Below are 57,671 nucleotides of genomic sequence, written 5' to 3'. Positions count from 1 at the left end.
TAGTCTTTCGCCCGTCGGCGGTGAACTTCTCCGCGATGTCGGACACGGCGGCCTCGTCGCCGGAGAGGACCACCGACCGCGGTCCGTTGACGGCGGCCAGGGACACGCGGTCGGTCAGGTGCGGCCGGATCTCCTCCTCGGTGGCCTGTACGGCGACCATGGCGCCGCCCGTGGGCAGGGCATTCATCAGCCGGGCCCGTGCGGCCACCAGTCGGCACGCGTCGTCCAGGGAGAGGACCCCGGCCACGTGCGCGGCGGCTATCTCGCCGACGGAGTGCCCGGCGGCGAAGTCCGGGCGGATGCCCCAGGATTCGACCAGGCGGAACAGTGCCACCTCGATGGCGAACAGTGCGGGCTGGGTGAAGCGCGTCTCGTTCAGCCGCTCCGCGTCCCCGAACATGACGTCCCGCAGGGGGAGTTCCAGTTCCGTGTCCAGGCGTGCCGTCACCGCGTCGAGCGCCTCGGCGAACACCGGGTAGCGGGCGTGGAGTTCCCGACCCATGCCCACGCGCTGCGAGCCCTGGCCGGAGAACAGCACCGCGAGCTTGCCCCGGCGCTCCGCTGCCCGGCCGTGCAGGACCTGAGGGGTGTCGAGTCCGTCGGCGAGCGCGGCCAGGCCCGTGAGCAGTGCCTCGCGGTCTTCGGCGAGGACGGCGGCGCGGTGGGTGAAGGCCGACCGGGTGGTGGCCGTGGACAGCGCGAACTCGGCGACGGTGAGGTCGGGCCGGGCGGCCACGTAGGCGTGCAGCTGTCGGGCCTGGGCCCGCAGTGCATCCGGCACGGTGCCCGTCACGGGGACCGGCAGCGGGCCGGCTGTCCCCTGGGGGTGCGCGGGCTCGTCCGTCGTGGTCTCCGCGGGCTGCTCGATGATCACGTGGGAGTTGGTGCCGCTGGCGCCGAACGCCGAGATTCCGGCCCGGCGCGGGCGTCCCGTACGCGGCCAGTCGGCCGCTTCCGTCAGGAGTTCGACGGCTCCGGCGGTCCAGTCGACGTGTGCCGACGGCTCGTCGATGTGCAGGGACCTGGGCAGCACGCCGTGGCGCATCGCCAGCACCATCTTGATCACACCGGCGACACCGGCGGCCGCCTGGGTGTGGCCGATGTTGGACTTCACCGACCCCAGCAGCAGCGGCAGTTGGGGGTCACGGCTCTGGCCGTACGTCGCCAGTAGCGCCTGCGCCTCGATCGGGTCGCCCAGGGTGGTGCCGGTGCCGTGCGCCTCCACGGCGTCCACGTCGGCCGGCGCAAGGCCCGCGTTGGCCAGTGCCCGCTGGACGACACGGCGCTGCGAGGGACCGTTCGGCGCGGTGAGGCCGTTGCTGGCGCCGTCCTGGTTGACGGCCGAGCCGCGCAGCACCGCGAGGACCTGGTGCCCGTTGCGGCGGGCGTCCGAGAGGCGTTCCAGAACGAGGACGCCCACGCCCTCGGACCAGCCGGTGCCGCCGGCGGCGGATGCGAACGGCCGGCAGCGGCCGTCCGGGGCGAGGGCCCCCATCTCCCCGAACTCGACGAAGTTGACCGGGCTGGACATCACCGTCACACCGCCGGTGAGCGCGAGGGAGCACTCGCCCGCCCGCAGGGCCTGGGCGGCCAGATGGAGTGCCACCAGGGACGACGAGCAGGCCGTGTCGACGCTGACGGAGGGGCCTTCCAGGCCGAAGGTGTAGGACACCCGGCCGGAGAGCAGGCTCGCCGACTGCGCGGTCTGCGCGTGGCCCAGCTGGCCGGCTTCGGGCCGGTAGTCGCCCGATCCGCCGCCGACGAACACGCCGGTGTCGCCGCCGCGCAGTTGGGCGGGGTCGATGCCGGTGCGCTCCAGGGCCTCCCAGGTGGCTTCCAGGAGGATGCGCTGCTGCGGGTCCATCACCATCGCCTCGCGCGGGGAGATCCCGAAGAATCCGGGGTCGAAGTCCGCGACGTCGTAGAGGAATCCGCCTTCGCTGGTGACGGTCCGGCCGCGGCCGTCCCGGTCGCCGTGCAGCAGTCGGTCCAGATCCCAGCCGCGGTCCGTGGGGAAGCCTCCGATGGCGTCGACTTCGCCCGTGACCAGCTGCCACAGGTCTTCGGGCGAGCGGACCCCACCCGGGTAGCGGCAGCTCATGCCGACGATGACGACCGGGTCCTCGGCGGTGTGGGAGTGGTGCGCCCGCACCGCCCCGCGGAGTTCTTCCGCTTCCTCGCCGAGGAGTTCGGCCCGCAGGTGGCCGGCGAGCGCCTCGGCCGTGGGGTAGTCGAAGACGAGGGTTGCGGGCAGCGTCAGGCCCGTCGCGGTGGCGAGCTGGTTGCGCAGGTCGACCCCGGTCAGCGAGTCGAAGCCGAGGTCCCGGAACGCCTGGCCGGAGGGTACGGCGTCGGCGTCCGCGAACCCGAGCACCGCGGCGACCTGGGCGCGGACGAGGGCCAGCAGGACCTCGGTGCGTTCCGCGTCGGGTCGGGCGGCGAGTTCGGCCCGCAGGCCGGTCGCGGGGCCCGCGGTGCCCGGCTCGGTATCGCCCGGCTCCGCCAGTGCCTCGTGGGCCTCGGGCAGCTCCGCGAAGAGGGCGCTGCGCCGGTTGCGGGTGAAGGCGGGCACGAACCGGTCCCACTGGACGTCGGCCACCGTCACCGAGGGGGTGTCGGTGCCGAGCGAGCGGGCGAGCGCGGTCAGGGCCCGGGCGGGGTCCATCGGGGGCAGCCCGTTGACCCTCAGGTGGGTGGCCAGACTGTCGGACTCGGTGTCGGCCCAGCCGCCCCAGGCGACCGTCACGGCAGGCAGTCCGCGGGTGCGCAACGTGCGGGTCAGGGCGTCGAGTTGAGCTCCGGCCGCGGCGTCGGCGGCCCGGCCGCCGGCACCCCAGGTCCCGGCGATCGAGGAGAAGAGGACGAACGCGTCCAGGGGACGGTCGCCGGTCGCCGCCTCGGTCACCTCCGCCAGGTTCGCCACGTCGGCGCGCAGCGCGGCCAGGGCGGCGTCGGGCTCCTCGGTGTCGGACGTCGTTTCGGCGTAGACGACGGCGGTCAGCGGTGCCTGTGCCGGCAGTGCGGCGAGTGCGGTCAGCAGTGCCTCGCCGTCGGTCGGGGCGCAGTCGAGCACCGTCACGGGTACGTCGAGGCCGTCGAGTGCGGCGTGGGCCCGTGCCGGGTCCGGTGCGGTGGGGTCGGCCAGCACCAGGTGCCGGGCGCCGTGTTCGGCGAGCCAGCGGGCGCAGTGTCCGCCGGTGCCGGCCGCCGGGCCGACGATCAGGACACTGCCGGTCGGCTGCCACCGAGTCGCCGGGCCGTCGTTGGTGGCGCGCACCAGTCGTCGCCCGAAGAGGCCGGAGGTCCGCAGCGCCACCTGGTCCTCGTCTCCGATGCCCGCGAGGACGGCCCGGAGCCTTTCGGTCGAGCGCCGGTCGAGCACCCGCTCCACGTCGACCAGGCCGCCCCAGCGGTCGGGGTGGTCCAGGGCGGCGACCCGGCCGAGTCCCCAGACGGTCGCCTGGGCGGGGCTGACCTCGGTCTCGGAGCGGCCCACCGACACCGCGTCGCGGGTGACGCACCACAGCGGGGCGTCGATTCCGGCGTCCGCCAGTGCCGCTATCGCCTCGTTCGGCCAGGCCGGTCCGGCAGGGACGGCGTCGGTGTACGGGGCCGCGAGCAGCGAGACCACACCCGCGAACTCGACGTCCTGTGCGGCGAGTTCGGCCAGCGGACCGCAGAGTGCGGCACGGTCGGTCGGGTCGGCTTCGACGATGACGGCCGACTCGCCGAGGGCCGCGAGGACGGCGGCGGTCCACGCGTCGGCGGCGCCGCCCGTCGGGACGAGCGCCAGCCACCGTCCGGTGAAGGTGCCGGACGCGGTGCCGGTCAGCGGGGTGAAGGTCACGCGGTAGCGCCAGCCGTCGACGGCCGAGCGTTCGACGCGCTTGCGGCGCCAGGCGGACAGCGCGGGCACGAGGGCCGACAGTGCGGCGTCGTCCAGTTCGAGGCCGTCCGAGAGCGACGAGAGGTCCGCGCGCTCCACGGCATCCCAGAACTCGGCGTCCACGGAGTCCCGCGGGCCGTTCTGAAGGTGCCCGGCGGCCCCGGCCTCCGGCCAGTACCACTCCTGCTGGAAGGGGTAGGTGGGCAGGTCCACGCGGCGGGCGCCGGTACCGGCGAAGATCCCCGACCAGTCCACCCCGACGCCCACGACGTACAGGTGGGCGAGCGCGGTGAGCAGCGCGGTTTCCTCGGGCCGGCCCTTGCGCAGCGCCGGAACGGCGGTCGCGGCACCGGCCAGGGTGTGCTGGGCCATCGCCGTCAGCACCCCGTCCGGACCCAACTCCAGGAAGACCGAGGCGCCTTCCGCCTCAAGCGTCCGCACACCGTCCGCGAACCGCACGGTCTCCCGTACGTGCCGCACCCAGTAGTCGGGCGAGCACACCAGTTCCTCGGCGGCGAGTTCCCCGGTCACGTTGGACACGAGGGGGATCTGCGGAGCGTCGTACGACAGCCCCTCGGCCACCCGCCGGAACTCCTCCAGCATCGGCTCCATCAGCGGCGAGTGGAAGGCGTGGCTCACCGTAAGACGCTGTGTCTTGCGGCCTTCGTCCGCCAACTCCCCGGCGATCCGCAGGACTTCGGCTTCGTCACCGGCGAGGACGACCGCCTCGGGGCCGTTGACCGCCGCGATCGACACCCCGTCGACCAGTCGCGGCCGGACCGCGCTCTCAGCGGCCTGGACGGCCACCATCGCACCGCCCGCAGGCAGCGCCTGCATCAGCCGCGCCCGAGCCGCCACCAGCGCACAGGCGTCCGCGAGCGAGAACACCCCGGCCACGTGCGCCGCCGCGATCTCACCGATCGAGTGCCCGGCCACGAAATCCGGCCGGACGCCGAGGGACTCGGCCAGTCGGAACAGTGCCACCTCGATCGCGAACAACGCCGGCTGGGTGTACCCGGTCTCGTCCAGGCCCTCCGCGCCGCCGAACATCACCTCCCGCAGCGGACGCTCCACCGCGTCCCCGGCCTCGAAGTGCGCCAGCACCTCGTCCAGGGCCGCCGTGAACACCGGGAACCTGTCGTACAACTCCCGGCCCATGCCCACCCGCTGGGCACCTTGGCCGGAGAACAGCAGGGCCAGTTTCCCGTCGGCCTCCTGGGCGACACCGCGTGCGAGTTCCCGTACGCCCGCTGCGTCGGCCGCGAGGACCGCGCGGTGGGCGAACGTCGAACGGCCGGTGGCGAGGGAGTGGCCCACGTCGAGCGGTGACGTGCCGGTCAGTGCCGAGACCTGCTCGATCTGTGCCGTCAGCGCGGCCGCGGACTTGCCCGACACCGGCCAGGGCACGAGGCCCGGCAGCGTGGCGGGCTCCGGTGCCACCCGTTCCTCGGTGTCCGGTGCCTGCTCGATGATGACGTGGGCGTTGGTGCCGCTGACGCCGAAGGCGGAGACGCCGGCCCGCCGGGCGTGCCCGGTCTCGGGCCACTCCTGCTGCTCGGTGACGAGCGCGACCGTGCCGTCGGTCCAGTCGACGTGCGAGGACGGGGAGTCGATGTGCAGGGTCTTGGGCAGGACGCCGTGGCGCATCGCCAGGAGCACCTTGATGGTGCCGGCGACGCCGGCGGCGGCCTGGGTGTGGCCCAGGTTCGACTTGACGGCGCCGAGCAGAAGCGGGTGTTGCCTGTCCTGCCCGTAGGTGGCGATGAGGGCGCCTGCCTCGATGGGGTCACCGAGGGTGGTGCCGGTGCCGTGAGCCTCGACGACGTCGACGTCGGCGGGAGTGAGGCGGGCGTCGGCGAGGGCCTGGCGGATGGCACGCTGCTGGGCCCGTCCGCTGGGCGCGGTCAGCCCGTTGGAGGCGCCGTCCTGGTTGACGGCGGTGCCGCGCACGATGCCCCATACGTCGTGGCCGTTGCGGCGGGCGTCGGAGAGCCGTTCCAGGACGAGGACGCCCACGCCCTCGGACCAACTGGTGCCGTCCGCGGCGTCGGCGAAGGGCTTGCACCGCCCGTCGGGGGCCAGTCCGCCCTGGACCGTGAACTCGGTGAAGGAGCCGGGGCTGGACATGACCGAGACGCCGCCGGCCAGGGCGAGGGTGCACTCGCCGTTGCGCAGCGCGTTGGCAGCCAGGTGCAGGGCGACCAGCGCGGAGGAGCAGGCGGTGTCGACGGTGACGGCCGGGCCCTCCAGGCCGAACGCGTAGGAGAGGCGGCCGGACATGACGCTGGCGGTGTTGCCGGTGGCGACGTGGCCGCGGAGGTCGGCGGTGCCGGTGCCCTGGCGCAGGAGCGTGGCGTAGTCCTGGCCGTTGGTGCCGACGAACACGCCGGTGCGGCTGCCGCGCAGGGTGGTCGCGTCGATGCCGGCGCGCTCGAACACCTCCCACGAGGTCTCCAGCAGCAGTCGCTGCTGCGGGTCCATGGCCAGCGCCTCGCGGGGCGAGATGCCGAAGAAGCCGGCGTCGAAGAGGCCGACGCCGTCCAGGAATCCGCCTTCGAGAGTGGCCGAGGCGCCCTGGGCGAGCGCGTCGAGGTCCCAGCCGCGGTCCGCGGGGAAGCCGCTGATCGCGTCCTCACCGCGGCTCAGCAGCCGCCAGAGGTCCTCGGGGGACCGTATGCCGCCGGGGAAGCGGCAGTTCATGCCGACGACGACGATGGGATCGTCGTCCGCCGCCCGACCGGCCGGGGCCGGGGTGTCGGTGTCCGACTCGGGCAGGGTGCCGAGGAGTTCGGCGAGCAGAAAGTCGGCGAGTGCGGTCGGGGTCGGGTAGTCGTAGACGAGGGTCGCGGGCAGTTTCAGGCCGGTGCCGGCCGTGAGGGTGTTGCGCAGTTCGACGGTGGTCAGCGAGTCGAAGCCGAGGTCGCTGAAGGCGCGTTCGGCGCCGATGTCCGAGGTGCCGGTGTGTCCGAGGACCGCGGCCACCTGGGTGCGTACCAGGTCCAGGACGAAGCTCGGGCGGGCGGCCGGGGAGAGTACGGCGAGCCGCTGGCGCAGGGCCGGTTCCCGTAGGGCGGCGTGCGCTGTCGCAGCGGTCGGCGTGGCTTGGCGCAGTTGTGGCAGGTCGCCGACGAGGGGGCTGGGGCGCGTTGCGGTGAACACCTCCGCGTAGCGCGGCCAGTCGATGTCGGCGAGGGTCGGCGTCGGGGCGCCGTGCTCGATCGCCCGCCGCAGGGCGGTGAGGGCGAGGTGGGGTGCCATGGGGACGAAGCCGCCGCGGCGGATCCGAGCCTGGACGCCGGTGCCGTCGGCCGCCATACCGGTCTCGGCCCAGGGGCCCCAGGCCACCGAGGTGGCGGGCAGGCCGTGGGCGCGACGCTGTTCGGCGAAGGCGTCGAGGAAGGCGTTGGCGGCCGCGTAGTTGCCCTGGCCGGGTGCGCCGAGGGTGCCGGCGACGGAGGAGAAGAGCACGAACGCGCTCAGTTCCTGGTCGCGGGTGGCCTCGTGCAGGTTGAGCGTGGCGGTGACCTTGGCGTGCAGGACCGCGGTGAACTGCTCGGCGGTGAGGGTGTCCAGGGTGCCGTCGGCGACGGTGCCGGCGGTGTGGAACACCGCGGTGAGCGGGTGCTCGTCGGGGATCGCGGCCAGGACGGCGGTCAGCGCGTCGCGGTCGGCGGTGTCGCATGCCGCGAGGGTGACCTCGGCTCCCAGCTCTTCGATCGCCGCGGCCAGTTCAGCGGCGCCGGGGGCGTCCGCGCCGCGGCGGCTGACCAGCAGCAGGTGCGGGGCGCCCGCCTCGGCCAGCCATCGGGCGACGTGTCCGCCGAGCGCGCCGGTGCCGCCGGTGACTAGCACGGTGCCGGTGGGGTTGAAGGTGCCTGTCCCGGGGGCCGGTTCGGCTCGGTGGTGGGCCAGGCGTCGGGCGAACGCCGCGGTGGCGCGCAGCGCGAGTTGGTCCTCGCCGCCACTGTCGGCGAGGACGGCGGCCAGGCGGCGCAGGGTGCTGCCGTCGAGCTCGTCGGGCAGGTCGATCAGGCCGCCCCAGCGCTGCGGCTGCTCCAGTGCGGCCACCCTGCCCAGGCCCCAGACGGCGGCCTGGGCAGGGTGGACCGGGTGTTCGGTGCGGTCCACGGCCACTGCGGTGCGGGTCACGCACCACAGGGGGGCCGCGATGTCCGCGTCGCCCAGGGCCTGGACGGCGGTGGCCGTCAGCAGCAGACCCGTGGTCGTGGTGGCAGTGACGTCCTGGGTGTCGTCGCCGGTGGTGGCCAGCAGGGACAGGACGCCCGTGAACTCGCCGTGTACGGCGGTCAGTTCGCGCAGCCGGTCGGTCAGGTCCCGGCGCTCCGGGGCGGTGACGACCAGGCGTACGGAGTCGGTGCCCAGCACACCGGCGGCCGCGTCGAGCCATCCCGGCTCGCCGTCGGCGGGTGCGAGCACCAGCCAGGTCCCGGTGGGGCGTGCGGTGGCCGGGGCGGCCAGGCGCTTCCAGGTGGTGCGGTAGCGCCAGCCGTCGACGGTGGAGCGCTCCCGGCTGCGGCGCCGCCAGGAGGAGAGGGCCGGGACGACGGCGGTGAGGGTGTCGTCGTCCAGGTCCAGCGACGAGCCCAGGGACTCCAGGTCCGCCCGCTCGACGGCCGACCAGAAGTCCGCGTCCGCCGCGTCGGCGGGGTGGGCGGGTGCGGTGGTTCCGGTGGCCGCCTCGGGCCAGTAGCGCTCGCGCTGGAAGGGGTAGGTGGGCAGGTCGATCCGGCGGGCTCCGCTGCCCGCGAACACGGCGTCCCAGTCGACCCGTACCCCGTGGAGGTGCAGGTGGGCCAGTGCCGTGGTCAGGGCCGGGGCCTCGGGCCGGTCCCGGCGCAGTGCCGGGACGGCGGTGGCGTCGGTCTCCTGGTCGGTGCCCTCGCGTACCGCGCCGCTGAGCACGGCGTCCGGGCCGAGCTCGAAGAAGGTGCGCACGCCGTGCTCGGTGAGATGCCGTACGGCGTCGGCGAAGCGGACGGTGCCGCGGACCTGTCCGGTCCAGTACTCCGGCGCGGCGAGTTCTTCGTGCGTGAGGAGCGCCCCGGTGACGGTGGACACCAGCGGCACGGTGGGTGCGTGGCAGGTGACGGAGCGGACGGCGTGGGCGAAGTCCGCCAGCATCGGGTCCATGTGCGGCGAGTGGAAGGCGTGGCTGACGCGCAGCCGCTTGGTGCGGCGGCCCTGCTCTTCGAAGTGCGCCGCCACGGCGAGCACCGCGTCCTCGTCGCCCGAGACGACCAGGGAGGTCGGGGTGTTGACGGCGGCGACCGCGGCCCGTCCCTCGTACGGGGTGAGCGCGGCGGCCACTTCGTCCTCGGTGGCTTCGATGGAAGCCATGGCGCCGCCCTGGGGCAGTGCGGCCATCAGCTGGCCGCGGGCGGCGACCAGGGTGCAGGCGTCCTCCAGGGAGAGGACTCCTGCGGCGTGTGCGGCGGCGAACTCGCCGATGGAGTGGCCCGCGACGTAGTCGGGGCGCAGGCCCCAGGACTCGGCGAGGCGGAACAGGGCCACTTCGAGGGCGAAGAGGGCAGGTTGGGTGTAGCGGGTGTCGTCCAGCAGCGCGGCCTCGGGTGAGCCCGGGGCGGCGAAGAGGATCTCCCGGAGCGGACGGTCGAGTTCGAGGTCGAAGCGGGTGAGTACGGCGTCCAGTGCCTGGGCGTAGACCGGGTGCTGGTCGTAGAGCTCGCGTCCCATTTCGGGGCGCTGGCTGCCCTGGCCGGTGAAGAGGAAGGCCAGCCGGCCGTGGTCCGGGCGGCCGGTGAGCAGCCCGGCGTCGGGGGTCGCGTCGCGCAGCGCGGTCAGGGCCCGGGTGAGGGTGTCGGGGTCGTCGGTGAGGACGGCCGCGCGGTGCTCCAGGGCGGCCCGGGAGGTGGCGAGGGAGAACGCGAGGTCGGTGAGCGGGAGTTGGGGGTGGTCAAAGAGGTGGGTCAGGAGCCGTCCGGCCTGGGCGCGCAGGCCCGCTTCGGTGCGTCCGGACAGGACCAGGGGGACGGGGGTGAGGTCGGCCGGGCGGGCCGGTGCGGTGGCCGTGTTTGCGCCGTCTGCCCCGTCTGCCTCGGATGCCCCGGATACCTCGGACCGGTCTGCCGGGGCCTGTTCGAGGATGGTGTGGACGTTGGTGCCGCTGAGCCCGAAGGAGGAGACGCCCGCGCGGCGCGGGTGTCCGGTGCTCGGCCAGGGCAGCGGCTCGGTGAGCAGTTGGAGGGCGCCGGAGCTCCAGTCGACGTGCGAGGAGGGCCGGTCGATGTGCAGGCTCCGCGGCACGGTGCCGTGGTGCATGGCCATGACCATCTTGATGATGCTGGCGACGCCGGACGCCATCTGGGTGTGGCCGATGTTGGACTTGACAGAGCCCAGCAGCAGCGGGTGCTCGGGGTCGCGGCCCTGGCCGTAGGTGGCGAGCAGGGCCTGAGCCTCGATGGGGTCGCCGAGGGCGGTGCCGGTGCCGTGTCCGTCGACGACGTCGATGCTGTCGGGGTCCACGTTGGCGTTGGCCAGGGCCTGGCCGATGACGCGCTGCTGGGACGGGCCGTTGGGCGCGGTCAGGCCGTTGGAGGCGCCGTCCTGGTTGACGGCGGAGCCACGGATGACGGCCAGGACCCGGTGCCCGTTGCGGCGGGCGTCGGAGAGCCGTTCGACGAGGACCAGCCCGACGCCTTCGGCCAGGCTCATGCCGTCGGCCTGGTCGGAGTACGCCTTGCACCGGCCGTCGGCCGCCATCGCGCGCTGCCGGCTGAAGCCGACGAACGCGCCGGGCGTGGACATGATGCTGACGCCGCCCGCGAGGGCCAGGGAGCTCTCTCCGTTGCGCAGGGACTGGCAGGCCAGGTGCAGGGCGACGAGGGAGGAGGAGCAGGCGGTGTCGAGGGAGACGGCCGGGCCCTCGAAGCCGTAGGTGTAGGAGAGCCGGCCGGACAGGACGCTGGAGATGGTGCCGGTGATCAGGTGTCCCTCGGCGCCTTCCGGGCTGGCGCCGGAGGCTCCGTAGTCCTGGTAGCTGGCGCCGATGAAAGTGCCGGTGCTGCTGCCGCGCAGGGTGGCGGGGTCGATCCCGGCACGCTCCATCGCCTCCCAGGAGGTCTCCAGCAGCAGGCGCTGCTGGGGGTCCATGGCGAGGGCCTCGCGGGGCGAGATGCCGAAGAAGGAGGCGTCGAATTCGGTGGCGTCGTGGAGGAAGCCGCCCCGGGTCGAGTAGGTGTGGCCGGCCCGGTCGGGGTCGGGGTCGTAGAGGCCCTCGGCGTCCCAGCCGCGGTCGGTGGGGAACTCGCTGGTGGCGTCGCCCCCCTCGGCGACCAGGCGCCACAGGTCCTCCGGTGAGCCGATGCCGCCGGGGTAGCGGCAGCTCATGCCGATGATGGCGAGGGGCTCGTCGTTGGCGGCGGCGGTGGGCGTGGCCGGGACGGTGGTGCCGGTGGCGGACCCGGCGAGGGATTCGCGCAGGAACGCGACGAGGGCGAGCGGGTTGGGGTGGTCGAAGACCATGGTGCTCGGCAGGGCCAGCCCGGTCACGGCGGCGATCCGGTTGCGCAGGTCGACGGCGGTCAGCGAGTCGAAGCCGACGTCGCGGAAGGCGCGTTGTTCGGAGAGCACGTCGGGTGAGGCGTGGCCGAGTGCGGTGGCGGCCTCGCCGCGGACGAGGTCCAGCAGGAGCCGGTCCTGTTCGACGACGGCCAGCCCGCGCAGCCGGGTGGCGAACTCGCTGCCGGAGTCCTTGGTCTGGCTGGCGTCGTCCTCGACGAGCCGCCGGACCTCGGGCAGGTCCGCGAAGAGCCGGGTGGGCCGCGCGGCGGTGAAGACGGGGTAGTAGCGCTCCCAGTCCACGTCGGCGACGGTCAGCAGCGTCTCGTCGTCGTCGAGGGCCTGGCGCAGGCCGGCGAGGGCCAGTTCGGGGTCCATGAAGACCAGTCCGCTGCGGCGGATCTGGCCGGGGTCGACGCGGCCGAGCTTGAGGTCGTCGGCCCAGATGCCCCAGGATACGGCCGTGGCCCGGGCGCCGCGGGCGCGACGGTGTTCGGCCAGGGCGTTGAGGTGGGCGTTGCCGGCGACGTAGGCGGCGTGGGCGCCGCTGCCCCACATGCCGGCGGTGGAGGAGTACAGGACGAAGGCGTCGAGGTCGTCGCCGAGGAGTTCGTCCAGGTGCCGGGCGCCGTTGACCTTGGCGTCCATGACCTTCGCGAAGTCGTCGAGGGTCGTCTCGTCCAGCGTCGCCAGCTCGATGGTGACGGCGGTGTGCACGACGGTGCGTACGGTGCGGCCCTCGGCCGTGAGCGCGGTGAGCATCTGGGCGACCGCGTCGCGGTCGGTCAGGTCGCAGGCGACGACGCCGGCCTCGCAGCCCAACTCGGCGAGTTCCCGGACGAGTTCGCCGGATCCGGGGGCCGCGGGGCCGCGGCGGCTGGTGAGCACTACGTGCTCGGCGCCCTGCTGGGCGAGCCAGCGGGCCAGGTGCGGGGCGAGGGTGCCGGTGCCGCCGGTGACGAGGGTGGTGCCCCTCGGCTTCCAGGGGCGGGCCGGAGCCGGGTCCGCGGGGGTGGCGCGTACGACGCGGCGGGCGAGGACGCCCGAGGCGCGGACGGCGAGTTGGTCCTCGCCGGTACGGCCGGTCAGGACCGCGGCCAGGCGCTCGGCGGCCCGCCGGTCCAGTTCCTCGGGCAGGTCGACCAGGCCGCCCCAGCGCTGTGGGTGTTCGAGGGCGGCCGTCCAGCCGAGGCCGAGGATCTGGGCCTGGTCGGGGCGGGTGAGCCGGTCCGCGCGGCCGGTGGAGACGGCGCCCTGGGTCAGGCACCACAGCGGCGCGTCGATGCCGGCGTCGCCGAGTGCCTGCACGAGCGTGACGGTCAGGGCCGTCGCGCGGCTGAGCGCCGGATGGTGCGGGCTCGGCTCCTCGGCCGCGGCCAGCAGGGACACCACGCCCGCGAGGTCCGCGGTGCCGTCGAGTTCCGTGAGGCGCGCGGCCAGGGTCGCGCGGTCCGTGCAGGCGTCGTCCAGGACGAGGGTGCGGGCGTCGGCGCCGTGCGCGGTGAGGGCGCCGACGAGGTCGTCGTCGGTGGTGCCTTCGGTGGTGACGACGAGCCAGGTGCCGGTCAGTGCCGCCGTGGGCAGGGTGGTCAGCGGCTGCCAGGTGGCGCGGTAGCGCCAGGAGTCGACGGCCGCCAGGTCGCGTCGGCGTCGGCGCCAGTCGGAGAGGGCCGGAAGGACGGGCTCCAGGGCGGCGCGGTCCAGGCGCAGGCGGGAGGCGAGGGAGTCGACGTCGTCCTCTTCCACCGCCGTCCAGAATTCCGCGTCCACCGCGTCCGCTGCGGGCCGGTCCTGGGACCGGTCGGGGATCGCCCACAGATGCTCGCGCTGGAATGCGTACGTGGGCAGCGGTACCCGGCGGGCGCCGGTGCCGGCGAAGACTGCGGACCAGTCGACGCCCGCGCCCCGGACGAAGGCTTCGGCGAGGGAGGTCAGGAAGCGGTCGGTGCCGCCCGCGTCGCGCCGGAGGGTGCCGAGCACCGCGGCCGCGCCGCCGGCTTCCTCGGCCGTCGCCTGGATGCCCATGGCGAGTACGGGGTGGGAACTGACCTCGACGAAGAAGCGGTGCTCCTGGGCGAGGAGTTCACCGATGGCGGGCTGGAAGCGGACGGTCTGCCGCAGGTTGGTGTACCAGTAGTCGGCGTCCATGCCGGTGGTGTCCAGCCAGTCGCCGGTCACCGTCGAGAAGAAGGGCACCTGCGCGGGGCGGGGGCGCACCGGCGCGAGGACGCGGTGCAGTTCGTCCCGTACCAGCTCGACCTGCGCGGAGTGCGAGGCGTAGTCCACGGCGATGCGCTTGGCCCGGACGTCCTCGGCGACCAGCTCGGCCTGTAGGGCGTCCAGCGGCGCGGTGGCACCGGAGACGACGGTGGACCGGGGGCCGTTGACCGCCGCGATCGACAGGTCTTCGTACCCGGCGGCCCCGGCGAGGCGCTGTTCGACGTCGGCGGCGGGCAGCGGGACCGACATCATGCCGCCGGATCCGGCCAGCCCGCGGGCGATGGCCTGGCTGCGCAGCGCGACGACGCGGGCCGCGTCCTGAAGGGAGAGCGCTCCGGCGACGGCCGCCGCGGCGATCTCCCCCTGCGAGTGGCCGACCACGGCGTCGGGGGTGATGCCGTGCGAGGTCCACAGTGCGGCGAGCGAGACCATGACGGCGAAGGAGGCGGGCTGTACGACGTCGACGCGGTCCAGCGTCGGCGCGCCGTCCACCTGGCGCAGCACGTCGAGCAGGGACCAGTCGACGAACTCCGAGAGGGCGGTGGCGCATTCGGTCAGGCGCTCGGCGAAGACCGGGGACTCGTCGAGGAGCCGCGCTCCCATGCCGACCCACTGGGAGCCCTGGCCGGGGAAGACGAAGACGGTCCTGCCGTCGGTGTCGGCCGTGCCCTGGACGACGCCGGGCGCGGAGCCGCCGGTGGCGAGGGCGTCGAGGGCCGCGCGCCGGGTCTGCTCGTCGGTGCCGACGACGACGGCGCGGTGGTCGAAGAGGGTGCGCGCGGTCACCAGGGAGTGGCCGACGTCGAGGGCGCCGGGTGCCTGTTCGTCGTCGAGGTGGGCGGCGAGGTTGGTTGCCTGGGCGCGCAGCGCGCCCGGGGTGCGGGCGGTCAGTATCCAGGGGATGGCGTCGCCGGCCGGGGGCACCGGCCGCTCGGGGGCCGCCTCCTGCGGGCGGGGGGCTTCTTCGAGGATGGTGTGGGCGTTGGTGCCGCTGATGCCGAAGGAGGAGACCGCGCAGCGGCGCGGGCGCTCGCCCTCCGGCCAGTCGGCGGGCTCGTGCAGCAGGGCGACGGTGCCGGGGGTCCAGTCGATGTGGCTGGAGGGGGTGTCGGCGTGCAGGGTGCGCGGCAGTGCTCCCCGGCGCAGGGCCAGGACCATCTTGATGACGCCGGCGACGCCGGCCGCCGAGATGTTGGACTTCACGGAGCCCAGCAGCAGCGGGCTCTGCGGGTCGCGGTCCTGGCCGTAGGTGGCGAGCAGGGCCTGCGCCTCGATGGGGTCGCCGAGAGCGGTGCCGGTGCCGTGGGCCTCGACGGCGTCGATGTCCTTCGGGGCCAGCCCCGAGTTGGCCAGGGCCTGGCGGATGACGCGCTGCTGGGAGGGGCCGTTGGGGGCGGACAGGCCGTTGGAGGCGCCGTCCTGGTTGATGGCCGAGCCGCGGACGACGGCGAGGATCTGGTGTCCGTTGCGCTGGGCGTCCGAGAGGCGCTCCAGGACGAGGATGCCGACGCCTTCGGCGAGGGTCATACCGTCGGCGCCGTCCGAGAACGCCTTGCAGCGGCCGTCTCCGGCCAGCGCCCGCTGCCGGCTGAAGGCGATGAACGGGTTGGGGTTGGTCATCACGGTCGCGCCGCCGGCCAGGGCCAGGGAGCTCTCGCCGTTGCGCAGGGACTGGCAGGCCAGGTGCAGGGCGACCAGGGACGAGGAGCAGGCGGTGTCGACGGTGACCGCCGGTCCTTCGAGGCCGAAGAGGTAGGCCAGGCGCCCGGAGAGCACGCTGGGGCTGGTGCCGGTCACCAGGTGGCCGGCGGAGCCGTCCTCGACGCCGAGGCCGTACTCCTGGTAGGTGGAGCCGATGAAGGTGCCGGTCGCGGTGCCGTGAACGTGGGTGGGGTCGATGCCGGCCTGCTCGAACGCCTCCCAGGTGGTCTCAAGGAGCAGCCGCTGCTGGGGGTCCATCGACAGCGCTTCGCGCGGCGAGATGCCGAAGAAGGAGGCGTCGAACTCGCCCGCGTCGTGCAGGAACCCGCCCTGGGTGGAGTAGGTCGTGCCGGGGTTGTCCGGGTCGGGGTGGTAGAGGCCGGTGTTCCAGCCGCGGTTGACGGGGAAGTCGGTGATGGCGTCGACGCCGTCGCTGACCAGGTCCCACAGCTGCCGCGGGGAACGGACGCCGCCGGGGAAGCGGCAGCTCATGCCGACGATGGCGATGGGCTCGTCGAAGCCCCCCGAGGGAACGGCCACGGGCGTGGCCGCGGCGCCGTCGGTGCCCAGGAGTTCCGCACGCAGGTGGCGGGCGAGGACGGTGGGGGTCGGGTAGTCGAAGACGAGGGTGGCGGGCAGGGCCAGGCCGGTGAGGGCGGCCAGCCGCTTGCGCAGTTCCACGGCGGTCAGCGAGTCGAAGCCGGCGTCGCGGAAGGCCCGCCGCTCCGAGATGGCGTCCGCGGAGTCGTGGCCGAGGGCGATGGCCGCCTCGGCACGTACCAGGTCGGCCAGCAGCCGCGTCTGCTCGTCCTCGTCGAGGCCCCGCAGGCGGGCGGCGAATTCGGGTGCGGCGCTCGCGTCCTCCGTGCGGGCGAGGGCCTGGACCTCTGCCAGTTCGTCGAAGAGGGCGCTGGGGCGGGTGGCGGTGAAGACGGGGTGGTAGCGCTCCCAGTCGATGTCGGCGACCGTGACGGTGACGTCCTTGTCGACGACGGCACGGCGCAGTTCGGTGAGGGCGTTCGCGGGCGCGAGGAAGCGCAGGCCGCGCTTGTGCAGTGCGTCGGTGACCGCCTCGTGGGTGGCCATTCCGGCCTCGGCCCAGGGACCCCAGGCCACCGAGGTGGCGGGCAGGCCGCGGGCCGCGCGGTGCTCTGCCAGGGCGTCGAGGTAGGCGTTGGCGGCGGCGTAGGCGCTCTGCCCGGCGCTGCCCCACACTCCGGCGATCGAGGAGACCAGGACGAAGAAGTCCAGGTCCTGGCCGTCCAGGAGGCTGTCGAGGTGGGCCGCGCCGAGCATCTTGGCGGCCATCGCCTCGGCGGCGGCGTCCAGGGGGGTTTCGGCCAGGGAGGCGTTCTGGCCGACGCCGGCCGCGTGCACGACGCCGGTCAGCGGGTGCTCCGGGGGTACGGAGGCCAGGAGTGCGGCGAGCGCGCCACGGTCGGCGGTGTCGCAGGCCGCGATGGTGACCTCGGCCCCCAAGTCCCGTATTTCTGCTGCCAGTTCGGCCGCTCCCGGGGCATCGGGGCCGCGGCGGCTGGTGAGGAGGAGGTGGTCGGCGCCGCTGCGGGCGAGCCAGCGGGCCGCCTCAGCGCCGAGCGCTCCGGTGCCGCCGGTGATGAGCACGGTGCCGCCCGCGGTGAAGGCGTCGGCGGGGGGCAGTTCGGCCTGCGGGTGGCGCACCAGGCGCCGGCCGAGCGCTCCGGTGGCCCGGAGGGCGATCTGGTCCTCGCCGCCCCGTGCGGCCAGCGCGCTGACGAGGTGCTGGGTGGCGGGGGCGTCGAGGGCGGCCGGCAGGTCGATCAGGCCGCTCCACAGCTGCGGGTGCTCCAGGGCGGCGACCCGGCCCAGTCCCCAGACCGCGGCCTGGAGGGGGTTGGTGAGCGGGTCGTCGGAGCCCGTGGTGACGGCGCCGCGGGTCAGCGTCCACAGCGGGGCGGCGAGGTCGATGTCGGCCAGTGCCTGGGTCAGGACGAGGCTCAGCGCGAGCCCGGTGGGCAGCTCGGCGCCGGCCTCGGCGCCGGGCCGGTCGGCGAGCGGGAGCAGGGACAGGATGCCGGCGAAGCCGCGGTCCTGCGTCCGTACGGCGTCGAGCCGGGCGGCGAGTTCGGTGCGGTCGCGGCAGGCGTCGTCCAGGGTGAGGGTCTCGAACTGGGCGCCGTGGCCGCGCAGTGCGTGCAGGATCTCGTCGCTGTCGATGCCGTCGGCGGTGACGAGCAGCCAGGTGCCGTCGAGTACGGGCGCGGCGGCCGCCGTCGCGGGGCGCCAGGCGACGCGGTAGCGGGTGGAGTCCAGCAGCGCCTTCTCGTGCCGGTGCTGGCGCCAGGAGGACAGTGCGGGCAACAGCGCGTACAGGGAGGCGTGCTGTTCGTCGCGCAGCCCGAGGAGAGTGGCCAGCTCTGCGGCGTCGCCGCGTTCGACGGCGCCCCAGAGTTCGGCGTCCGCGGGGTCGGCGGCGGCCGGCGCGAGGCCGACCGGGGCCGGTTCGGGCCAGTAGCGCTCGTGCTGGAAGGCGTAGGTGGGCAGATCGACCGGGTGTGCTCCGGTGCCGGCGAGGTACGCGGGCCAGTCGACGGCCGTGCCACGCACGTGCAGGCGGGCCAGGGCGGTGGCCGCACAGCGCTCCTCGCCGCGCCCGGCGCGCAGCAGCGGGACGATGTGCGCGTCCGCCGCGTCGCCGAGGGCTTCCTGGGCGGCGGCCGACAGCACGCTGTCGGGGCCGACTTCGAGGAAGGTGCCGGCGCCGGAGTCGTGTGCGGCGCGCAGGGTGTCGGCGAAGCGGACGGCGCCGCGGGCGTGCGCGACCCAGTAGTCGGCGGAGCGCAGTTCGTCGTCGGTGGCGGGTCGTCCGGTCAGGCCGGAGATGACGGTCACGTCCGGCGCGTGGTAGGTGAGCTCGGCTGCGACCTCGCGCAGCCCGTCGAGCGCGGGCTCCATGAGCGGCGAGTGGAAGGCGTGGCTGACCGTCAGGCGCTTGGTCTTGCGGCCCTGGGCGGCGAAGTGGGCGGCGATCTCCTCGGCGGCGGCCAGGTCTCCGGCGACCACGACGCTGTGGGGGCCGTTGACGGCGGCGAGGGAGACCTCGTGCTCGCGCCCGGCGAGCAGCGGCGCCGTCTCGTCCTCGCCGGCCTGGAGGGAGATCATCGCGCCGCCGGCGGGCAGCGCCTGCATCAGCCGTCCCCGGGCGGTCACCAGGCGGGCCGCGTCGGACAGCGAGAGGACGCCCGCGACATGCGCGGCGGTGATCTCGCCGATGGAGTGGCCCAGCAGCACGTCGGGGCGGATGCCCCACGTGCCCAGCAGCCGGTGGAGCGCGACCCCGACGGCGAACAGCGCGGGCTGGGTCCACTCGGTGTGGTCCAGCAGCGCCGCCTCGGGGCTGCCCTCCGGGGCGAACAGGACGTCCTTGAGGGGACGGCCCAGGTGCGGGTCGAGGGCGGCGGTGACCTCGTCGAGGGCCTGGGCGAACGCGGGGAAGCGGGCGGCGAGTTCACGGCCCGCGCCGGGGCGCTGGCTGCCCTGCCCGGAGAACACCACGGCCAGCTTGCCCGCGCCGCCGATCTCGCCCTCGGTGAGCGCGGAGCCGGGCCGGTCGGCGGCCAGGTCGGCGAGTGCACGCAGCAGTTCGTCGCGGTCGCCGGTGACGACGGCGCGCTGGTCGAAGGCCGTGCGCGTGGTGGCGAGGGAGAGCGCGACGTCGACCGGGTCGAGAGTGGGGCGCTCGTCGAGGAAGGACCGCAGGCGGGCGGCCTGGTCCCGGAGGGCCGCGCGGCTCTTGCCGGACAGCGTCCAGGGCACGACGGCCGGGGTGAGCGCCGGCTGTTCGCGCTGGTCGGGGGCGGCCGACGGCTCCTCGACGATGAGGTGGGCGTTGGTACCGCTGAAACCGAAGGAGGAGACGGCGGCGCGACGCGGCCGGCCGGCCTGCGGCCAGGGCGTCTCCTCGGTGAGCAGGCGCACCGCTCCGGAGCCCCACTCCACGTGCGAGGACGGCTCGTCGGCGTGCAGGGTACGGGGCAGCACGCCGTGGCGGATGTTGGACTTCACGGAGCCCAGCAGCAGCGGGCTCTGCGGGTCGCGGTCCTGGCCGTAGGTGGCGAGCAGGGCCTGCGCCTCGATGGGGTCGCCGAGGGCGGTGCCGGTGCCGTGGCCCTCGACCGTGTCGATGTCCGTGACGGACAGGCCGGCGGCGGACAGCGCCTGCCGGATCACCCGCTGTTGGGCGGGGCCATTGGGGGCGGTCAGGCCGTTGGAGGCACCGTCCTGGTTGACCGCGGAACCGCGGACCACGGCCAGGACCTGGTGCCCGTTGCGGCGGGCGTCGGAGAGGCGTTCCAGGACGAGGACGCCGACGCCTTCGGACCAGCCGACGCCGTCGGCGCCATCGGAGAACGCCTTGCAGCGGCCGTCCGGAGACAGGCCGCGCTGCCGGGAGAACTCGATGAGGGCGCCCGGCGTCGACATGACCGTGACGCCGCCGGCGAGTGCGAGGGAGCACTCCCCCGCGCGCAGTGCCTGCATCGCCCAGTGCATGGCGACCAGCGACGACGAGCAGGCGGTGTCGACGGTGACGGCGGGGCCTTCCAGCCCGAGCGTGTAGGAGATCCGCCCGGAGGCGACGCTCGGGGCGGTGCCACTGCCCTGGTGGCCCTCGAACTGTCCGCCGGAGAGGACCGTGGCGTAGTCGTTGTACATCACGCCCGCGAACACGCCGGTCCGGCTGCCGCGCAGGGACGCCGGGTCGATGCCCGTGCGCTCGATGGCCTCCCAGGACGCTTCGAGCAGCAGCCGCTGCTGGGAGTCGGTGGCCAGGGCCTCGCGGGGGCTCATGCCGAAGAAGGCGGGGTCGAAGTCGGCAGCGGTGTGCAGGAATCCGCCGAAGCGGGAGTAGGAGGTGCCGATGCGGTCCGGGTCCGGGTCGTAGAGCGCGTCCAGGTCCCAGCCCCGGTCGGTGGGCAGGCCCGAGATGGCGTCGGTGCCCTCGCTGACCAGCTGCCACAGGTCCTCGGGCGAGGCGACCCCGCCCGGGTAGCGGCAGCTCATGCCGACGATGACGATGGGGTCGTCGTGGGTGGCGGTGCCGGCGGCACGGGGAGCGCTGGTCGCGGTGACGGCTTCCGAGCCCATGAGCTCGGCGAGGATGTGCGTGGCGAGGGCGTCGACGGTCGGGTAGTCGAAGACCACCGTCGCGGCGGTGCGCAGGCCGGTGGCCGCGCTGAGCCGGTTGCGCAGTTCGACGGCGGTCAGCGAGTCGAAGCCCAGCTCCCGCAGCGGGCGCCGCGCGTCGATGTCGGCGGTGCTGGAGTGGCCGAGTACGGCGGCCACTTGACCGGCCACGAGGTCGAGCACGACCTCCCGGCGGTCGGTCTCCGCCAGCCGGGAGAGCTTCTGCACGAGGGTGACGGCGGTCTCCGAGGCCGAGACCACCGAGCGGCGGGCCGGGGTACGGATCAGGCCGCGCCACAGCGGCGGTACCGCGCCCTGGGCACCTTGGAGGCGCAGGACGGACAGGTCGAGCCTGGTCGGCAGCAGGACGGCGGCGTCCATGGCGGTGGCGGCGTCGAAGAGGGCGGTGCCCTGTTCCACGGTGAGCGCCGGGGTGCCCATACGGGCCAGGCGCGCGAGGTCCTCGTCCGACAGGCCGCCGGTCATTCCGGCGGTGGGCTCCCACGGGCCCCAGGCCAGGGAGAGCCCCGGCAGGCCCTGGGCGCGGCGCAGTTGGGCGAGCGCGTCGAGGAAGGCGTTGGCGGCGGCGTAGTTGCCCTGGCCCGCCGTGCCCACGGTGCCGGAGAGGGAGGAGAAGACGACGAAGGCGGCCAGGTCCAGATCCCGGGTGGCCTCGTGGAGGTGCCAGACGGCGTCGGCCTTGGGCCGCAGGACCGTGCTGATCTGCTCGGGGGTGAGTGACTCGATCACGCCGTCGTCGAGGGTGCCGGCGCTGTGCACGACGGCGGTGACGGGGTGCTCGGCGGGCACCCCGGCCAGCAGCCGGTCCACGGCGGCACGGTCGGCCAGGTCGCAGGCCGCGATGGCCACCTGGGCGCCGTGTTCGGTGAGTTCGGCCACGAGTTCTCGGGCGCCCTCGGCGTCGGCGCCGCGGCGGCTGACGAGCAGGAGGTGCCGTACGCCGCGCTCGGTGACCAGGTGCCGGGCCAGTACGCGGCCCAGGCCGCCGGTGGCCCCGGTGAGGATCACGGTGCCCTCAGGGGCCCATTCCGCAGTGGTCTGCGATGCCTGGGCACGGGCGAGCCGCGCGGTGAGCACGGCGGTGCCGCGGACGGCGGTCTGCGGCTCGTCCAGGGCCAGGGCCCGCAGCAGCGGCTGCGCGGCGGGCTCGTCGAGAGCGGGGTCGAGGTCCAACAGGCCGAAACGGCCGGGGTGTTCGCTCTGCGCGACGCGCACCAGGCCCCAGACGGCGGCGGCCACCGGGTCCGGCGCCTGTCGGGCGTCGGTGGCGACGGCGCCACGCGTGACGAAGACCAGCCGGGACCCGGCGTACTGCTCGCTGTCCAGCCAGCTCCGCAGGCATGCCAGGACGTGGGCGGTGCGGGCGTGCACGGAGGTGACGACCTCGTCACCGGTGTCGGCGTCCGCACCCGCGAGGGGGGCGAGTACCACGTCCGGTGCTCGGGTGCCGTCCGCGCCGGGCAGCGCCATGACGGTGAGGTCCGGCGACGAAAGCGCCCGCTCCAGGCCGAAGAGGTCCGGGCCGAGGACGCCGACCGAGGCGGGCGCCGTCTGCGGGGACTGGTGTGGTGCGGTCCAGCGCAGTTCGAACAGGGCTTCCCGGACGAGGGAGTTGGCGGCGCCGAACCGCTCGTCGGGCACCGGGCGCAGGACCAGCGAGCCGATGGAGGCGACGGCGGCGCCGGTGGTGTCGGCGACGGCGATCGCCACGGCGTCGTCGCCGGCCGGGGTCAGCTTCACCCGGACCGTCGTCGCCCCGCTCGCGTGCAACGTCACGTCCTGCCACGAGAAGGGCAGGCCGCCGCGGGCGTGCTCGCCCAGGTCGGCGAAGGCCGCGGCGTGCAGGGCGGCGTCCAGCAGGGCCGGGTGGATCCCGAACGACGCCGCGGAGTCGGCGTCGGAGCCGTTCGTGTCGGGCAGCGTCACCTCGGCGTAGACGTCGTCGCCGCTGCGCCAGGCGGCGTGCAGGCCCTGGAACAGCGGGCCGTAGCCGAAGCCGGTGTCGGCCATCCGATCGTAGAAGCCGTCGAGGTCCAGCGGCTGGGCGTCGGCGGGCGGCCAGGCGGTGGCGTCGAAGTCGGCGTGGTGCTCGCCGGCGACGAGGGTGCCTGAGGCGTGCTGGGTCCAGGGGAGTTCCTCCGGCCCGTCGGGGCGGGAGTGGACGCTGACGGCGCGGCGACCCGACTCGTCGGGGCTGCCCACCCAGACCTGCACCTGGACGCCGCCCTCCTCGGGAAGCAGCAGCGGGGCGGCCAGCGTGAGTTCCTCCACACGACCGCAGCCGGCCTCGTCCCCGGCGCGCACGGCCAGTTCCAGGAAGGCGGTGCCCGGCAGCAGCACCGTGCCGCGTACGGCGTGGTCGGCGAGCCAGGGGTGGGTGCGCCGCGAGAGTCGACCGGTCAGCAGCAGGCCGTCGGAGTTGGCGACCGACACGGCCGCCGTCAGCAGCGGGTGGTGCGCCGCGCCCAGGCCGGCGGCGCGCACGTCACCGCCCGTCGCGGGCAGGCTCTTGGGCCAGTAGCGACGGCGCTGGAAGGCGTAGGTGGGCAGAGCGGTGCGCTGGGCACCAGTGCCCTGGAAGTAGAGCTCCCATTGGACGGCCGCGCCGCGGGTGTGCAGGCCCGCCAGCGCGGCGGTGAGGGTCTCGACCTCGGGGCGGCCCGGCCGCAGCACGGCGAGCGTGGCGGGGATGCCATCGGCGAGGACGGCGTCGGCGGAGTCGGAGGCGCCGTCGGCGGTGCCGGTCGCAGCCAGGGAGTTCTGGGCCATGGCGGACAGGACGCCGTCGGGCCCCAGCTCCAGGAAGGTGGCGGCGCCGTGGCCGTGGAGCCAATCGACGGCGTCGGCGAACCGTACGGTGTTCCGGGCGTGGTTCACCCAGTACTCGGCGGAGGTCAGCTGCTCCACCGTGGCGAGGGTCCCGGTCAGGCCGGAGACGACCGGGGTGACGGGCGCCTGGGGGGCGAGCCCGGAGAAGACCGTGCGGAAGTCCTCCAGCATGGGGTCCATGAGCGGCGAGTGGAACGCGTGCGAGACGCGCAGCCGCTTGGTCTTGCGGCCCAACGCGCCGAAGTGCTCCGCGACGGCGCTGACCTCGTCGGCCCGGCCGGCGACGACGACGGCGGCGGGCCCGTTGACTGCGGCGATCGAGACGCGGTCCGCCCGGTCCGCCAGCAAGGGCAGGACCTCCTCCTCGGTGGCTTCGAGGGAGACCATGGCGCCGCCTTCGGGCAGCGCCTGCATGAGGCGGCCGCGGGCGAGCACCAGGGCCGCGGCGTCGGCCACGGTGAAGACCCCGGCCACGTGTGCCGCGGCGATCTCTCCGATGGAGTGCCCGGCGAGGAAGTCCGGCTTGATGCCGAAGGACTCGGCGAGCCGGTACAGCGCCACCTCGATCGCGAAGAGCGCGGGCTGGGCGTAGCCGGTCTCGTCGAGGAGGGCGGCCTCGGGCGTGCCCTCGGGGGCGAACAGCACGTCCTTCAGGGGCCGTTCGAGCCCCTGATCGAGGTGGCTCACGACCTCGTCGAGGGCGGTGGCGAAGGCGGGGAAGCGGGCGGCCAGTTCACGCCCCATGCCCGGCCGCTGGGAACCCTGGCCCGCAAAGAGGAAGGCGAGCTTGGACCGGGTCCGGGCGGTGTCCTGCACCAGGCCGGGAGCCGGCATGCCGTCGGCCAGCGCGGTCAGGGCGGCGCGAGCCCGGTCCAGGTCGGCTGCGGTGAACGCGGCGCGGTACTCAAGGCCGGAGCGGGCCGTGGCCAGGGAGTAGGCCACGTCCACGGGCGCGAGACCGGGGTGAGCCGTGAGGTGTTCGAGCAGCCGCGCCGCCTGGGCGCACAGCGCCTCGCGGGTGCGGCCGGAGACGAGCCAGGGGACGTCGCCGACCGCCAAGGATGCGTCGGCGGCCGGCGGCGCGGTGCCCTCCTGGTCGGCCTCGGGGGACGGGGCGGCCGGGGCCTCCTCCAGGATCGTGTGCGCGTTGGTGCCGCTGAGCCCGAACGAGGAGATGCCGGCGCGGCGCGGCTGTTCGCCCTGCGGCCAGGGGACTTGCTCGGTGAGCAGGCGCACGGCCCCCTGTGTCCAGTCGACGTGCGAGGACGGCGCGTCCACGTGGAGGGTGCGCGGGAGCAGGCCGTGCCGCAGGGCCAGCACCATCTTGATGACGCCGGCCATGCCGGCCGCCGCCTGGGTGTGGCCGAGGTTCGACTTGACGGAGCCCAGCAGCAGGGGGTGTTCGGCGTCCCGGCCCTGGCCGTAGGTCGCCAGCAGCGCTTGGGCCTCGACCGGGTCGCCCAGTGCGGTGCCGGTGCCGTGCGCCTCGACGACGTCGATCTCGTTGGCCGAGAGTCGCGCGCTGACCAGCGCCTGCTCGATGACGCGTTGCTGCGAGGGTCCGTTGGGCGCGGTCAGCCCGTTGGAGGCGCCGTCCTGGTTGACGGCGGAGCCCCGGATGACGGCCAGGATCTCGTGGCCGTTGCGGCGGGCTACCGAGAGGCGCTCCAGGACCAGGACGCCCACGCCCTCGGCCCAGCCAGTGCCGCCTGCGGAGTCGGCGAAGGAGCGGCAGCGGCCGTCGGCGGAGAGCCCGCCCTGGCGGCTGAACTCCACGAAGGTGGTGGGGCTGGACATCACGGTGACGCCGGCGGCCAGTGCCAGGGAGCACTCGCCCTGACGCAGGGAGTGGGCGGCCAGGTGCAGGGCCACGAGGGAGGACGAGCAGGCGGTGTCGATGGTGACCGCCGGGCCCACGGTCCCGAAGAAGTACGCGAGTCGGCCCGAGATGACGCTGGTGGTCGTGCCCGTCAGGGCGAAGCCCTGGACGTCGTCGTCCGGACCCACCCGGTACTCCTGGGGCATCGCCCCGACGAACATGCCTGTCCTGCTGCCCCTGACCGCCGCCGGGTCGATGCCGGACCGCTCGAAGGCTTCCCAGGAGGACTCCAGCAGCAGTCGCTGCTGCGGGTCCATGGCGAGTGCCTCGCGGGGGGATATCCCGAAGAAGGAGGCGTCGAACTCGGCAGCGTCGTGGAGGAATCCACCGGAGAACTCCCCCGCGTCCTCGGCCAGCTGCTCCCAGCCGCGGTCATCGGGTGAGGTCGTGATGCCGTCCCCGTCAGCGGCGAGCAGGGACCAGAGCTCTTCGGGGCTGCTTACGCCACCCGGGAAGCGGCAGCTCATGCCCACGATCGCGATCGGCTCGCGAGTCGCCGCCTCCAACTCGCCCACCCGCTGCCGGGAACGCCGCAGGTCGGCGCTGGCCCGCTTCAGGTAGTCGCGGAGTTTCTGTTCCTGATCCATGTTCGCCACGTTCCAACCCATCTCAAGACCGTCGGACAGCAGAGGATTTCGAGGGGGACAGCCGGCACTGGGGACTGCTGTTCCACAGCTACTGAGTTAGCTGCGTGCCCTGCACGAGGCAGCTCGACTTCCCGCACGCCACGCGCCCAGTCTCTATGGGGGTGACCATGGAATTCCGTAGAGTCGGCCGGGCCTGGGGCCGGCCGTGCGCAGACAGGCCGGAGGCGCCGCGGATGCTCGGCGGCACCCCCGGCGCCCAGTACCTCCTCGGCTCGCCCTTGGAGCAGTCCGGGTCGCAAAGGCAGACCTCGGCCCGCGTCCGCGCGGTGAACCACCAGAATGCGGGTAGGAGTGTTACTTGATGAAGTCCTCAACGACGCGGGGCGGCCAGGTCCCCACCGTCAGCGCCCCCATCGCATACGCGCGGGAGACCAGCGCCGCGCGGTTGGGAGCCTTCAGTTTCCGCAGCAGACTGGTGACGTGATATTCCACGCCATGTTGGCTGAGATACAGACGGGACGCCAGCGGAACCGTGGACAGGCCCGCCGCGATTCCCTCCAGAATTCGCGCGTCGATCTCGCTGAGCAGTTTCCTTTTCGGCGCCACCAATGCGTCGTCCGCCGAGCTCTGGCCCGACTGCATCACCACGAGGACGGCGGCCGGGGCGGGGCCGTAGCCGCTCACGGCGGCGGCCGTGAGGCTGCCGGTGAACACGTCGCCGGTCGGCCGCAGCGCCACCACGTTCGTGGCGAAGCGGTCCCGGCGGCCCTCCAGGAGCCGCTCGAACTGCCGCATGAGCGGCTGCCGCACGCTGGGGTGCACCAGATCGCGGAAATTACGCCCGAAGATGTCGGGTGCCGCCGTCGAGGAATCGGAGGGGGGAGGGGCCAGTACATCGACGGAAGGTGCGGCGGGGGTCGCGAAGTGACGGAAGAAGTCCTGATTGGCCTGACGGATCGTCAGTGCCGGATCCAGTACGGATATGCACACGCTCGGCCACTCCTCCCCTCGGACCGCCGCACCGGTCGCGCCGACCGTACTGTGGCCTGCCGAAAATTGCAGAGAATCCACCAGAGCAGGAAGCATCAAGGGACTGACATCCTTTCCAACCCCCGTATGTGAACCAAAAATCAAGAGACATCGAGCGAGAAGGAGAGAACCGGAGAATGAAGCGGGCCACGGGAACCGAGGGCCGCCCGGAAGCTGCCGGAAAGAAATTCCGAACTCCCCGACACAATTGACACTAAGGACCGATCTGAACAAGCGTCAACGTTGACCCGTGCCCCACCCCTAATCCTGTGGTCTCACACTCCCGCACGGTACGGTCCGCCTCGACCTTTCGGCTCCCCGAACACTCCGAACTCCTACCGCCGGTATCCCCCGCACCGTAAGAGACGCTCCTCACGACGCACTCAGTGCGACCCGAGTGCGCTCTGGCCTGCGAGCAGCTCCCGCCGCCCTGAGACGCCCAACTTCCGGTAACACGACGTCAGGTGCTTCTCCACCGCGCGGGTGCTCACGCCCAGTTCATCGGCGATTTCCTGATTGGTCAGACCCCGGCTCACCAGGGAGACAACCTTGCGCTCGCCTTGGGTGAGCGGTGCCTCCTGGCTGGGGGCGGCGGTTCCCAGGGCCGCGCGTGCGCGCTCAGTCAGCCAGGGGGCGCCGCAGGCGGTGGTGAGATCAACGGCCTCACGCAGCACCGTCCTCGCCTCCTTGCCGTTTTCCAGAGTTCGACCCAACTGGAGCAACGTACGGGACAGCTCAAGCGTGTTGGCGGACGTGCGAAGGATCTCGGCGGACTCGCGCAAGGCGGATTCGCCGTCTCCACCGGGCAGGAGGGCGTTCAGGCGCAGGGCACGGCCGAGAGCGGCGGGAGCCGCCCACTGCCGGGCCCAGGTCAGTTCCTCCTTCGCCAGGGCCAGAGCCGGCCGGGTCTCGCCCAGCCGGTGGTGCAGGACGATGGCGCGGGGCCGCCAGGGGAAGAGGACGGAGTTGCGCCAGCCGGCCGATTCCAGTTGGCGGCCGCAGGCCAAGAGGACTTTCAGGGCGGCGGCGCCGCGGCCGCGGCGGGCGACGAGCGAGGCCTTGAGGAGTTGTCGGATGGCCGTCATGGCGAGGCTGGCCGGCCAGCACCTCCCGGGGTCCTCAAGGAGACGTTCGATCAGCTGGATGTTGCCGGACTCCATGGCCACCGCGGCCCGGACGAACGTGGTCGGCACGCGCCAGTCCTCGTCGGACAGTCCGGCGGCCCGGTCGGCCTGTTCGCGGGCCTGGGTAAGGCGCCCACAGGCGAGCTGGATCAGGGCGTTCTCGGCGTGCACCCCCGCATGCGGGCGCTCGGTGTGCTGCTCGCAGGACAGGCGGGTGTTGATGCCTTCCACCGCGTCGGCGGCGTACAGGGCCACCGCGACCAGCGGTAGTGCGATGCGGGCGGGTTCGGAGGTCACCGGCTCGCATTCCAGGATCTGTCCGGCCAGGGCTGCGACCTCCGGTGCCGGCAGGGCACTTGAGAGGACCCCCGCATTGTTCAGGACGGCCACCAGTTCGCGGGCGCCGCCGGTGTCCAAGGGGGGCGGGGTGCCGAGTGAGCGCAGGCGTTCCACCGCGCCGGTCAGCTCCGCCGGGTTCTCGTGCCCGGCCTGCCACAGGCGCGCTTCCAGGCGCAGGGCGATATCGCTGGGACACCTCTGGCTCGGCTCTGTGGGCTCGAAGTCCTCGGAGACGTTGCGCAGCAGGTCCGCCGCCGAGGAGGTTGCGTCGCCGAGGAAGCTGGGCGGGATGAGCAAGGTAGCCGCGGCCCGGTCGGTGGCCGACGACAGCAGGCGGACGGCCTGGCTGATGTGGCGTTCGCAGGCGGCGGGGTCGATGCCGCGTTCGGCTTTGGCCAGGTCGATCAGCAGGCGCGCGCGTTCGCCGTCGCCCGCGGTGCTCTCCAGCAGGGCGCGCCGCAGGTAGCGGGCGGCGGCGTCCGGCGCACTGCGGCACAGCGCGGCGTCCGCTGCCGTCCGTAGCACCCCTATGGCCCACGGACGCCGGGTGTCGATGACCCCCATCAGCAGGTCCGCGACGTGTTCGGCCGGGCGGCCGGCCTGGTGGAGGATTTCAGCCGCGGCGTCCCGGGAGCGTTCCCGTTCGGCGATGGTGAGGGCGGAGTCGACGGCGTGGCATACGACGTCGTGGAGGAAGCGTGGGGTGTCGTCGTGGGGGGCGAGCAGGCCGAGGCGGTGCAGGGCGCGCAGGGCCCGCTGGTAGCCGATGGTGTCCAGTCGTGCGTGGCGCCGGACGAGTTCGGGCTCGCCGTGGTCGCCGAAGGCAGCGATGGCCGCGGCCAGGTCGCGTACGGGGGCGGGCTGTGTGTGGAGGCAGCTGGTCAGCCGGTCGCGGAGCTGGGCGGGGCACAAGGTGCGGGCCTGGTCGGCCTGTTCGGCGGTGGGGCGGTGGCCGTTGAGAGCCTGGTCGCGCAGGACGGACTGGAGGAAGAGGGGGTTGCCGGCGCAGGTGTCGTGGCAGGCGAGGGCGTAGCTGTCCTCGGCGGGTTCGCCCAGCTGGTGGTGGATCAGGGCCCGAGTGCCGTCGAGCGAGAGCGGGGCGGGGCGCAGGATGTCGGCGGCGTCCGCCAGGTCGCCGACGAGCGGGTGCCGGGCTCGGGGCTCGCCGTCACGCAGGGTGCACACGAGGGCGGCGCGCATCCCGTCCGTGCGCCGGGTCAGGTAGGCGAGCCAGCGCAGGGAGGGAAGGTCGACCCACTGCAGGTCGTCGACGAGGAGGAGTACGGGGGTGGTGGCGCAGGCTTCGGCGAGTATCGACCGCAGGCCGTGCAGGACGGCTTCGGAGGCGGGGACGTTGTGGTCGCCGGGGGTGGGGAGGTCGTCGGGTAAGAGGGGGCCGAGGAGCTGGTGGACGATGCCGAAGGCGAAGTCCTGCTCGACAGGGGCGGCGTTGGCCCGTAACACCCGTAAGTTGTCGGGGGGAGGGGTGCCGGCCTCGTCGAGGAGGGAGGACCGGCCGATGCCCAGAGGGCCGGTCACCAGCAGTACGGAGGAACGGCCCGCCTGTGCCTGACGCACTGCGGTGCCGATCCGGGCCAGTTCGGATTCCCGCTCAAGCAGCATCGATCATGTCCTTTTCATCGGCCTGCTCCGCGCACGGAGCTCCTGGCGTGAGGTGATGCGCAGCTTCTTGTACGTGCTGCTCAGCCGCAGCTCGACGGTGCGCCGGCTCACCGAGAGCTGTTCGGCGATCTCGCGGTTGCCGAGGCCGCAGCGGGCCAGTTCGGCGGTCCGCCGCTCGGCGGGTGAGAGGACGGCCCACTCCTTGGGGAGGGTGGAGTCGTCGTCGGGCGTGGCGGTCTGTTCCAGCCGGGTGGCCAGCCACCGCGCGCGTTCGGCCAAGCGGCTGGAGATGTGTGTGACGGTGTGGCGGGACAGTTCGGTCAGCAGACGGGCCGCGGTGGTGCGGTCGCCGTTGGTGGCCTCTTCCGTGGCGATGTCGGCCAGGGCCGAGGCATAGGCGAGCTGGTTGGGCCCGCGAGGGACGGGGGTGAATTCGCGGGGTCCGGCGGCCGGTTCGTGCGGGGCGAGGGATTCGGCGCACAGTTGGGCCAGGCCCAGTGCGCTCGGGGCGCCCCAGCGGCGGGCGAGGGTGAGGTCCTCGCAGATCAGGCGCTGGGCCTGTTCCCGGTCGCCGAGGGTGAGACAGGCTCTGGCGGCCAGCGAGCGCCACGGCAGCACAGCGGGGTTGATCCACTGTCTGCGCAGCAGCCATCTTCCGGTCTCTTTGAGCAGTTCGACGGCCTCGGCCCAGCGTTCTTCGTCGATGGCCACGCGGGCGCGAGTGAACACGAGGAAGGGCCAGTGGACGCCGCATTCGGATCCGGGCGGTGCCGGGGCGTCGTACAGGGCACGGGCCTGGTCGCGTTGGCGGGTCTCCAGGGCGATGGCGGTGCGTACGGCCATGTGGTGCGGGACGGCCAAAGGGTGCCAGGCAGCGGCGGGCAGCGCCCGTTCGGCACCGTCCACCGCGCGTTCGGCGGCGTCCAGGCGGCCGCCGCGCATGTGCAGTTCGGCGTGCAGAACCAGCGCGCGGGCGAGCGTGGGGCGGCGGTGGCGGCGGCGCAGTTCGGCGACGATGGCGGCGAGGTGGTCCTCGGCTTCGGTGGCGGCGTCGGTGAGCCAGAGTGCTCTGACGGCGACCAGGCGGGGGATCACGGGTGCGTCATGGCCTGCTTCCAGAGCCCGGCGAGCCAGCTCCGCAGCCTGTTCGCGGTACTCGCCGCGGGCGGCGAGCTGCCCGGCGCGGAGGCCGGCCTGAGCGGGGACGAGGGGGTGTTGGGGCAGGGCGGGGACACCGGCGGCGGGAACGTCGGCGGCCTCGGGCCCGGCCTGGGCGGCGTACCAGTACAGCGCGATCAGGTCGTCGCGCTCGCTGCCGTGGGCGGTGGCCAGGGCCTGGGTGGCGACCCGGCTGCCCCAAGCAGCGTCGCCGCGGGCCAGGCCCATGTCCAGAGCCTGCAGGCGCAGTTGGGCCCAGCGTTCACCCTCGCCCGGGTTGTTGGCGACGGTGGCGAGCCTGTGGTCGCTCGCTTCGGGGGAGGTCATGGCCTCGACGCCGGCCAGGTCGAGGCTGGTCTGTGCGCGCTGAGCGGGGTGCTGGGGCTCGTCGAGGGCGCGGTTCAGCCAGGCGGCGGCCCGGGCGAACTCACTGCGGCGCATGGCGGCGCCGAAGCTGCCGTGCAGGGCTTGGACCGCCCAAGGCTCGCCGATGGGGGGTGCATGGAGGAGGAAGGCGGCGATGTCCTCGTCGCCGGCGCCGGTCCGGTGGGCGAGGTGGGCGGCGCGGGCATACAGGGCGGCGCGTTCGTCGGTCGGCGTGTCCTCCAGGATGCGGGCCCTGACGACGGGCAGGCGGATGCGTTCGTGGGGGCCGTCGGGAACGGTGAAGCCGGCGGTTTCCAGCGCCGCGCGCAGCTGGGACTCTCGTACGGTGCGCAGCCCGGCCAGGGAGGAGATCAGGGTGAAGTCCAGCAGGTCGCCGCCGACGGCCAGCGCGCGCAGGACGGCGGTGGCCTCGTCGGTCAGGCCCCACAGGGCGCGCCCGGCGCGCTCGCCGATGATGCCGGTGATCAGAGTGTGCAGCTGCGGGATGAGGTCGGCGGTGGGGCGTTGACCGGCGTCTGCCAGGCAGTGCAGTGCCGCGTGCAGTACGGCGGGGCTGCCGTGGGATAGCCGGGCGGCCGCGGCGGCGAACGGCTCGTCGCAGGGGGCGCCGAAGATCATTTCAGCGAGGGCGGCGACCGCGCGGGGGCTCAGCGCGCGGACGGTGAGGTGGCGGGTCAGCCGTGCGGAAGGGGCGGTGTCGGTCAGCCAGTCGGGGCCGTGCGGGTCGGTGCCGGTACGGCCGACGAGCAGTACAAGGGGGAAGCCCGCGGACAGGCGGCGCACCATGGCCTGTAGCCAGTGCAGGGAGGCCGGGTCCAGCCACTGCGCGTCCTCCACCGTCACGAGTGTGGGTGTGCGGTGGGTGGTGTGCAGGAGTTCGAGGAGGCCCGGCAGGCCGTCCGGCTCGCGGTACTCGCGCAGTACCCGAAGCGCGCGTTCAGTCACCTCACCCAGCTGGGTGAGAAGCTGGATGACGGCTCCGTGCCGAAGGTCGCGTTCGGCCGGGGAGCCGCTGACGCGCAGGACGCGTACCGCGCGCTCCTCGGCGAGCCGGGCGGTCCAGCGCAGCAGGGCGTTGTGGCCGAAGCCGGGGCGGCCGGTCACCGAGACGACGGCAGGGTGGCCTTCGCCGAGAGCGGCCACCACCTCCGTCAACTCTGCTTGCTCCTGCTCGCGTTCGAGCAGAGACGAGTCGGTGCGTCGACGCCCCGCCCACAGGAACCCAGCGTATGGCTGTTCGTCGTTCAGTCCCGCCACAGACGCCTCCTCGGTCCGCTCACCCGAAGCCCTGTCCGCCTGGCCGCGGTGCCGACCGTGGCGCCCGAGCTCCGCGGCCGCCCGAGGAGCGGAGAACCTCGGCGAGCTGTGCGCGCTCGGCGACGCCCAACTTGCGGTACACGCTGGTCAGATGCATCTCGACGGTGCGTAGGCTGACGTACAGCGACTGCGCGATCGAGCGGTTGCCGGCGCCGCCGGCGGCGAGACTGGCGACCTTGCGTTCCATGCTGGTGAGCAGGTCCAGGGGCGATCCGGTCATCTTGCGCATGCGGCCACCCGCGGCCACCAAGGTGGCGCGAGCATCCTGACCCAGCGCGAGGGCGCCGCAACGCTGGGCGAGACCGGCCGCGGCACGCAGGTGCTCGCGCGCGGCGGGTCGGTCGCCGTCCGCCAACAGGACCTTTCCCAGGACGAGTTCGGCGCGGGCGTGCTCGACGCGGGCCGGTGAGGAGGCCAGTTCGCGCACCGCTTCGCCCAGCAGTTCCACGCCGCCGTCACCGGGGGTGGCCACGCCGCGGGCCAGGGCGGCCAGGCCGAGGACGCGCGGGGTGCCCCACTGTCGTGCCAGCCGGGTGCCGTGCGCGGCGGGCTCCTGGGCCTCTTCCGCGCGGCCCAGCTCCGCGAGTACACAGGCCGCCTCCACCCACCAGGGCAGGTATGCCGCGTGGTGCACTTCGGCCTCCTCCAGTGACCTGCCGCACTCACGGAACAGTGCCAGTGCGCCCTCCGCGTCCCCCAAGGCGCGGCGGGCTCGGCCGTGGGCCATCAGGTAGCGGTGGTGGGTCCACACGTACTCCTCACGCCGGCCGGGCTCGATGCTGGTCAGCAGCGCCTCGGCGGACGCGGCCTCGCCCCGGTCCACCAGTACGCCCGCCAGGGCCAGGCGCGGCAGGACCATGACCTCGCCCCACCGTTCCGCGCTGCTGATTCGGACCGCCGTACTGGCATCCGCGAGCGCGTCCGGGAGCGCTCCCAGGCCGTGCTGGATCCCGGCGCGGATGGAGAGGGCCAGGGCATAGGTCCATATGGCGGAGTTCTCCCGGCCGTGGCGCAGGACGCGGTCCAGCGCGCGAAGCGCGTCATCGGTGCGGTCGGCGAGGTCGAGGACGATGGCGGAGTTGATCAGGGACCAGCTCTTCAGCGGCAGTTGGGGGCAGGAGCTGGCGCGCAGTGCGCGATTCACGGACGGTTCGGGGGGTTGGTCGTCGAGTGCCGTCAGTACGGCCATGGCCGCCAGCTTCTGGCACTGGGCGGGGGTGTCGCCCTCAGGCAGGGTCATCGCCGCGGCCCGCTTCCGTGTCGCGGCGAACGTGCTGCGGCCGTGCGAGCCGACGATCAGGAGCACCGACTCGACGAGCGTCCGCAGTTCGCGGTCGGCGGGCAGGGGGTCGGGGCCGAGTTCGGCGTCGAGCGCGTCCAGGACGTCTTCGAGGATGTCCAGGGCGACGGAGATCTCGCGTGCGGCCAGGCCGGTCGTGCCGAACTGCGCGGCGATCCGCGCCCGGGTGCGTACGTCGACACCCGGCGCCAGCGCTTCGCGGAGCAGGCCGATGGCCTCGGGCGGGGCGGTCTCGGCCAGTGATCTGGCCAGCCGGAAGCGGACCTCCACGCTGTCGGGGTCCACTTCCAACACCCGGTACAGGTAGCGGGCCGCGGCTTCCGGGGCGCCGAGCTGCTCGGCGCGGGCCGCGGCTTCCAGCAGCACGCCGGGCATCCATGGTTCGGGGATCGAGGGCACGTGCAGGAGGTGGTCGGCCACCTCTTCGGCGGGTCGGCCCGCGTCGCTCAGCAGCAGGGCTGCCCGTGTGTGGAGGCTCGACAGCGCTTGGGCGTCCAGGGGCGCCAGTACCGCGGCTCGCACCGCGCCGTCCGCCAGGTGCCGGCCACCGGGCACCAGCAGTCCGGCCTCGCGCAGCACCGTCAGCGCGTCCGCGACGACGTCGGCGGGGACGGCGGCCAGGGCGCCGACGTGGTCGGTCCCGCTCGCGCCGAGGACCGCCACCGCCCGTGTGACCTGTTCGACCCAGGGTGGCCGGCGGTCCAGGAGTTCGCGTGCCCAGGACGCCAGGACGCGACCGCCGGTCTCGGCGATCCGGTCGGCACCGCCCGCGTCCGGACCGGTGCCCTCGGCACGCAGTTCGCGCAGCAGCCGGCCCAGAAGGCGGGGGTTGCCGCCGGTCGCGGCCCGCGCGCGGGCGAGGAAGACGGGGGCGGCGGGTGCCGGGAAGAACCCGCGGACGATCTCCGCGACATCCGGCTCGGTCAGCGGTCGCAGGCGCAGCGTCGTCGTACGGCGGTGGGTGGCCAGGTCTGTCAGGGCGTGGTGGGCCGGGGTGCGGCGGGTGAGGGCGGCGGCCTCGGCCTGCTGCGTGAGGACGACGAGCAGGGGGAGGCCGCCGGACCGGCGCAGCAGGAAGTCCAGCCAGCGCAGGGAGAGTTCGTCGCAGTGATGGATGTCGTCCAGGGCCAGGACGAGCGGGCGGCGGCTCAGCATGTCCAGCACGAGGCGGTGCAGGCCGTGGAAGGTGTGCTGGACAGCCGGGGCGTGCGGCGACTCACCGGCCGGCGCGCCGGGGGTGAGGGCGGGCAGGGCGTGGCGGGCGGCTCCTTCAAATGGGGCGCCCTGTGCGATCGAGCCGAGCAGGGCGCGTACCCCGCTGAATGCCGCGCTCGACGCACCCTCCTCGCAGCTGGCCTGCAGAACCGTCGCGTGCCGACCGGCCTGCCCACTGAGGAAGGCGTGCAGGAGGGCGGACTTGCCGATTCCGGCCGGGCCGGTCACGACTACCGAGCAAGCGCGCCCGGAACGCGCATTGCGGGCACAGCGGTTGAGCTCGCGCACGACGTCGCCTCGGCCGACCAAGGCGCCGCCTAAGTCAGAATCTACGCTCTGGCTCCGCACCCTGGGACTCCTCGCACCTCGGAGACACAACGCATGTGACGGACATCACCACATCGCACCAAAAATCACTCTAAAGGGTGATGTCCGACGTGCGCCAGAGTACATGATCTACGGAACCCCTGGCCAGCAACTCTCCTCGTCACGCGGGCTCCACGTCCGCGGAACTCCTTCCGCGGCGGTCGTCGTGGCCCTGCTGCCTCCTCCTGGCGATGGTGCCAGACCGGTCCGCCGGGATACGGCGGTCGGTCGCGGCCTTGTGTTGCACACACCCATTCCACAGGGAGAACTACGCGAAATCCCGTAGTGTCCTTGGCGCCGCGTGGCGGCGCGGTCGCCGTATCGAAGTGGTACGGGATACACCCGGGCACACTCCGTGCGCCGAGGTATCCCGTGGGCGCGGGCGGACTACCAGCTGCCGGCCAGCAGCAGATCCCCGTACTCCCGCTCGCGGGATGCCTGGCGCAGATCGGAGTCGACCATCATGCGCATCAGTTCGGGGAAGTCGACGGTGGGCTCCCAGCCCAGCTGGGTGCGGGCGCGCTCGGCGTCCGCACAAAGGATTTCCACCTCGGCCGGGCGCACCAGCGAGGGGTCGATGCTGACGTAGTCCTCCCAGTTCAGGTTCACATGCTCGAAGGCGATGCGGACGGCGTCGCGGACCGAGTGCATCTGGCCGGTGCCGATCACGTAGTCGCTCGGCTCGTCCTGCTGCAGCATCAGATGCATGGCGCGGACGTAGTCTCCGGCGAAGCCCCAGTCGCGCACGGCATCGAGGTTGCCCAGGGACATCTTGTCCTGGTAGCCGAGCTTGATACGGGCTACCGCGAGGGAGATCTTCCGGGTCACGAACTCCGCTCCACGGCGCGGGGATTCGTGGTTGAACAGCATGCCGGAGACCGCGTACATGCCGAAGGACTCACGGTAGTTGCGGGTGATGAAGTGCCCGTAGGTCTTCGCCACGCCGTAGGGGCTGCGCGGCCGGAAGATGGTGGTTTCGCACTGCGGGGTCTCGGCGACCTTGCCGAACATCTCCGACGAGGACGCCTGGTAGAAGCGGATCTGGCTACCGTCGCCGTTGCGCGAGCCGTTCAGGCCGCTGACCATGCGGATCGCCTCGAGCATGCGCAGTACGCCCATGCCGTTGATCTCGGTGACGAGTTCGGCCTGCTGCCAGGACATCGGCACGAAGGAGATCGCGCCGAGGTTGTAGATCTCGTCGGGCTGCACCTTGTCGACAGCTGATACCAGGCTGGCCTGGTCCATCAAGTCACCGTCGACGAAGGACAGATCGGAGACGAGCCGGCTGACCCGCGACTTCCGGGGATTCGCCTGACCCCGCATCAGGCCCCACACGTGGTACCCCTGCGCGAGCAGATGCTCGGCAAGATAGGAGCCGTCCTGCCCGGTAATTCCGGTGATCAGCGCACGCTTGGACATCTCATTCCTTTCCTCCGCACAGAACAGACCGCCCAAACGCAGAGCCGAGTCTGCTACTTGAAATGTTGGCCACTCAAGCTGTTGGCCACTTGGTGTCGAATGGCGTCGAAAAAACCGCGGTCCGGACGCCGGGTAAGCGCACGCTTCCAAGCGGCCGGTCGTGGTGTCAAGAAATTCCGGGAACACTACGGAATTCCGGAGTCCCCACCAGCGTCATTTCTTGGCCTGTGCGGGAGGCGGCGCCGCATCCGGTACGGCCCGCGGCACCCCGCCACCGGACACTACGAATTTTCCTGTGCCAGGTGCGCTGCACTTTCCGGGTGTGCCCCGCCCAGGCCCGGTGGGCGCCTCATCCGCGCCCCGACCGGACCTGCCCGTCTCCTGGAGCGTCGCCCGGTGCTGTTCAGACTCCTACGAACCCAGCTGCGTCCCCACCGGCGCTTCGTCGCCCTGCTGGGGCTGCTGCAACTGGCCCAGATCCTGGCCACCTTGGCCCTGCCGACGCTGGGCGCAGCGGTCATCGACAACGGCGTGGTCAAGGCCGACAGCGGCTACATCACCCGGACCGGCCTGGGCATGCTGGCCGTGGCGCTCGTACAGGTTGCGGCGTCCGTGGGTGCGGTGTCGCTGAGCGCGCGTACGGCCATGGCGATGGGCCGCGACCTGCGCTCGGCCGTCTTCCGCCGGGTGCTGGACTTCTCGGCGCGCGAGGTCGGGCAGTTCGGCACTCCGTCGCTGATGACGCGCACCGTCAACGATGTCCAGCAGGTGCAGATGCTGGTGCTGTCCGCGTTCGGCGTCGTCGTGTCGGCGCCCCTGATGTGTCTGGGAAGCATCGCGCTCGCACTCCAGCAGGACATTCCGCTCTCTCTGCTCCTGGTGACGCTGATGGTGGCCCTCGGAATGTCATTCGGGCTCATTCTCGGCCGCACCGATCCGTTCTACGACCGTATGCAGAAATACTTGGACCGCATCAACGGCCTGCTGCGCGAACGCATCACGGGAGTCCGCGTCGTACGAGCTTTTGTGCGCGACGGTCACGAAGGCGCAAGATTCGGCCGCACCAATTCCGAATTGTGTGACGTCTCGTTGCACGTCGGCCGCATGCTGGCCACCATCGTTCCCGTCGTGCTGCTGGTACTGAACGCCTTCATGGCGGCTGTGGTGTGGTTCGGCGCGCACCGCATCGACGCCGGGGCGATGCGGTTCGGTGCGCTCAGCGCGTTCCTGAGCTATCTGATGCTGATCATGATGTCGGTGGTGATGGTCACCTTCGTGTGTCTGGCGATGCCGCGGGCAAGGGTCTCAGCCGAGCGCATCCAGCAGGTGCTGGCGACCGAGCCGAGCGTGACGACACCGCCGCGGCCCGTACGCGCCGTGCCCGCGCCCGGCCAACTGGCCCTGTACGGCGCCGGGTTCAGGTATCCGGGAGCGCAGGAGCCGGTGCTGAGCGGGATCGACCTGAGCGCCGGTCCCGGCGAGACGGTGGCGATCCTCGGCAGCACCGGCAGCGGCAAGACCACCCTGCTCAATCTCGTGCTGCGGCACTTCGACGCCACCGAGGGCCGCGTCCACGTGGGCGGCGTCGACGTCCGCACACTGGACACGGAGGTGCTGCGCCGCACCGTCAGCTTCGTCCCTCAGCGGGCGTACCTCTTCTCCGGCACCGTCGCCGGCAATCTGCGCTTCGGCAACCCCGACGCCACCGACGACGAGCTCTGGCACGCGCTGGAGCTCACGCAGGCCCGGGATTTCGTCGAGCGCCTGCCGCAGAGACTGAACTCACCGATCACGCAGGGCGGCACCAATGTGTCCGGCGGACAGCGGCAGCGCCTGGCGATCGCCCGCGCCGTGCTGCGCAGGCCGGACATCTATCTCTTCGACGACTGCTTCTCCGCGCTGGACCATGCCACGGACGCCGCGCTGCGGGCCGCGCTGGAACCGGAGATCTCCCAGGCGACGGTACTCACCGTCGCCCAGCGCGTCAGCACCGTCCAGCACGCACAGCGCATCGTGGTCCTGGACGGGGGCCGGGTGGTCGCCACCGGAACGCACGAGGAGCTGCTGCGCACCAGTACGGCGTACCGGGAGATCACCCGATCCCAACTCACCGCGCTCACCGGCCACTACGGCGGCTCCGGCTCGGACACCGGAACCGCCACGACCCCTCAGGAGGCCGCCCATGAGCTCGGCGGACAGCTCTAGCCGCGGGCGGCACGGCCCCGCCCGCCGCACTCTGGCACTGCTGCGGCCGCACCGCGCCCCGGTCGCCTTGGCGGTCGCCCTCGGCATCGGCGGCGTCGCGCTCAACGCGGCGGGCCCGATGCTCCTCGGCAAGGCCACGGACCTCGTCTTCGACGGCATCCGGCACACCCGTGGATCCGGCGGAGTCGACTTCGACGGGATCGCCCGTGTGCTGCTGATCGCGCTGGTGTTCTTCGCCGCCGCCTCCCTCCTCACCCTCCTCCAGGGGCGACTGGTCTCGGCCGTCGTACAGCGTGTCGTCTTCGCGCTGCGCCAGTCCGTGGAGGCCAAGCTCGCCCGCCTGCCGCTGCGGTACTTCGACCGCCACCCGGCAGGTGAGCTGCTCAGCCGGGTGACCAACGACGTCGACAACCTCCAGCAGACCCTCCAACAAACCCTCAGCCAGCTGATCACAGCGATGTTCTCCGTACTGAGCATGCTGGTGCTGATGCTCGTCATCTCGCCGCTGCTGGCACTGATCATGGTGGCCTGTGTACCGGTGTCCGCCGTACTCGCGGCCCGGATCAGCAATCGCGCGCAACCGCGGTTCGCCCGTCAGTGGTCCGCCACCGGAGCTCTGAACGCCCACGTCGAGGAGGTCTACACCGGTCACGCGCTGGTCAAGGGCTTCGGGCGGCGCGAGCAGGCCGAGCGCGCCTTCGACGAGCACAACGCAGCCCTCTACCGCGCCGGCGCACGGGCCGAGTTCGTCTCCGGTGCCATCGAGCCGTCGATGATGTTCGTCGCCAATCTCGGCTATGTCGTCGTGGCGGTCGTCGGCGCGCTGCGCGTGGTCGCCGGGGCCCTGTCCGTCGGCGACGTCCAGGCGTTCGTCCTCTACTCCCGGCAGTTCAGCCAGCCGACCGTCGAGGTCGCCGGCATCGCCGCCCGCCTGCAGTCCGCCCTCGCCTCCGCGGAGCGGATTCACGACCTCCTGGACGCGGACGAGCAAACACCCGACCCAGACCGCCCCGCGCGACTCCAAAAGGCCGGACTCCAAAAGGCCGTCGGAAAAGTCCAGTTCGAGAAGGTCTGCTTCCGCTACTCCCCCGGCACCCCCCTCATCGAGGACCTCTCCCTCACCGTCGAGCCCGGCCGGACCGTGGCGATCGTCGGTCCTACCGGCGCGGGCAAGACCACCCTCGGCAACCTCCTCATGCGCTTCTACGAGACCGACGCGGGACGCATCCTCCTCGACGGCACCGACATCACCACCCTGACCCGCGAGGACCTGCGCTCCCACATCGGCCTGGTGCTCCAGGACGCCTGGCTCTTCTCCGGCACCATCGCCGAGAACATCGCCTACGGACGTCCCGACGCCACTCGCGAGGAGATCGTGACCGCCGCCCGCGCCATGTGCGCCGACCGCTTCATCCGCACCCTGCCGGACGGCTACGACACCGTCCTGGACGAGGAGTCGACCAACGTCAGCGCGGGCGAGAAGCAGCTCATCACCATCGCACGGGCCTTCCTCGCGCGGCCCTCGATCCTGCTCCTGGACGAGGCGACCAGCTCCGTCGACACCCGCACGGAGGCCCTCATCCAACGCGCGATGCACTCGCTGCGCGCGGGCCGCACCAGCTTCGTCATCGCCCACCGCCTCTCCACCATCCGCGACGCGGACCTGATCGTCGTCATGGAAGGCGGCCGCATCGTCGAGCAAGGCACCCACGACCAGCTCCTGGCCGCCGCGGGGGCCTACGCCCGTCTCCACTCGGCCGTGGGGCCCGGTGCCGGGCTGGAGGGTGCCTCACCACGCTGAACCGGCACTGCACCGTACGACCTGACGAATCGCTCGAAAGGAGCCGATCCACCATGCCCGACAGCCATGCCCTGAGCGAGCTGCGCGCCGCGATCAGCGCGCCCGACCACACCCCCGAGGACATCGCCGCGCTTCCCCTACCAGAGTCCTTCAGGGCCGTGACCGTCCACAAGAAGGACACCGAGATGTTCCGCGGAATGGCCAGCGCGGACAAGGATCCGCGCAAGTCGCTGCGCGTCGACGAGGTGCCGATGCCCGAACTGGGACCCGGCGAGGCGCTGGTCGCGGTGATGGCCAGCTCGGTCAACTACAACACGGTCTGGTCGTCCCTCTTCGAGCCGCTGCCGACCTTCGGCTTCCTGGAGCGCTACGGGCGCACCTCGCCGCTCGCCAAGCGGCACGACCTGCCCTACCACATCCTCGGCTCCGACCTGGCCGGCGTGGTGCTGCGCACCGGCCCCGGGGTCAACGTCTGGAAACCCGGCGACGAGGTCGTGGCGCACTGCCTGTCGGTGGAGCTGGAGAGCCCGGACGGACACGACGACACCATGCTCGACCCGGCCCAGCGGATCTGGGGCTTCGAGACCAACTTCGGCGGCCTGGCCGAGATAGCCCTGGTCAAGGCCAACCAGCTCATGCCCAAGGCCGCCCACCTCACCTGGGAGGAGGCCGCCGCGCCGGGTCTGGTCAACTCCACCGCCTACCGTCAGCTGGTCTCCCGCAACGGCGCCGGTATGAAGCAGGGCGACAACGTGCTGATCTGGGGCGCCAGCGGCGGCCTGGGCTCGTACGCCACTCAGCTCGCCCTCGCCGGCGGCGCCAACCCCGTCTGCATGGTGTCCAGTCAGCGCAAGGCCGAGGTGTGCCGGGCCATGGGAGCGGAGGCGATCATCGACCGCTCGGCCGAGGACTACCGCTTCTGGACCGACGAGCACACCCAGAACCCGCGGGAGTGGAAGCGGCTGGGCGCCCACATCCGGGAGTTGACCGGCGGCGAGGACGTGGACATCGTCTTCGAGCACCCCGGCCGGGAGACCTTCGGGGCGTCCGTCTACGTCACCCGCAGGGGAGGCACCATCGTCACCTGTGCCTCCACCTCCGGCTACCACCACGAGTTCGACAACCGCTACCTGTGGATGCACCTCAAGCGCATCGTCGGCACCCACTTCGCCAACTATCGCGAGGCCTGGGAGGCGAACCGCCTCGTCGTCAAGGGCAGAATCCACCCCACCCTCTCCTGCACCTACCCGCTGGCCGACACCGCGCTCGCCGTCCACGACGTGCACCGGAACGTCCACCAGGGCAAGGTCGGCGTGCTGTGCCTGGCCCCGGCCGAGGGACTGGGCGTGCGCGACGAGGAAATGCGCGCGAAGCACCTCGACGCGATCAACCGGTTCCGCTGACCGCTGCGTCGGCCCCGCCCACCGGGCCGCGCGCTACCCGGCTGCCGCCGGCACCGCCCGCTGTTCCGGCCCCGCGTACGAGGCGCGGGGCCGGAACAGCGTGTTGTGGGCGAGTTGTTCGCGGCACATAGCGGTCAACACCTCACTGAACGAGCAGGCGCGCCGCCCGCGCGGCGCTGGCCGGGCCGTCCTTGGTTTACCGGGCGCAGCCCGGCTGGCTCAGAGTGACGAGATGCTGCCTCAGGAGGGCGATGACAGCTGCGGCCTCGGCGGTGAGGTAGAAGTGTCCGCCGGGATAGACGCGCAGGTCGAAGGGGCCGGTGGTGTGGCCGCGCCAAGCTTCTGCCTCGTCGAGCGAGGTCTTTGGATCGCTGTCGCCGGTGAGCACCGTCAGCGGTGCCCGGACGGTGACATCGGGCGCGCAGCGGTAGGTCTCGATGGCTTGGTAGTCGCTCCGGATCGCCGGCAGGATCATCCGCAGGATCTCCTCGTCGCCGAGGAGCGCGGTGTCGGTTCCGGCGAGGAGTTTCAGTTCCCCTACGATGCCTTCGTCGGTCTTCCGGTGGACGTTCTCGTCGCGGATCCGGGAGGGTGCGCGACGGCCGGAGGCGAAGAGGTGGGCGAGCTCACCACCGTCTGCTTCGAGACGACGGGCCACCTCGAAGGCCAGTGTGGCGCCCATGCTGTGGCCGAAGAAGGTGGTGGGCCGGGCCGTCAAGGTGGGACGCAGCGCGCCGTAGACCTGGTCGGCGAAATCGGCGATATCGCTGGGGCTGACTTCCTTGCGCCGGTCTTGCCGACCCGGGTACTGGACCGCGAACACCTCCGCCACGGAAGCCAGTTGGGCGGACACGGGGAAGTAGAAAGACGCCGAGCCACCCGCGTGAGGGAAGCAGAAGAGCTGGCTGGGGCTGGATGGCGCGGGGTGGAAGCGCCGCGCCCACAGGCCCCCTTCGGTGGACGTCGTCATGTGAGTGATCTCCTAGTAGGTAGAGCCGACCGGGACGTATTGACAGGCGGGCGCGTGCGGGGCACTGCGACGGGGGGACAGGGCCGTGGCACATGGCGAACGCCCAGGGGGCCGAGCGACCTCACTCCCTGAGCCATCAGGGCCCGCAAAGCCCTTTGTGGGTCCTGGCAATCATTGGACATGCCCGCGCAGTGGGTGAATCCCTAGACTTCCACCCCGTCTCCCTATCAGTTCGCGGCCCCATACTCGGCGTCAGCGCGGACACTAGGGATATCCGGGCGCCGTGTGCGCTCCAATAGACCGGGTCGGCGTGCTGGCCGGCTCCGTCCACCTGGCGGCCCGCGTGCCGTCGGCTAACAGGGGTGTCCTTTCGTGCTGTTGAGGCTGCTGCGTCCCTAGGGCGGGGCGACCGGCGCACTCGCGCTCCACCAACTGCAGCTGATTCCGGGCACGTTGGCGTTGCCGACGCCCGGCGCGGCACCGACGGCGAACTCCTGTGCGTACCAGGCTTCTACGCCCGGCTCCACGCCTCCCACTCCCCGCCACCGCCGCCGTCGAAGCGGCGGCAGGCTGATCAACGAGAGAGAGGGCACCGTGCCTGATGGAAACCTCCTGGCCGTCAGCGATCTGCATGTCGTCCACGCCGAGAACCGCACGCTGGTCGACTCGCTGCGGCCCGCTTCGGACGGCGACTGGCTGATCGTCGCGGGCGACATCGGCGAGAAGTTCGACGACGTCGCCTGGGCGCTGCGCCTGCTGGCGGGCCGGTTCGCCAAGGTGATCTGGACACCGGGCAACCACGAGCTGTGGACGCCTCGTGAGGACTCCGTCCAGCTCCGGGGCGAAGAACGCTACCGGCATCTGGTCGAGCTCTGCTCGGAATTCGGTGTGGTGACGCCGGAAGACCCCTACCCCGTGTGGACCGGGCCCGGCGGGCCGCTCGCCGTCGCGCCGCTGTTCACGCTGTACGACTACACGTTCCGCGTCCCGGGCACCACCACCGCAAAAGAATCGCTCCAGCGCGCCTACGACGCCGGGGTGGTGTGCACCGACGAGTATCTGCTGCACCCCGACCCCCACCCGGGCCGAGCGGAGTGGTGCCGGACCCGCGTCGCCGAGACCGAGGCGCGGCTAGCCGCGCACGACCCTTCCGTCCCCCTCGTCCTCGTCAACCACTGGCCGCTGGTGCGCCAGCCCACGGACGTGCTGTGGCACCCGGAGTTCGCCCAGTGGTGCGGCACCGAGCTGACCGCCGACTGGCACACCCGCTTCAACGTCGCCTCCGTCGTCTACGGCCATCTCCACATCCCCCGCACCACCTGGTACGACGGCGTCCGCTTCGAGGAGGTCTCCATCGGCTACCCCCGCGAGTGGCGCAAACGCGGCCACCCGCGCGGGCTGCTGCGCACCATCGCCCCCTTCAGCGGAGAAGCTCCGGTGGAGGCACGCGCATGATCGATGAGCTGCTGCCGACGATCGTCGTGTGCGCCGAGGCCTTCGGGGACGAAGGCGAGAACGAGCTCTATCCGCAGGAGGCGGCGCTCGTCGCGAACGCGGTGCCAGGGCGGCGGGCCGAGTTCGCGACCGTACGTGCCTGTGCGCGGCGCGCGCTCGCGGAACTCGGGCTACCTGCCGCGCCGGTGCTGCCCGGTGTGCGCAACGTGCCGCAGTGGCCGGCGGGCGTCGTGGGAAGCATGACCCACTGCGCGGGCTACAGGGGCGCAGCGCTCGCCCTCTCGGCTTCCGTGGTCGCCGTCGGCATCGACGCGGAGCCCAACGGGCCGCTCCCGGAAGGGGTCTTGGCGTCCATCGCGCTGCCGAGCGAGGTCAGTTGGGCGGAGGCGCCCGGTGACGGAGTGCGCCGGGACCGGCTGCTGTTCAGCGCGAAGGAGTGCGTGTACAAGACGTGGTTCCCGCTGACCGGGGTCGCGATCGACTTCAAGGATGCGGAGATCACCTTCGCGTACGGCGAGGACTCGGCCTCGGGCACCTTCGAGGCGCGTCTCCTGCGGCCCGGGCACCGGCCGGACGGGGTCCCCCTGACGGGGTTCAGCGGACGGTGGCTCGCGCGGGAGGAGCTGCTGCTTACGGCCATCGCGCTGACGTCATAAGAGGAACTTCCTCACGTGGCGTCGATCCCATTGCTGTCCGGGTCTTCTCTACCTGACGCTTTCTGCGTCGATTGCGTGGCTGTCTCACAAGCAGGGTCGGGTTCGTTGCCCGCGCGTCGCTGCTGCACCGCCGTGTAGAGAGCCCCGGCGAGCATCGGAAATGTCAGCGGATCCATGATGCGTACCCCTCCCCGTACCCCGTCGCGCCTCGGGGCGCCGTCACAATCCGTCGGCACGTTTTTGATCCATCGCCACCCAGGCGAAAAGTGTGACTTGTATTGATCCGAAACTCAAAGGGTTCTATTCGAGGGTGTATCGGATGTGTGGTTGGCGTTGGCGGCGGTGGAAGCATCTGCGGGTTTCGGCAGCGAGTTGGTCCTGGTCGCGGGCCCCGTGGTGCGGGGGCAGGCTGCGCTTGAGGTCAGCGTTGACCAGTTTGTAGGGGTTCAGCTCCGGCGAGTACGACGTCAGGAAGTGCGCCTCGATCCGGTCGGGGTGATCGGCGAGCCAGGCGCGGACCTTGCGGGAGCGGTGGGCAAAGTGACCGTCCAGGACACGTGAGACCTTGTGCATGAAGTGTCCGGCGACGCAGTCCAGGAGGCGACACATCACGTCGGCGTCGAAGGTCTCGGCGAAGACCGTGAAGTGCATGCGACCCCTGCTACTGATCGCCGACATCGGGTTGAACCGGAACTCCATTACATCCCCGTCCCCCTATCACGCACCGGCATCCAGGGCTCGGCAGTTGGAAACCGACCCGGGCCGAAATTCGCTGACGGGCGGCCACCCTGCCTCGTGGCGCATTTCATGGTCCAAATCCTCCTTAGAGGGTAGCCACGTCCGCCCCTTGGAGATCACCGTGGACCAGCCAATGCACCCCTCCACTCCGGGACAGACCGATCGGCAAGAACAACCTGCTGACCGCTGCTGCGATCGTCAGCCAGCCGTAGGGAAGCACGCTAATGGCACGTCCGCCGTCACATCGGACCGGTCTCGGCTTCACTGCCTGGCCACCGACCGGGCAGGCCGGCTCGAAGTGAAACTCCCGCACGAGCCTCCCGCTCTGCGGATTCTCGTGTCCGCCTCCGCAAACAGGTCCGGAAGACCCTCACGGCTCCCCTGATCCGCGCCCCTGGTTCCAGCAGCCCGCGACTGGCCCTCTTCGCCAACCAGAGGTACCACGGACGACCACCGGCCGCCGGTCGCACCACTATCGCTGCGGGAGTACGACGTGACCCGATTCGCTTTCGCCGGACGCTGCTCGACCGAAGACCTCCAAGACCCCGAAGCCTCCAAGAACTGGCAACTCCTCCGGGCCAAAGGACTGATCGAACCAGTCGGCGGACAGATCGTGGCCGAGTACTTCGACTCCGGCCACTCACGCGCCCTGCCATGGAAGCGCCGTCCCCAAGCAGCCGCCCTCCTCCAGGACCTGCGCAACCCCCAGCGTGGCTTCGACGCCGTTGTCATCGGAGAACCTCAACGCACCTTCTACGGCAACCAGTTCGGCAACACCTTCCCCCTCTTCGTCCACTTCCACGTCCCCCTGTGGGTCCCCGAAGTCGGCGGGCCTATCGACCCCGACAACGAAGCCCACGACCTCGTCATGTCCGTCTTCGGCGGCATGAGCAAAGGCGAACGCAACCGCATCAAGATCCGCGTGCGCACCGCCACGGCCTCCCAGGCCCAGCTCGAAGGCCGCTACCTCGGCGGCCGCCCGCCCTACGGCTACACGCTGGAGGACGCCGGCCCGCACCCCAACCCCGCCAAAGCCGCCGACGGCAAGCGGCTGCAACGGCTCGTACCCGATCCCGTCTCCGCACCCATCGTCCAGCGGATCTTCTCCGAGTACCTGCGCGGCAAGGGATACCTGGCCATCGCCATCGGCTTGACGCTCGACAGCATTCCCTGCCCCTCCGCCCACGACCGGGCCCGCAATCCCCACCGGGACGGTCTTGCCTGGTCCAAGAGCGCCGTCGCCGCCATCCTCGCCAACCCCCGCTACACCGGCCACGAAATCTGGAACAAACAGCGCAAGGACGAAGTCCTGCTCGACATCGACGACATCACCCTCGGCCACCGCACCAAACAGTCCTGGAACAAACCCGACCAGTGGATCTGGTCCGCACAACCGGTCCACGAACCACTCGTCAGCCTCGACGACTTCAAAGCCGCCCAGGCCCAGCGCAGCTCACGGCACCAGCAGCGCGACCACCCACGGCCACCACGCACCACCACACACCCCTACGTACTGCGCGGCCGCATCCACTGCTCCATCTGCCGCCGCACCATGCAAGGCAGCTTCAACAACGGCCACCCCCACTACCGCTGCCGCTACACCGCTGAATACGCCCGCACCAGGGCCCTCGATCACCCGCCGACCATCTACGTCCGCGAAGACGCCGTGCTACCCCGGCTCGACTCATGGATCGCCCAGTCCTTCGCCCCTGCCCGGCTCGACCGGGCCCTCCACGAACTCCAGCGCAGCCAGGAGAACACCCTCACTACCGCCCCCGCACTGGAAGTCGCCCGCATCACCATCGCCGACTGCGACCGGCGCATCGCCCACTACCGCGCAGGCCTCGACCGCGGCACCGACCCAGAACTCATCACCCGCTGGATCACCCAGACCCAAGCCGAGAAAGCAGCCGCACAACGACAGCTCAACGAAACCGACCAGGCGCAACGAACCGTGCTCACCGAGGACCAGATCCGCGAGCTGGTCGAACAGCTCGGCAGCATCCACGCCGCCCTCGCAACCGCCGCCCCTGAAGACAAGCAGCAGCTCTACCTAGCCCTCGGCCTCAAGCTGACCTACTATGCAAAAGAGCGGATCGTGACCGTTGAGTCACAACCCGCTCTTCTATGTGCACATGCACTGTGTCCGAGGGGGAACACGAGCCATAGGCACACGCCGCTGGTCAGCGGCGAAATCGCGCTCGCGCGATGAGCCAAGGTCATCACGCTGCGCCCGATACCCCACGGGCGGTGTTGCCCATTGTGTTCAGACCCCACTCACTGTGCTCAGGCTGGGCACCAGCCGGCATCCCCAATCCAGTGATGCTCTCGACACGTACTTCCGCCGCGTCGCCGCCCGCCGGGAAGGGAAACGCGCCATGGTCGCGGTCATGCACAAGCTCCCGATCATGATGGGTGAGTCCTGCCCGACCGACTGCCCACCGGAAGCTCGGCGCCAACTACTTGCCCCAGCGTGCCCCTTGACCCGTGCGACGGGGCGGCACCCGGGGCAGCGCAGACATCTTCGCCGGTTCGTCGCTGGTCTGGCACGCCATGGGTGACGTGGCCCCGTCGAGGATGCAGCCCTACTCGTAGGTGAGATGTATGCCGCATCAGAGGGTCGTCAAGGGCCGCCCGGTTCTCTTGAGGCCGCATCCGCAGAGCAGTTGTATGGAGTCTGTGAACAGCAGTCCGCGCTATGACGACCGGCCGCCGAATCCGGCGCTTCCGGTAGTGCGCGCTGTTCCCGCGTCGGCTCTCTGAGCCGCGCCTCCCAGCGCCGTACGCCGCCGCCGCGCCCACGCCCGGCGGCGTACGCGCGTCTCCTCCCACAGCACGCTCCGCCCCTGATTCGGGGCGATTTCGGCGTGCCCACATCCAGGAAGCCCACCATGACTTCTGCACCCCTGACTGGCCGCACGGTCCTCGTCACCGGAGCCACCTCCGGCATCGGATACGAGACCGCGCGGCAGCTCGCCGAGCGGGGCGCCACCGTCCTCGTCCACGGCCGCACCACCGACGAGGCCCAGACGGCCACGGACCGCCTCATTGCCACGGCCGGTGTCGAGGCGGGCCAACTCTGCTCGTACGCCGCCGACTTCACCCGGCTCGAAGAGGTCGAGGCGCTCGCCCACCGGGTTGCGACAAACCATCCGCACCTGGACGTCCTCGTCAACAACGCCGGTATGGCCGCCCCCGAGCGGCACACCATTACGGCCGACGGCAACGAGATCGCCTTCCAGGTCAACTTCCTCGCCCACTACCTGCTGACCTGCCTCCTGGAGACGGCACTCACCAGCGACCCGGGCGGCCGCGTCGTCAACGTGTCGTCGTCGCTGCACCGCACGGGCAACATCCAGTGGAACGACCCCAACCGCACCAAGCGCTACTCCCGCCTCGCCGCCTACGCCCAGTCGCAGCTGGCACTGACCGTCTTCGCCGCCGACCCGCGGGTCGCCGCCGTCTCCGTCCACCCCGGCATCTGCGACACCGCCCTCCTCCCGCTGTATGCGCACGAGGGCGTGAACGCTGCCGAGGGCGCGGCCCACGTCGTACGCCTCTGCGACCCGGCCACCGAGATCGTCAACGGCGCCTACTACGACCGCGACCAGCAGGTCGACCCCGCGCCCGCCGCCACCGAGGGCCGCTCCCTGCAGCGCCTCAACAACCTCGCCTCGCTGCTCGTCGGCCACACCGCCTGAAGAACACCACCTCAAGCACACCCTGAAGGAGCCACCACCCATGTCCAAGCGCGCCCGCAAGAAGAAGGACCGCCGCAAGAAGAAGGCCAACCACGGCAGCAAAGCGTCCTGCTAACTCCACCGGACGCCCGAGAGGCGGACTGTTCCGGCGGACAGTCCGCCCCTTCTCGTTCCCCACGCCCAGAATCAGGTGAACTCCCTTGATCGAGCTTCCGCTGCGCGAACTCCCCTCCTATCTGCGCTGGTTTCCCAGCGGGACGGCTGGGCCGACCTCGCTGGCCGAGCACGTCCTCGCCACGCGAACCGGCCGCCTCTGGGCAGACCGTGCCGACCGGCCTCGTACCGTCGCCATCACCTGCGCCGGGCACGTCCTGCTGAGCGGGGACCCAGGAGCGCTGCAACCGGGCGCACTCGCCCCACTCGCCAACCGTTACGTGCTGGCCCCGGCCCGTTTTCTTCCGGCCCTTGGCTCGGCGTTCGACCGGGTCGTGCCGTGGGAGCGGATGGTGTACGTCCACGCCGAGGCACCGGCCCGGCCTCGCCCTCCGCGCGGTGTGACGGTACGGCGCGTGGTCGAGGCCGACGCCACGGCACTGGCCGTGCTGGGGGCAGACTCGGCCTGGATTCAGGCCAGTTGGGGCGGTCCGGCCAGACTCGCCGGGTCCGGGCACGCCTGGGGCGCCTTCCACCGGGGCCGGCTCCTCGCGGTCGCCTGCACCTACTTCCTCGGCAGCCGGTACGAGGACATCGCCGTCGTCACCGTCCCCGAACACCGCCGCGAGCAGCTCGCCCTGAGTTGCGTCGTCGCCCTGTGCGCCGGCGTCGAGGCGCGCGGCCGCACCACGAGTTGGACCTGCTCCCGCTACAACCGCCCCAGCCGCCTGCTCGCCTGGACCGCCGGCTTCCGCCTGGAGCGCGAGTACGTCCACTACGCGACCGGCACCCCTACCACCAAAGGTGTCTCCGGCAGCCGGAAGCCCGCTGCTCCCGTTGGGGGTGTGTCGGGCGCCTGACATCACCGCGGCTGCGTCTCGCGGACGTCGACGCCGAAGTGCTCCAGCACAGCCAGGAAAGCCATCCGGTTGGGTATGCCGTTCGGCTCCCACATCGCCCGCCTCTGTTCCCCGCTTCTCGTGTGGACGACGATGCCGCGCGGCCGCGCCTCCAGGTCCAGTTGCGGACCCACCTCGATGTGGTCCAACTCGGCCCACGTCATGAGCGTGCGGCGTTTGACGAAGAGCAGCCAGTCGTGGAGGAGCAGGCCCTCCGGTGTGATGGCGGCCAGCTTGAAATCGACTGTCCCGCCCTGCCGGAGGCGCTCCAGCATCCGGGGGAGCTGAGCCTCCGCGATCTTCGGCTCCGCCAGGCGGACGAAGTGCGTCAGCGCCGTCTCCACGGGGGCGGCTGCCCCGGCCGTCATCCGGTGCCGGGTTCCCCGGTGCCAAAGGCAGTACCGGTACCCGAACTCGTAGGTCGTGCCTTGATGACGGACCCTGGAGAAGGAGTGGTCGATCCTCTCGATGTCCTGCCAGCGCACGGCGAACGTCTTCCCCTTGCCCGGCACGAGGTGGGCGCAGTGCCCGTAGAAGAAGACGGCACCGTGCGCGTGGATGTGGATGGTCTCGTGCGGAATCTGGAGCACCGCGACCTGTGCACCGAGCGACGCTCCGTCTGCCAACTCCGCCGCGACGGGTGCCATGAGGGGGTCCTCGGTCTGTGGCCCGAGGCAGTGTTGCGTCGCCTTCGCCGAGCACAGCGCCATTCCCGTCATCGCGAGGGCGAAGACCGTCCCGCAGCCCGCCAGCGGGGGCAGCCACTGCCCGGCAGAGACCGAATCGTCGAACAGTGCCGGGCTCAGCGTTCCGGCGACGCCGAGAGCGGCCACGAGGCTGACGAGCGCGAGGACGTTCTCGGCTCGGCCCAGGGCACTGGGTCGGCTCTGCAGGATTCCCCGGCCGCTCCACAGCAGGTCCATGCCCATGCCGAGCATCAGCAGGCACCAGGCGAACAGGGCCCAGCCCCCGAGCCACCGGTTGTGCCCCGGGGCCGCATCGAAGATCCACAGCACGGTCCACACGGCACCGAAGCCGCCGGCTACGGCCATGGCCGCTCCAGCGAGCATCGCGAATCCGCCTGCCGCAGTGACCGTTCCCGGTCGCGCCGAACTCACCGTTCCCCCCTTCCTCACTGCGGTCGACGCCCTCTCGTGCCCGTGTCGTCCTCGCGGCCCTCGTCGTACCGAATTCACGTGGGCGGCGGTCGCGGGCAAGGACGGGTCGAGCAGAGCCCCCGGAACAGGCATGGGCGCCCCGGCCGTCACGGGGGGGGGCGACCGGGGCGCGTGACGTCGACGCTACGCCCGCCCCGGCCGGGAATCCGGCGCCCACTGGCTCGTTAGCAGAACCTTGATTGCCGTCCCCGGCTGTCGATCTTGCCGCAGTGCAAACCGGGGTGAAGGATCGCAATGTTGATGTGTGACGCATGTGGACGTCTTCGGGAGGAGCAGCGTGAACGAGCGTGCCGAGCGGGGTGGGCCGTCGCACCGGGTGGCCAATGCTCCGGTTCCGCGCCGGTCGGGCGCACCGGCTTCCCGGACGGCGGGCCGCGCGCTGTCGCCGTCCGATGTGCTGGCGTTGCAGCGGTCGGCGGGCAACACCGCCGTCACGGCCGTGCTCAGGTCGGCGTCCGTGCCCGTCCAGCGGGAGACCGAGGGCGCCGAAGTCACCACGGGCAGGGTCAAGGACACTCTCGACACGACCGCGCAGAACGTCGGAACGACCACCGCCGTGACCGTCGGGGATCAGTTCACCGACCCCACCTTCAGTACCCCTGCCTCCTATGCGGGCGGCATGGCGGCCCCCTTCGCCTCGGGTATCGCCGCGGGCGCCGGACTCGCCACCGGCATCGGAGCGATGCGCACCGCGCAGCGAGGCAAGGACTCCCATCCGGTGGGGAGCACGCCGCACCACGAAGCGGCCCGCGATCTCGCGAGCGCCCGCGCGGATGTCGGTCAGAGCGCCTCCGGCCTGGTGGGCAACCTTCTCAACGGGGCGGGCGGAGCGATGAACTTCGCCGGGCAGACCCCCGCGGTGTACAACGCGGTCCTGTCGGCCGGCGGGGCCGCGGCCCTGCCCGCGTCGCTGCTCCAGACGGGACGCTACGCCCGCAAGGCCGCCAAAGCGCAGGCCCGGGTCGCGGCGCTGCGCACGCTCATGGCCTCGGAGACGGAAGGGCCGAAGAAGGTGCTGGCCACGGCAGACCAGGAACTCGCCGCGTGCCGTGAACTGATGGACGCGGTCCACGAGTTGTACACGGCCAAGAGGGACATGTATCAGGCCCGCGTCCAGGAGATGGGCCGCTCCCCCATGGACCGGCCTCTAGGGACGGACCTGGACATCCTGAAGCAGGCGCGGCTGGAGGTCCACGAGCTGGAAGGCCGACTCCTGGAGGCGGACCTCAGTGTTCTGGAGGCGACGGCGAAACGCAAGGAACGCCAGGACGCCCGGGACGCCATGCACCACGCCCTCACCGAGGCGGCCGAGCACGTCGGCCGCCACCGGACGGGTGCTCCCGAACAGGTCTCCCTCGCCATGATCCAGGCGTATGCGGTGCGGAAGAACGAGCGGGGCCGGATCAAGAAGATCATCACGGCCACGGGCGGAGCCCTGGGAACGGCGGGCGCCGTTGCCTCCCTCGTCACCTCGATCGCCGTGGCGGCAGGGGCCACCGCCGGCGCGGGCGCGCTCCTGGCCACCCCGGTCGGCTGGGCGCTCGCCGGCGCTGCCGCCGCCGTGGGCCTCGGCCTCGCCGCGTACAAGGCGTGGAAGTACTTCGCCAAGCGCTGGGAGCGGACGGCCGAGCCCGACGCCGAGGGCAACCCGACCCGTACTCCTCTCGAACGGCTCGGCAAGACCCTCGCCTTCTGGAAGAAGGCCGGTCCGGGCAAGCGCGAGGAGTACGCCGCCGCGCTCTACGCGATGGCCGAGGGCGGCCAGGCCGCCGACCCCGTCCGCGCGGAAGAGGCACGCAAGACCGTTCAAGCCCTCGGACTCGACTGGGACGCCCTCCGGATGACCGCCGAACCGGCGAGCGCCAAGAAGCTCATCGCAGCCAAGCTCGCCTCGTAACCCGGCACCGTGAAGTGGCCTTCCCCGGGCCCGCGCCGGTTCGCGGCATCCGGACCGCGGACTGGCCGTCGGCGCCGAACCGACGTATGGGGAGGCAGAGTTAAGAGGTCACCGCGCCCGGCAGATCCGGGCTGACCGGTAGGTGGTCCGAAGCCTGCCGGAGCGTGATGACCATGGTCATGCCGCCGCCGGGGGTGTCCTCGGCGGCAAGGGTGCCGCCCATGGCTTCGGCGAAGCCCCGGGCGACGGCCAGGCCGAGGCCCACTCCGGCGCCGCGCGGGGCGTCGCCGTAGCGCTGGAAGGGGGCGAGGATGCGGTCCTTCGCCTCGTCCGGCACCCCCGGTCCCTGGTCGACGACTCGTAGCTCGACCCGGTCGGCGATGGCGCTGGCGGAGATCAGCACGCGTTCGCCCTCGGGGCTGTATTTGACCGCGTTCTCCGCGACGTTGGCGACGGCCCGCTCCAGAAGGCCCGCGTCGACGGAGACCATCGGCAGGTCTTCCGGGATGTCGAGGATCACGCTGTCCTCGGGAACCCCGCCGAGCGCCATGGGCACGACTTCGTCGAGGTCGATGTCACGGATGATCGGGGTCACGGTGCCGGTCTGGAGGCGGGACATGTCGAGGAGATTGCCGACCAGATGGTCGAGGCGGTCGGTGCCCGCCTCGATCCCTTCTAGAAGCTCCGCCTCGTCCGCCTCGGACCATTCGACATCATCGGCGCGCAGTGAGGTGACGGATGCCTTGATGGAGGCCAGCGGGGTGCGCAGGTCGTGGCTCACCGCGGCGAGCAACGCGGTGCGGATGCGGTCGCCCTCGGCGTACAGCCGTGCCTGGTCGGCCTCTTCCTTGAGCCGCTGGCGGTCCAGGACCACGGCGGCCTGGGCGGCGAACGCGCCGAGCACGCGCCGGTCCTCGGCCGGCAGCGCGCGCCCGGTCAGGGCGAGCGCCATGCGGTCACCGACCGGCATGTCGACGTCCGCGTCCTCGGGCCGGGTCACCGCACCCGGACCCACGCTTCCGGTGACGGTCCACGGCTCGACCTCGCTCGCACGCTCCAGCAGAGCAACCGACGCCATCGCGAAGGTTTCCCGCACCCGCTCCAGGAGGGCGTCCAGGCTGGTCTCGCCGCGCAGCACGCTGCCCGCGACGAACGAGAGGATCTCGGACTCGGCTCGCAGCCTCGCCGCCTGGTGGGTGCGCCGGGCCGCCAGGTCGACGACGGACGCCACCGAGGCCGCGACCAGGAAGAAGACCGCTATGGCGACGATGTTCTTCGGGTCGTAGATGGTGAGCTCGTGGACCGGCGGAGTGAAGTACCAGTTGATGAGCAAGGAGCCGATCGCCGCAGAGGCCAGCGCGGGCAGCAGTCCGCCGAGCAGCGCGGCGCCGACCGTCAGCACCAGGTACAGCAGCATCTCGTTGGCGAGGCCGAGGTCCACGGAGATGTTCGTCAGGAGCAGGGTGAGCAGCACCGGTCCGATCACACCCGTGAACCAGCCCCACAGGCTCCGGCCCCGGCCCAGGCGGGCGCCGCGTGCCACCGGCAGGCCCCGGCCGCGCGCGGCCTCCTCGTGGGTGACGATGTGGACATCGAGGTCCGGCCCGGAGTCCCGGGCGACCGTTGCGCCCACGCCGGGGCCGAAGACGTACTGCCAGCCCTTGCGTCGGCTGGTGCCGAGGACGATCTGGGTGGCGTTGACGCCGCGCGAGAATTCGAGCAGGGACGTCGGCACGTCGTCACCCACGACGTGGTGGAACGTGCCGCCCAGGTCCTCCACCAGGGTGCGCTGGACAGCGAGTTCCTTGGGCGAGGCGGCGGTGAGTCCGTCACTGCGCGCGATATAGGCGGCCAGTACCTCACCGCCCGCGCCCTTCTCGGCGAGCCGGGCGGCGCGGCGGATGAGCGTGCGGCCCTCGGGTCCTCCGGTCAGGCCGACGACGATGCGCTCACGCGAGCCCCAGATCGTGTTGACCCGGTGTTCGCTGCGGTACTCGGTGAGGTACTCGTCGACGCGGTCGGCGACCCACAGCAGCGCCAACTCCCGCAGCGCCGTGAGGTTCCCCGGCCGGAAGTAGTTCGACAGCGCCGCATCGACCTTCTCCGGCTTGTAGATGTTGCCGTGCGCCATGCGGCGGCGCAGCGCCTGCGGCGACATGTCGACGAGCTCGATCTGGTCGGCGCGCCGAACGACCTCGTCGGGAACGGTCTCCTGCTGCCGCACGCCGGTTATCGACTCCACCACGTCCCCAAGGGACTCCAGGTGCTGGATGTTGACGGTGGTCACGACGCCGATTCCGGCCGCCAGGAGCTCCTCGACGTCCTGCCAGCGCTTGGTATTGCGCGAGCCCGGGATGTTGGTGTGCGCCAGCTCGTCCACCAGAACCACCGACGGGCGACGCTCCAGGACTGCGTCCAGGTCCATCTCGGTGAAGACCGCACCCCGGTATTCGAGTTCACGGCGCGCGACCTGTTCCAGGCCGTGGAGCATCACCTCGGTACGCGGCCTGCCGTGGTGCTCGACGAACGCGACCACGCAGTCAGTGCCGCGCTCCACGCGCCGGTGCGCCTCGGACAGCATCGAGTACGTCTTGCCGACACCCGGCGCCGCGCCGAGGTATATACGGAGCTTGCCGCGCGCCATGATTCCGATCTCTGTGGTGGTGGTGAATCCGCTGGAGGCTTGGAAGGGTTTCCGGGGTCCTGGCTCAGACCTCGAAGCGGTAACCCATCCCCGGGGCGGTGATCAGGTGCTTCGGGCGGGACGGGTCTGCTTCGAGCTTGCGCCTCAACTGGGCCATGTAGACGCGGAGATAGTTGCTCTGCGTACGGTAGCTGGGCCCCCACACCTCCTGCAGCAACTGGCGCTGGCTGACCAGCTTCCCGCGGCTGCGGATCAGTACCTCCAGGAGGTGCCACTCGGTGGGGGTGAGCCGCAGATCCGTGCCACCACGCCTGGCCTTCTTTGCAAGGAGGTCGATCGTGAAGCCGCTCGTGGCGACGACGGCCAGTTCCTCCTCGCCACGGGCCTCGGACTCGGTGCGCCGGGTGGCCGCACGGAGCCTTGCGAGCAACTCGTCCATCGAGAACGGCTTGGTGATGTAGTCGTCGGCGCCGGCGTCCAGCGCCTCGACCTTCTCGTCGGACGTATTGCGGGCAGAGACCACCAGGACGGGCGCCCGGGACCAGCTGCGCAGCCTCTTCATCACCTCGATGCCGTCCATGTCGGGCAGTCCGAGATCGAGGAGCACGGCGTCCGGCGGGTTCGCGGCGGCGAGGGCAAGTGCGGTCATTCCATCCGCGGCGGCGTCGACGACGTACTTGCGCGCCCGGAGGTTGATCTCCAGTGCCCGTACGAGCTGTGGTTCGTCCTCGACCACCAGCACCCGGGTCATCGGTGTGCCGCCTTTCTTCCATGCTGCGTGTCGTGTGGGAGTCACGGGATGAGTGAATGAGCACGGTCGTGCGGCGGGGCGGGAGCCGGGGCCCGGAGGTCGTCCGGGGCCGGGGCCC

The 57,671-nt window shown here is 72.0% G+C and carries 22 protein-coding genes (1 of these 22 running past the window's edge); 10 read left to right on the top strand and 12 right to left on the bottom strand.

Annotated elements, in window-relative coordinates; all coding sequences use genetic code 11:
- The 6 genes from ADK54_RS37215 to ADK54_RS37185 form a co-directional block, all read right to left on the bottom strand.
- Positions 1 to 25,825, bottom strand: the 5' portion of a protein-coding gene (locus tag ADK54_RS37215) for a type I polyketide synthase (RefSeq protein ID WP_053730250.1). It extends 2,681 nt beyond the left edge of the window; the window shows 25,825 of its 28,506 coding nt (coding positions 1-25,825); it begins with the start codon at positions 25,823 to 25,825; its stop codon lies off the left edge, out of view.
- A gap of 354 nt (positions 25,826 to 26,179) precedes the next feature.
- Positions 26,180 to 26,911: a LuxR C-terminal-related transcriptional regulator gene (locus ADK54_RS37205; RefSeq protein ID WP_234392363.1), complete on the bottom strand. Its 732-nt coding sequence runs from the start codon at positions 26,909 to 26,911 to the stop codon at positions 26,180 to 26,182.
- Positions 26,912 to 27,237: 326 nt separating this feature from the next.
- Positions 27,238 to 29,940, bottom strand: coding sequence for a helix-turn-helix transcriptional regulator (locus ADK54_RS37200; RefSeq protein ID WP_053730245.1), 2,703 nt, complete (start codon positions 29,938 to 29,940; stop codon positions 27,238 to 27,240).
- A gap of 3 nt (positions 29,941 to 29,943) precedes the next feature.
- The gene (locus ADK54_RS37195; RefSeq protein WP_234392362.1) at positions 29,944 to 32,742 is read right to left on the bottom strand and encodes an AAA family ATPase; all 2,799 of its coding nucleotides are present in this window, start codon (positions 32,740 to 32,742) and stop codon (positions 29,944 to 29,946) included.
- 19 nt (positions 32,743 to 32,761) lie between these two features.
- The gene (locus ADK54_RS37190; RefSeq protein WP_053730244.1) at positions 32,762 to 35,665 is read right to left on the bottom strand and encodes a helix-turn-helix transcriptional regulator; all 2,904 of its coding nucleotides are present in this window, start codon (positions 35,663 to 35,665) and stop codon (positions 32,762 to 32,764) included.
- 405 nt (positions 35,666 to 36,070) lie between these two features.
- The gene (locus tag ADK54_RS37185; RefSeq protein ID WP_053730243.1) at positions 36,071 to 37,102 is read right to left on the bottom strand and encodes a GDP-mannose 4,6-dehydratase; all 1,032 of its coding nucleotides are present in this window, start codon (positions 37,100 to 37,102) and stop codon (positions 36,071 to 36,073) included.
- Positions 37,103 to 37,498: 396 nt separating this feature from the next.
- Here ADK54_RS37185 and ADK54_RS37180 point away from each other — a divergent pair, with 396 nt between their 5' ends.
- Genes ADK54_RS37180 through ccrA form a run of 3 tightly spaced genes read left to right on the top strand, consistent with a single transcriptional unit; the run spans position 37,499 to position 42,511 of the window.
- Complete coding sequence (locus ADK54_RS37180) at positions 37,499 to 39,307, top strand: ABC transporter ATP-binding protein (RefSeq protein WP_053730242.1); 1,809 nt, start codon at positions 37,499 to 37,501, stop codon at positions 39,305 to 39,307.
- Positions 39,285 to 41,108, top strand: a complete 1,824-nt coding sequence (locus ADK54_RS37175) for an ABC transporter ATP-binding protein (protein ID WP_053730241.1) — start codon at positions 39,285 to 39,287, stop codon at positions 41,106 to 41,108. The genes ADK54_RS37180 and ADK54_RS37175 overlap by 23 nt, the downstream gene beginning before the upstream one ends.
- A gap of 53 nt (positions 41,109 to 41,161) precedes the next feature.
- Positions 41,162 to 42,511: a crotonyl-CoA carboxylase/reductase gene (gene ccrA, locus ADK54_RS37170; RefSeq protein WP_053730240.1), complete on the top strand. Its 1,350-nt coding sequence runs from the start codon at positions 41,162 to 41,164 to the stop codon at positions 42,509 to 42,511.
- 196 nt (positions 42,512 to 42,707) lie between these two features.
- On the opposite strand, the gene ADK54_RS37165 is transcribed toward ccrA, so the two are convergent.
- Both ADK54_RS37165 and ADK54_RS48430 read right to left on the bottom strand, forming a co-directional pair.
- Positions 42,708 to 43,481 (bottom strand): thioesterase II family protein, encoded by a 774-nt coding sequence (locus tag ADK54_RS37165; RefSeq protein ID WP_053730239.1) that lies wholly within the window; start codon positions 43,479 to 43,481, stop codon positions 42,708 to 42,710.
- Positions 43,482 to 43,876: 395 nt separating this feature from the next.
- Positions 43,877 to 44,008 (bottom strand): hypothetical protein, encoded by a 132-nt coding sequence (locus ADK54_RS48430; protein WP_267887073.1) that lies wholly within the window; start codon positions 44,006 to 44,008, stop codon positions 43,877 to 43,879.
- Positions 44,009 to 44,075: 67 nt separating this feature from the next.
- Between ADK54_RS48430 and ADK54_RS37160 the strand changes: the two genes are divergently transcribed.
- Positions 44,076 to 44,936: a metallophosphoesterase family protein gene (locus tag ADK54_RS37160; protein WP_234392360.1), complete on the top strand. Its 861-nt coding sequence runs from the start codon at positions 44,076 to 44,078 to the stop codon at positions 44,934 to 44,936.
- Positions 44,933 to 45,592: a 4'-phosphopantetheinyl transferase family protein gene (locus tag ADK54_RS37155; protein ID WP_053730238.1), complete on the top strand. Its 660-nt coding sequence runs from the start codon at positions 44,933 to 44,935 to the stop codon at positions 45,590 to 45,592. Before ADK54_RS37160 ends, ADK54_RS37155 begins: the two co-directional genes overlap by 4 nt.
- A 300-nt stretch (positions 45,593 to 45,892) precedes the next feature.
- Here the strand turns inward: ADK54_RS37155 and ADK54_RS37150 are convergent, their stop codons facing one another.
- Positions 45,893 to 46,270, bottom strand: coding sequence for a transposase (locus tag ADK54_RS37150; protein WP_420717467.1), 378 nt, complete (start codon positions 46,268 to 46,270; stop codon positions 45,893 to 45,895).
- Positions 46,271 to 46,823: 553 nt separating this feature from the next.
- Between ADK54_RS37150 and ADK54_RS37145 the strand changes: the two genes are divergently transcribed.
- The 4 genes from ADK54_RS37145 to ADK54_RS37135 all read left to right on the top strand — a co-directional run bounded on the left by ADK54_RS37145 (position 46,824) and on the right by ADK54_RS37135 (position 51,044).
- The gene (locus ADK54_RS37145) at positions 46,824 to 48,542 is read left to right on the top strand and encodes a recombinase family protein (protein ID WP_078966924.1); all 1,719 of its coding nucleotides are present in this window, start codon (positions 46,824 to 46,826) and stop codon (positions 48,540 to 48,542) included.
- 679 nt (positions 48,543 to 49,221) lie between these two features.
- The gene (locus ADK54_RS37140; RefSeq protein ID WP_053730236.1) at positions 49,222 to 50,031 is read left to right on the top strand and encodes an SDR family NAD(P)-dependent oxidoreductase; all 810 of its coding nucleotides are present in this window, start codon (positions 49,222 to 49,224) and stop codon (positions 50,029 to 50,031) included.
- Between the two features lie 40 nt (positions 50,032 to 50,071).
- The gene (locus ADK54_RS49000; RefSeq protein ID WP_385998377.1) at positions 50,072 to 50,146 is read left to right on the top strand and encodes a 50S ribosomal protein bL37; all 75 of its coding nucleotides are present in this window, start codon (positions 50,072 to 50,074) and stop codon (positions 50,144 to 50,146) included.
- An 85-nt stretch (positions 50,147 to 50,231) separates the two neighbouring features.
- Positions 50,232 to 51,044 (top strand): GNAT family N-acetyltransferase, encoded by an 813-nt coding sequence (locus ADK54_RS37135; RefSeq protein WP_053730235.1) that lies wholly within the window; start codon positions 50,232 to 50,234, stop codon positions 51,042 to 51,044.
- Positions 51,045 to 51,046: 2 nt separating this feature from the next.
- Here ADK54_RS37135 and ADK54_RS37130 read toward each other — a convergent pair whose 3' ends face one another.
- Entirely contained in the window at positions 51,047 to 52,135 is a 1,089-nt protein-coding gene (locus tag ADK54_RS37130; protein WP_053730234.1) for a hypothetical protein, read from the bottom strand.
- Between the two features lie 403 nt (positions 52,136 to 52,538).
- Here ADK54_RS37130 and ADK54_RS37125 point away from each other — a divergent pair, with 403 nt between their 5' ends.
- Positions 52,539 to 54,158 (top strand): hypothetical protein, encoded by a 1,620-nt coding sequence (locus ADK54_RS37125; RefSeq protein WP_159048013.1) that lies wholly within the window; start codon positions 52,539 to 52,541, stop codon positions 54,156 to 54,158.
- 100 nt (positions 54,159 to 54,258) lie between these two features.
- Here ADK54_RS37125 and ADK54_RS37120 read toward each other — a convergent pair whose 3' ends face one another.
- Positions 54,259 to 56,802, bottom strand: a complete 2,544-nt coding sequence (locus tag ADK54_RS37120; RefSeq protein ID WP_053730232.1) for a sensor histidine kinase — start codon at positions 56,800 to 56,802, stop codon at positions 54,259 to 54,261.
- Positions 56,803 to 56,866: 64 nt separating this feature from the next.
- Positions 56,867 to 57,553: a response regulator gene (locus ADK54_RS37115; RefSeq protein ID WP_053730231.1), complete on the bottom strand. Its 687-nt coding sequence runs from the start codon at positions 57,551 to 57,553 to the stop codon at positions 56,867 to 56,869.
- Positions 57,554 to 57,671 lie beyond the last annotated feature (118 nt).

The organism is Streptomyces sp. WM6378, from assembly GCF_001279695.1.
Classification (GTDB): domain Bacteria; phylum Actinomycetota; class Actinomycetes; order Streptomycetales; family Streptomycetaceae; genus Streptomyces.
This window is presented reverse-complemented; position numbering and strand designations above follow the sequence as displayed.

Coding starts and splice junctions, on each gene's coding strand:
- ADK54_RS37115 (WP_053730231.1), bottom strand. CDS start 57,553: ATGACCCGGGTGCTGGTGGTCGAGGACGAACCACAGCTCGTACGGGCA.
- ADK54_RS37165 (WP_053730239.1), bottom strand. CDS start 43,481: ATGACGACGTCCACCGAAGGGGGCCTGTGGGCGCGGCGCTTCCACCCC.
- ADK54_RS37185 (WP_053730243.1), bottom strand. CDS start 37,102: ATGTCCAAGCGTGCGCTGATCACCGGAATTACCGGGCAGGACGGCTCC.
- ADK54_RS37205 (WP_234392363.1), bottom strand. CDS start 26,911: ATGCTTCCTGCTCTGGTGGATTCTCTGCAATTTTCGGCAGGCCACAGT.
- ADK54_RS37155 (WP_053730238.1), top strand. CDS start 44,933: ATGATCGATGAGCTGCTGCCGACGATCGTCGTGTGCGCCGAGGCCTTC.
- ccrA (WP_053730240.1), top strand. CDS start 41,162: ATGCCCGACAGCCATGCCCTGAGCGAGCTGCGCGCCGCGATCAGCGCG.
- ADK54_RS37200 (WP_053730245.1), bottom strand. CDS start 29,940: ATGCTGCTTGAGCGGGAATCCGAACTGGCCCGGATCGGCACCGCAGTG.
- ADK54_RS37175 (WP_053730241.1), top strand. CDS start 39,285: ATGAGCTCGGCGGACAGCTCTAGCCGCGGGCGGCACGGCCCCGCCCGC.
- ADK54_RS37120 (WP_053730232.1), bottom strand. CDS start 56,802: ATGGCGCGCGGCAAGCTCCGTATATACCTCGGCGCGGCGCCGGGTGTC.
- ADK54_RS37130 (WP_053730234.1), bottom strand. CDS start 52,135: ATGGCCGTAGCCGGCGGCTTCGGTGCCGTGTGGACCGTGCTGTGGATC.
- ADK54_RS37150 (WP_420717467.1), bottom strand. CDS start 46,270: ATGTCGGCGATCAGTAGCAGGGGTCGCATGCACTTCACGGTCTTCGCC.
- ADK54_RS37140 (WP_053730236.1), top strand. CDS start 49,222: ATGACTTCTGCACCCCTGACTGGCCGCACGGTCCTCGTCACCGGAGCC.